Annotated in this window: 47 protein-coding genes, 1 tRNA gene and 1 other RNA gene (1 of these 49 running past the window's edge); 27 read left to right on the top strand and 22 right to left on the bottom strand. The window is 58.9% G+C overall.

Annotation, left to right across the window (positions count from 1 at the left end; genetic code table 11):
- Both nrfD and HNQ81_RS06825 read left to right on the top strand, forming a co-directional pair.
- The coding region (gene nrfD / locus HNQ81_RS06830; RefSeq protein WP_183349628.1) for an NrfD/PsrC family molybdoenzyme membrane anchor subunit at positions 1 to 580 on the top strand (580 nt) is incomplete at its 5' end.
- A gap of 102 nt (positions 581 to 682) precedes the next feature.
- Positions 683 to 1,144 carry a MerR family transcriptional regulator gene (locus tag HNQ81_RS06825; protein ID WP_205240152.1) on the top strand — a complete coding sequence of 154 codons (462 nt, stop codon included), beginning with the start codon at positions 683 to 685 and terminating at the stop codon, positions 1,142 to 1,144.
- A gap of 76 nt (positions 1,145 to 1,220) precedes the next feature.
- On the opposite strand, the gene HNQ81_RS06820 is transcribed toward HNQ81_RS06825, so the two are convergent.
- The 4 genes from HNQ81_RS06820 to HNQ81_RS06805 all read right to left on the bottom strand — a co-directional run bounded on the left by HNQ81_RS06820 (position 1,221) and on the right by HNQ81_RS06805 (position 7,403).
- On the bottom strand, positions 1,221 to 3,620 hold the full coding sequence (locus HNQ81_RS06820) for a sigma 54-interacting transcriptional regulator (RefSeq protein ID WP_183349626.1): 2,400 nt from the start codon (positions 3,618 to 3,620) through the stop codon (positions 1,221 to 1,223).
- A gap of 226 nt (positions 3,621 to 3,846) precedes the next feature.
- On the bottom strand, positions 3,847 to 5,097 hold the full coding sequence (locus HNQ81_RS06815) for a YihY/virulence factor BrkB family protein (RefSeq protein WP_183349624.1): 1,251 nt from the start codon (positions 5,095 to 5,097) through the stop codon (positions 3,847 to 3,849).
- 44 nt (positions 5,098 to 5,141) lie between these two features.
- Positions 5,142 to 5,507, bottom strand: a complete 366-nt coding sequence (locus HNQ81_RS06810; RefSeq protein ID WP_183349622.1) for a molybdenum cofactor biosynthesis protein MoaE — start codon at positions 5,505 to 5,507, stop codon at positions 5,142 to 5,144.
- A gap of 186 nt (positions 5,508 to 5,693) precedes the next feature.
- On the bottom strand, positions 5,694 to 7,403 hold the full coding sequence (locus HNQ81_RS06805; RefSeq protein ID WP_183349620.1) for a lytic transglycosylase domain-containing protein: 1,710 nt from the start codon (positions 7,401 to 7,403) through the stop codon (positions 5,694 to 5,696).
- Positions 7,404 to 7,529: 126 nt separating this feature from the next.
- Here HNQ81_RS06805 and HNQ81_RS06800 point away from each other — a divergent pair, with 126 nt between their 5' ends.
- The 6 genes from HNQ81_RS06800 (at position 7,530) to tyrS (ending at position 12,620) form a co-directional block, all read left to right on the top strand.
- A complete protein-coding gene (locus tag HNQ81_RS06800) occupies positions 7,530 to 8,015 on the top strand; it encodes an NUDIX hydrolase (RefSeq protein WP_183349618.1) in 486 nt (161 codons plus the stop codon).
- 151 nt (positions 8,016 to 8,166) lie between these two features.
- Positions 8,167 to 8,505 (top strand): hypothetical protein, encoded by a 339-nt coding sequence (locus HNQ81_RS06795; protein WP_183349616.1) that lies wholly within the window; start codon positions 8,167 to 8,169, stop codon positions 8,503 to 8,505.
- Between the two features lie 60 nt (positions 8,506 to 8,565).
- Positions 8,566 to 8,865, top strand: a complete 300-nt coding sequence (locus HNQ81_RS06790) for a cell division protein ZapA (RefSeq protein WP_240191599.1) — start codon at positions 8,566 to 8,568, stop codon at positions 8,863 to 8,865.
- Positions 8,866 to 9,012: 147 nt separating this feature from the next.
- Positions 9,013 to 9,186: non-coding RNA, 6S RNA (ssrS, locus tag HNQ81_RS06785), on the top strand.
- A gap of 617 nt (positions 9,187 to 9,803) precedes the next feature.
- A complete protein-coding gene (gene rny / locus HNQ81_RS06780; RefSeq protein ID WP_183349614.1) occupies positions 9,804 to 11,369 on the top strand; it encodes a ribonuclease Y in 1,566 nt (521 codons plus the stop codon).
- 39 nt (positions 11,370 to 11,408) lie between these two features.
- A complete protein-coding gene (gene tyrS / locus HNQ81_RS06775; RefSeq protein ID WP_183349612.1) occupies positions 11,409 to 12,620 on the top strand; it encodes a tyrosine--tRNA ligase in 1,212 nt (403 codons plus the stop codon).
- A gap of 114 nt (positions 12,621 to 12,734) precedes the next feature.
- On the opposite strand, the gene HNQ81_RS06770 is transcribed toward tyrS, so the two are convergent.
- The 4 genes from HNQ81_RS06770 to glgP all read right to left on the bottom strand — a co-directional run bounded on the left by HNQ81_RS06770 (position 12,735) and on the right by glgP (position 17,332).
- Positions 12,735 to 13,151, bottom strand: coding sequence for a Fur family transcriptional regulator (locus HNQ81_RS06770; protein ID WP_183349610.1), 417 nt, complete (start codon positions 13,149 to 13,151; stop codon positions 12,735 to 12,737).
- Positions 13,152 to 13,293: 142 nt separating this feature from the next.
- Positions 13,294 to 14,613, bottom strand: coding sequence for a radical SAM protein (locus HNQ81_RS06765; RefSeq protein WP_205240153.1), 1,320 nt, complete (start codon positions 14,611 to 14,613; stop codon positions 13,294 to 13,296).
- Positions 14,610 to 15,035, bottom strand: a complete 426-nt coding sequence (locus HNQ81_RS06760) for a hypothetical protein (RefSeq protein WP_183349608.1) — start codon at positions 15,033 to 15,035, stop codon at positions 14,610 to 14,612. Before HNQ81_RS06760 ends, HNQ81_RS06765 begins: the two co-directional genes overlap by 4 nt.
- 92 nt (positions 15,036 to 15,127) lie before the next feature.
- The gene (gene glgP, locus HNQ81_RS06755) at positions 15,128 to 17,332 is read right to left on the bottom strand and encodes an alpha-glucan family phosphorylase (protein WP_183349605.1); all 2,205 of its coding nucleotides are present in this window, start codon (positions 17,330 to 17,332) and stop codon (positions 15,128 to 15,130) included.
- 306 nt (positions 17,333 to 17,638) lie between these two features.
- Between glgP and HNQ81_RS06750 the strand changes: the two genes are divergently transcribed.
- The 6 genes from HNQ81_RS06750 (at position 17,639) to rlmB (ending at position 21,483) form a co-directional block, all read left to right on the top strand.
- Positions 17,639 to 18,139 (top strand): OmpA family protein, encoded by a 501-nt coding sequence (locus HNQ81_RS06750; protein ID WP_183349603.1) that lies wholly within the window; start codon positions 17,639 to 17,641, stop codon positions 18,137 to 18,139.
- 57 nt (positions 18,140 to 18,196) lie between these two features.
- Entirely contained in the window at positions 18,197 to 18,724 is a 528-nt protein-coding gene (locus tag HNQ81_RS06745) for an OmpH/Skp family outer membrane protein (RefSeq protein ID WP_183349601.1), read from the top strand.
- Between the two features lie 105 nt (positions 18,725 to 18,829).
- Positions 18,830 to 19,711, top strand: coding sequence for a YicC/YloC family endoribonuclease (locus HNQ81_RS06740; RefSeq protein WP_183349599.1), 882 nt, complete (start codon positions 18,830 to 18,832; stop codon positions 19,709 to 19,711).
- 55 nt (positions 19,712 to 19,766) lie between these two features.
- Entirely contained in the window at positions 19,767 to 20,063 is a 297-nt protein-coding gene (locus HNQ81_RS06735) for a DUF370 domain-containing protein (protein ID WP_183349597.1), read from the top strand.
- Positions 20,063 to 20,674, top strand: coding sequence for a guanylate kinase (gene gmk, locus HNQ81_RS06730; protein ID WP_205240154.1), 612 nt, complete (start codon positions 20,063 to 20,065; stop codon positions 20,672 to 20,674). The genes HNQ81_RS06735 and gmk overlap by 1 nt, the downstream gene beginning before the upstream one ends.
- Complete coding sequence (gene rlmB / locus HNQ81_RS06725) at positions 20,671 to 21,483, top strand: 23S rRNA (guanosine(2251)-2'-O)-methyltransferase RlmB (protein ID WP_183349593.1); 813 nt, start codon at positions 20,671 to 20,673, stop codon at positions 21,481 to 21,483. Before gmk ends, rlmB begins: the two co-directional genes overlap by 4 nt.
- Positions 21,484 to 21,535: 52 nt before the next feature.
- Here rlmB and rpsA read toward each other — a convergent pair whose 3' ends face one another.
- The 4 genes from rpsA to murI all read right to left on the bottom strand — a co-directional run bounded on the left by rpsA (position 21,536) and on the right by murI (position 26,327).
- Complete coding sequence (gene rpsA, locus HNQ81_RS06720) at positions 21,536 to 22,738, bottom strand: 30S ribosomal protein S1 (protein ID WP_183349591.1); 1,203 nt, start codon at positions 22,736 to 22,738, stop codon at positions 21,536 to 21,538.
- 285 nt (positions 22,739 to 23,023) lie between these two features.
- On the bottom strand, positions 23,024 to 24,826 hold the full coding sequence (locus tag HNQ81_RS06715; RefSeq protein ID WP_183349589.1) for a RiPP maturation radical SAM C-methyltransferase: 1,803 nt from the start codon (positions 24,824 to 24,826) through the stop codon (positions 23,024 to 23,026).
- The gene (locus tag HNQ81_RS06710; RefSeq protein WP_183349587.1) at positions 24,823 to 25,548 is read right to left on the bottom strand and encodes a LolA family protein; all 726 of its coding nucleotides are present in this window, start codon (positions 25,546 to 25,548) and stop codon (positions 24,823 to 24,825) included. The genes HNQ81_RS06715 and HNQ81_RS06710 overlap by 4 nt, the downstream gene beginning before the upstream one ends.
- Positions 25,545 to 26,327: a glutamate racemase gene (murI, locus tag HNQ81_RS06705; RefSeq protein ID WP_183349585.1), complete on the bottom strand. Its 783-nt coding sequence runs from the start codon at positions 26,325 to 26,327 to the stop codon at positions 25,545 to 25,547. Before murI ends, HNQ81_RS06710 begins: the two co-directional genes overlap by 4 nt.
- A 337-nt stretch (positions 26,328 to 26,664) precedes the next feature.
- Here murI and HNQ81_RS06700 point away from each other — a divergent pair, with 337 nt between their 5' ends.
- A complete protein-coding gene (locus HNQ81_RS06700; RefSeq protein WP_183349583.1) occupies positions 26,665 to 26,937 on the top strand; it encodes an FmdB family zinc ribbon protein in 273 nt (90 codons plus the stop codon).
- Positions 26,938 to 26,941: 4 nt separating this feature from the next.
- On the opposite strand, the gene queA is transcribed toward HNQ81_RS06700, so the two are convergent.
- Positions 26,942 to 28,051 (bottom strand): tRNA preQ1(34) S-adenosylmethionine ribosyltransferase-isomerase QueA, encoded by a 1,110-nt coding sequence (queA, locus tag HNQ81_RS06695; protein WP_183349581.1) that lies wholly within the window; start codon positions 28,049 to 28,051, stop codon positions 26,942 to 26,944.
- Between the two features lie 128 nt (positions 28,052 to 28,179).
- Between queA and mqnB the strand changes: the two genes are divergently transcribed.
- The 6 genes from mqnB to amrS all read left to right on the top strand — a co-directional run bounded on the left by mqnB (position 28,180) and on the right by amrS (position 32,912).
- Positions 28,180 to 28,845, top strand: coding sequence for a futalosine hydrolase (gene mqnB / locus HNQ81_RS06690; protein WP_183349579.1), 666 nt, complete (start codon positions 28,180 to 28,182; stop codon positions 28,843 to 28,845).
- A complete protein-coding gene (locus tag HNQ81_RS06685) occupies positions 28,842 to 29,705 on the top strand; it encodes a 1,4-dihydroxy-6-naphtoate synthase (RefSeq protein ID WP_183349577.1) in 864 nt (287 codons plus the stop codon). The genes mqnB and HNQ81_RS06685 overlap by 4 nt, the downstream gene beginning before the upstream one ends.
- Positions 29,702 to 30,805: a molybdenum cofactor guanylyltransferase gene (locus tag HNQ81_RS06680; protein ID WP_183349575.1), complete on the top strand. Its 1,104-nt coding sequence runs from the start codon at positions 29,702 to 29,704 to the stop codon at positions 30,803 to 30,805. Before HNQ81_RS06685 ends, HNQ81_RS06680 begins: the two co-directional genes overlap by 4 nt.
- A complete protein-coding gene (locus tag HNQ81_RS06675; RefSeq protein ID WP_183349573.1) occupies positions 30,805 to 31,545 on the top strand; it encodes an arginyltransferase in 741 nt (246 codons plus the stop codon). Before HNQ81_RS06680 ends, HNQ81_RS06675 begins: the two co-directional genes overlap by 1 nt.
- A 106-nt stretch (positions 31,546 to 31,651) precedes the next feature.
- A complete protein-coding gene (locus HNQ81_RS06670) occupies positions 31,652 to 31,834 on the top strand; it encodes a hypothetical protein (protein WP_183349571.1) in 183 nt (60 codons plus the stop codon).
- A 64-nt stretch (positions 31,835 to 31,898) separates the two neighbouring features.
- Entirely contained in the window at positions 31,899 to 32,912 is a 1,014-nt protein-coding gene (gene amrS / locus HNQ81_RS06665) for an AmmeMemoRadiSam system radical SAM enzyme (RefSeq protein WP_183349569.1), read from the top strand.
- A gap of 21 nt (positions 32,913 to 32,933) precedes the next feature.
- Here the strand turns inward: amrS and HNQ81_RS06660 are convergent, their stop codons facing one another.
- On the bottom strand, positions 32,934 to 33,821 hold the full coding sequence (locus HNQ81_RS06660) for a hypothetical protein (protein ID WP_183349567.1): 888 nt from the start codon (positions 33,819 to 33,821) through the stop codon (positions 32,934 to 32,936).
- A 173-nt stretch (positions 33,822 to 33,994) separates the two neighbouring features.
- Positions 33,995 to 34,333: a PilZ domain-containing protein gene (locus HNQ81_RS06655; protein ID WP_183349565.1), complete on the bottom strand. Its 339-nt coding sequence runs from the start codon at positions 34,331 to 34,333 to the stop codon at positions 33,995 to 33,997.
- A 533-nt stretch (positions 34,334 to 34,866) separates the two neighbouring features.
- Between HNQ81_RS06655 and HNQ81_RS06650 the strand changes: the two genes are divergently transcribed.
- Together HNQ81_RS06650 and HNQ81_RS06645 are read left to right on the top strand one after the other, a co-directional pair.
- Positions 34,867 to 36,213: a hypothetical protein gene (locus HNQ81_RS06650; RefSeq protein WP_183349564.1), complete on the top strand. Its 1,347-nt coding sequence runs from the start codon at positions 34,867 to 34,869 to the stop codon at positions 36,211 to 36,213.
- 148 nt (positions 36,214 to 36,361) lie between these two features.
- Positions 36,362 to 39,064 carry a response regulator gene (locus tag HNQ81_RS06645; protein ID WP_183349563.1) on the top strand — a complete coding sequence of 901 codons (2,703 nt, stop codon included), beginning with the start codon at positions 36,362 to 36,364 and terminating at the stop codon, positions 39,062 to 39,064.
- Between the two features lie 13 nt (positions 39,065 to 39,077).
- Here the strand turns inward: HNQ81_RS06645 and HNQ81_RS06640 are convergent, their stop codons facing one another.
- The 3 genes from HNQ81_RS06640 to HNQ81_RS06630 all read right to left on the bottom strand — a co-directional run bounded on the left by HNQ81_RS06640 (position 39,078) and on the right by HNQ81_RS06630 (position 41,538).
- Positions 39,078 to 40,409 carry a replication-associated recombination protein A gene (locus HNQ81_RS06640; protein ID WP_183349562.1) on the bottom strand — a complete coding sequence of 444 codons (1,332 nt, stop codon included), beginning with the start codon at positions 40,407 to 40,409 and terminating at the stop codon, positions 39,078 to 39,080.
- Positions 40,410 to 40,440: 31 nt separating this feature from the next.
- Positions 40,441 to 40,908, bottom strand: coding sequence for a DUF1499 domain-containing protein (locus HNQ81_RS06635; RefSeq protein ID WP_183349561.1), 468 nt, complete (start codon positions 40,906 to 40,908; stop codon positions 40,441 to 40,443).
- Between the two features lie 156 nt (positions 40,909 to 41,064).
- On the bottom strand, positions 41,065 to 41,538 hold the full coding sequence (locus HNQ81_RS06630; RefSeq protein ID WP_183349560.1) for a response regulator: 474 nt from the start codon (positions 41,536 to 41,538) through the stop codon (positions 41,065 to 41,067).
- Between the two features lie 92 nt (positions 41,539 to 41,630).
- On the opposite strand from HNQ81_RS06630, the gene HNQ81_RS17785 reads away from it, so the two are divergent.
- Positions 41,631 to 41,753 (top strand): hypothetical protein, encoded by a 123-nt coding sequence (locus tag HNQ81_RS17785; RefSeq protein ID WP_275888792.1) that lies wholly within the window; start codon positions 41,631 to 41,633, stop codon positions 41,751 to 41,753.
- 156 nt (positions 41,754 to 41,909) lie between these two features.
- Positions 41,910 to 42,767, top strand: coding sequence for a KPN_02809 family neutral zinc metallopeptidase (gene ypfJ / locus HNQ81_RS06625; protein WP_183349558.1), 858 nt, complete (start codon positions 41,910 to 41,912; stop codon positions 42,765 to 42,767).
- A gap of 35 nt (positions 42,768 to 42,802) precedes the next feature.
- On the opposite strand, the gene HNQ81_RS06620 is transcribed toward ypfJ, so the two are convergent.
- The 4 genes from HNQ81_RS06620 to HNQ81_RS06605 form a co-directional block, all read right to left on the bottom strand.
- Positions 42,803 to 42,879: transfer RNA gene (locus HNQ81_RS06620), tRNA-Arg, on the bottom strand.
- Positions 42,880 to 42,998: 119 nt separating this feature from the next.
- Positions 42,999 to 44,774: a chloride channel protein gene (locus HNQ81_RS06615; protein WP_183349556.1), complete on the bottom strand. Its 1,776-nt coding sequence runs from the start codon at positions 44,772 to 44,774 to the stop codon at positions 42,999 to 43,001.
- Positions 44,771 to 45,964, bottom strand: a complete 1,194-nt coding sequence (locus HNQ81_RS06610) for a deoxyguanosinetriphosphate triphosphohydrolase family protein (protein ID WP_183349554.1) — start codon at positions 45,962 to 45,964, stop codon at positions 44,771 to 44,773. Before HNQ81_RS06610 ends, HNQ81_RS06615 begins: the two co-directional genes overlap by 4 nt.
- A 162-nt stretch (positions 45,965 to 46,126) precedes the next feature.
- Complete coding sequence (locus tag HNQ81_RS06605) at positions 46,127 to 46,648, bottom strand: metal-dependent transcriptional regulator (protein ID WP_183349552.1); 522 nt, start codon at positions 46,646 to 46,648, stop codon at positions 46,127 to 46,129.
- Between the two features lie 162 nt (positions 46,649 to 46,810).
- Between HNQ81_RS06605 and recN the strand changes: the two genes are divergently transcribed.
- Both recN and HNQ81_RS06595 read left to right on the top strand, forming a co-directional pair.
- Positions 46,811 to 48,499, top strand: a complete 1,689-nt coding sequence (gene recN, locus HNQ81_RS06600) for a DNA repair protein RecN (RefSeq protein WP_183349550.1) — start codon at positions 46,811 to 46,813, stop codon at positions 48,497 to 48,499.
- A protein-coding gene (locus tag HNQ81_RS06595; RefSeq protein ID WP_183349548.1) for a thiamine biosynthesis protein crosses the window boundary here: on the top strand, positions 48,496 to 49,051 show its 5' portion. 485 nt of this gene lie beyond the right edge of the window; only the first 556 of its 1,041 coding nucleotides appear in the window; its start codon is at positions 48,496 to 48,498; the stop codon falls past the right edge of the window. Before recN ends, HNQ81_RS06595 begins: the two co-directional genes overlap by 4 nt.

Raw genomic sequence — 49,051 nt, 5'->3', positions numbered from 1 at the left:
GATCTACTTCATCACCTCGGCGGCGATGTCGGGTTGCATCGCGATCATCTTTTTCACCTGGCTGGCCTACCGGGCCAACAACTGGCGGATGAGCGAGAAGATGAAGAAGTCGATGGAGAGCGTGGCCAAGGTTGGGGCGTTGATGATGGCGGTGATCATCTTTTTCACGAGTTGGAAGATGATCAGCGGGGTCAGCGGCAATCCTCCGGGCAAGTACGAGGCGATCATGTCGCTGGTGAGCGGCCCTTATGCCCTGAACTTCTGGGGCGGCGAGGTGCTGCTGGGGATGGTGCTGCCGTTCGTGATCATCATGCTGGTGAAGGGCCGGAACATGAACGCGCTGTTCATGGCGTCGCTGGCGGGGATGGTGGGGATCTTCTTCATGCGCTACGACCTGGTGATCGTCGGGCAGCTGGTGCCGCACTATCACGGCATGGGTCTGGTCGATTATCCGGAGTTTCTGAGCTATACGCCGTCATTGCACGAGAACCTGGTGGTGGTGGGCGGAGTCGCCTTCTGCCTGATGCTCTTCCTGATGGGAGAAAAGCTGTTCCGCGGCCACGTCTCGGAGAACCACTGAGAGGGGCGGTTTCGGGATCCGACAGCAGATAGCGCTGCACTGCCCGGTCCGGCTTGTCGGGACGGATCGGGCAGTGCAGAGTGTGTCCAGGAGGAAGAGTGTATGACAAAGAAGAAATCCCGTGTCGAGCCGATCAGGAATGATCTGCCAGTATACCCCATCGGGGTGGCATCGCGGCTGCTCAATGTCCACCCCCGCACGTTACGCATTTACGAGGACGAGGGACTGCTCAAACCGGAACGGGTGGGTGATCGCCGTCTCTACTCCCAGAACGACATCACCTGGATCGGCTGCCTGCGGTCGCTGATCCACGATGAAGGGATATCGATCCCTGGGATCAAGAAGCTGCTCCAGTTCGCCAGTTGTTACGAGATCACCGGCTGTCCGCGGGAGACCTGGTGCAATTGCGATGCGGTTGTCGACAGGGCCTTGCCGCGTAGCCTGAGGGTGGCCGGCGACCCCGCGGCGGAGATGGCCGCCCGGCAGAAAGAACGGGTCGAGCGGGAAAAGGAACAGCAGGAGGCCAGTGCCGCAAAGCCTGAGGCCGAGCGCAAGGCCCGCTGACGGCGTCGCAGGATACGCCGTGTCGCGTTCAGCCCGGTTCCCACTTCCCAGCGGCGCCCCGGTCTGTATTTAGCCGCTATTTTTCCCCTTCCTGTGGCTCGGAGGGATTATGCAGGCCGTAATGCTCGATCTTTCGGCGCAGGGTGTCCTTAGAAATCTGCAGTTCCCGGCAGGTGAGCATTCTCTTCCACTGGTTGCGTTCGAGTGACTGGTAAATCGCCTGCCGTTCAATGTCCTCCATGGTCATACCGGCTTTCAATCCGAATGGTTCCGGAGTGTCCATAGAGGTTCTGGTGCCGATATGTTCCGGCAGATGCGATTCCTGAATGTATCCTCCGGGGCAGAGGATGAAGGCGTACTCAATGATGTTCTCCAGTTCCCGGATGTTTCCGTGATAGGAGTAGCGCATCAGTCGCGCGATCGTTTGGTCGGAGACCCCGACGATGTCCTTTCCTTTTTCAGCGCTGAATTTTTTGACGAAATGCTCGACCAGCAGCGGGATATCCTCGATCCGTTCCCGCAATGGCGGCAGAAAAATGTTGACGACGTTGAGGCGGTAATAGAGATCGTCGCGGAACTGGCCTTCCCGCACCAGTTGGGGCAGGTCTCTGTTGGTCGCGGCAATGATCCGGACATCGGCCTTCACCGGAGTATTGGAACCGAGCGGTTCGTAAGTTTTCTGCTGCAGCACCCGTAGCAGCTTGACTTGCAGAGACTGCGGGATGTCGCCGATCTCGTCGAGAAAGAGTGTGCCGCCTTCCGCTGCTGCAAATCGCCCAACCTTGTCTTTTTTGGCGTCGGTAAAGGCCCCTGCCTTGTAGCCGAAAAGTTCGGATTCGAGCAGGGTGTCGGGCAGGGCGCCGCAGTTGACGGTGATGAAGGGCCCGTCTTTGCGGTTCGAGGCGTGGTAGAGGGCGCTGGCGATCAGTTCCTTGCCGGTGCCGCTTTCGCCCAGGATCAGGACGTTGCTCTCGCTTCTCGCGATGTCCGGCATGATCTCGAAGAGCCGCTGCATCGCCGGGCTCTTGCTGATGATCTGCTCGAAGGTATACCGTCTGCTCAGCTGCTGGCGCAGACTGATCTCGACGCTGAGGTCGCGGAAGGTCTCGACCCCGCCGACGACGTTGCCTTCGTGGTCGACCAGCGGGGCGGCGCTGATGCTTACCGATCGCGAGAGACCGATGCGGGTCTTGATGGTGATGGAGCGGTTGGATACCGCTTTCCCGGTGTACAGACTTTCGGCGATAGCGCAGTTGCGGCCGCAGATCGAGGACTGGAAGACCTCGCTGCAGTTTCTGCCGACGGCGTTCTCCCGAGACCAGCCGGTGATCAGTTCCGCCGCCAGATTGAAGGAGGTGATGGTCCAGTTGCGGTCGACGGTGAAGACCCCGTCGGCGACCGAATCGAGGATCAGCTCGTTCTGCAGACGGAAGGTGTTGTCTCTGAAGGTTTCCACGCCACCGAGGACCTCGTTGCGATGGTCGAGGAAGGGAGCGGCGCTGATGCTGACCGGGATGGAAAAACCGTCCTTGCCGATGATGAAGGTTTCGTAGTCGACGATGGTCCGCTTCTCCCGCATGCTGACCCCGAGAGCGCAGCTGGTGACACTGGGACTCGAAAAGAACACGACGGAACAGATTTTGCCTAGAACTTCGCTTCCTTTCCAGCCGGTTATCCGTTCGGCCGCAGCGTTGAAGGAGGTGATCCTGCCTTCCGGATCGACGGTGAAGACGCCGTCGGCGACCGCATCGAGGATCATTTCGTGCTGCAGCGTGTCGGTGATATCTCTGAAGGTCTCGACCCAGCCGACAATTCTGTCACTCAGATCGACAAGGGGGGCGGCGCTGACCTTGACCGGGATGGAATGGCCCTCTTTGCTGAGGATGTAGGCCATGCGATCAGCGATGGCGGTTTTTTTCAGGATCGATTCGGCGATGGCGCAGGTTGAATGGCAGATACTGGAGTGAAAAATCGATTTGCAGGGCTTGCCGATGACATCTGTCTCGGACCAGCCGGTGATCTTTTCCGCGGCACTGTTGAACGAGGTAATTCTGCGGGTGTGATCGACGGTGAAGACACCTTCGGCGATGCTGTTCAGGGCCAGGCGGCTGGCAGCCAGCGGTTCGCTGAGGTCGGCGAAACTGATGATGGCGCCGACCATCATGCCGTTCTGCCCCGGCAGGGTAATGACCCTCAGGCTGATGGCACTCTTTTTACCGGTGGTCGGGGAGCCGAGATTGAGCTGGACTGAATTGCTGCCTTTCTTTCTGGTCAGCGGTTCGAGTTGGGAGCAGATGGCGCTGAAGCGTTTGTCATTGTAGAAAATCTCACGACAATGGCGGCCGAGGATATCCTTGCCGTCGATGCCGAGGATATCGCAGGCCTTTCTGTTGAACGAGGTAATGCACCAGTTGCTGTCAACGGTGACATACCCGCTCTCGAGATCGTCGAAACTGTTGAGGTCTGTTTCCGGCACGACGCAGTCTCCGCAGGGATGGACAGGTGGGTTTGTTGCCTGGGTACTCCTCCATCATAGGATGAATGGGCCAAAATAACAACGGCGTTGGCATGTCACGCCGACAGAAGGTTGTTTAACATTACGGAATTACAATATAAGTGTGATATAATTTTTTGCATTTGCTCGAAATGTGCCGTCGATGCGTTCATCAAGGTAACTGTTCGGCTTTGGCGTCGGTTGTGAATTATTGCCGTCGCCGGTTGATCAGCTCGATCAGTCGGGATGGTCGGAAGGCATCGGCCGGAGCGCAGGGCAGAAGCCGGCCGTCGGTGCTCGAGCGGTGGATCAGTCCGGCCTCGACCAGATCCCCGGTAATTTCCCCGATCGCCGGTTCCTGGTGACCGGGGAGATGTTCCGCCAGTTCCTTCACGGTCAGCAACTCCTGGTGTTCAAAGGCCCGCTGCACTTCGACCATGACGGCGAAGGCGGCTCCGAGTCGCTGCTCCGGGCCTGCCGCCGATGAGGTCAGCTGAAGCCGGTCGCTGTTTTGCAGGGTGAAGGCGAACTGGGCCCCTGCCAGAACGACGACCCAGACGAGCTGGATCCACAGTAGGAGGAGCGGCAAAGTGGCGAAGGACCCATAGATGGCGTTGTAGCGGGACACTCCGATCTGCATCGAGACGAAGAGGCTCTGGGCTCCGAACCAGCAGATCGCCGCGAGTATCGAACCGGCGAGCGCCGGCAGGGTCCTGACCCGGGTGTTGGGGAAGAAAACGTAAATGACATGGAGTGTCAGGGTAATGAAGAATATCGGGATCGCCTTGAGCAGCAGCCCCTGCAGCCACGGTGCCGGGACCAGGGCATCGACCCTGGCGAGAAGCTCGGGGCTTTCGATGAAGGCGCTGGCGGCGAAGCCGATATTGACGGCCAGTGGCATCAGCACGAGCAGAGTGATGTAATCGGAGACCTTGCGCAGGAAAGAACGCCCGGACTTGACGTGCCATATGACGTTCATCGCCGCCTCGATCTGGTGGAGCACCAGCATGATGCTGACAACGAGGGCGAGCGTACCGATAGTTCCGAGGGTGGTGAAGTTGGTGCGGTCGACATAGGCGAAGATCTTGTCCACCGCCGAACGCAGGTGTTCCGGAAAGGAAATATCGGCGGGTACAGTCCTGCTGTCGGATTCAGCCGTCATCTCCTGGCTGCCGAAAATGGCGATGGAGTCGTAGGCCAGCTGTTTCAGGTGGTTGTCGCCGCCGAGCCCCTTGATGACGGCGGCGCTGATTGCCAGGATCGGGACGAGGGAAAGGAGAATGGTCAGGGTCAGGGCGGCGGCCCGCAGGGAGAGATCGTTGCGATGAAATTCACGCAGGGTGATGACGATGACACTGAGGATGCGACGCAGCCCGGATGCCTGCCGCGACTGCCCCTCGTTCCTGTCGTCAAGCCAGGAGAGGAGCCTGGAATAGAGGCCGCCGAAGAAGGTTCTCATGCCCTGTCACCGTCTGCAGCATTTTACGAACCGACACCATAGGATCAGCAAATCGCGATCTCCTTTTTGCTGATCGCTTCGCCTTTGACCCGGTCGAGCAGTTCAGCCAGAACGGGTTTGATATTTTCACGGATGTCGCCGGCGACGATGATGAAGAGAAGATCGTCGCCCGGGGTGAAGCTGCCTGCCCGCGCTTCGATGATAATCTCGAAGATTCCCTCTCGTGCCAGATACTCCTGCCGTAACTCTTCGATCCTGGCGAAATCGGGTGTGACTTCGAGGGCGGCGACGGCAGCTCGATCCTTTCTCGACCAGTTCCGGACAACGCCGTTGTGGATCAGGATCATGCCGACATTGTCTTTGAAGCCGGGACGTTTTTTCAGTTCTGCGATTGTCTGTGAGATGTCCATGGTATTGTTCCGGTAAGATGTACGATCAGCAGGGTGGCCGGCCGTTGGAACTGAGCGCAAATCAGTGGCGTTGGGCGATGCGGTGAAAACCCTCTCCGGCACGGGCCGACGGCGAACACAGGCCGGCAAGGGGAAGTTGCATCTCTCCCCCTCTTCGGTTTCCTGGTCCTGATTCAGTTGGACGGTCTAACCTGCGGGATTGACCGATGTCAGATCGTCAGCCTTGGATTTCAGGTGGAATTGTTGACGTTTCTGGTGGAAATGATTGACTGAGACCTTGTCGAAGACCAGAACCAGGTCCCGGCCGGCGTTGATTCTGCCCCCCTGCCCGAGGTTGTTCAGGCGCTGCAGTTTGGTTGTCGGAGTCGCCGTCCACTTTGCCAGGAGGTTCAGGGACTCTCCCGGTTGAACCTGGATTTTGCCATAACGTTTGCCTTCATGGATAGTGGTTTTGTGCACGGCGAGCCTGGATCTGGATCCGGTCAACTTCGTTGTCGCAGCATGTATTTTAACTGGTGCGGCGACGGTTGCTGTCTGGAGGGTGCCTGGTTGGTCGGTTATCCGGAGCTTCTGACCGATGCGGATAACTGAAGAGTCGAGCCCGTTGATCCGGGCCAGCTCCTGGGTGGAAGTGCCGTATTTTCCGGCGATGGCGGTCAGGGTTTCCCCCCGCCGAACCTGGTGGACTGTGTCTCTTGTGGTCAGGGCTGATCCGTTGCTGCTCTTGCCTTTGGCGGCGATGATCGGCGTGACGGCAGAAGCCGGTGCCGGCAGGCGCAGGGCGTATCCTTTCGGGACCTGGCGTTTGCCGGTCAAAACCTCTGACCTCAGGGCCGGATTCAATCGCTCGAGATTACGCTGCGAAACCCCGAAATGTTTCCTGATCTGGCGGATGTCGGCGCTGGCCTTGAGGGTGACGGTCCGGGTCGGCAGCGGCTGGTCCAGGCGGACCCCGGGTTTTCGCTCGAGCTCTTTTGCACACTGGAGGGCGGCCAGAAATTCGGAGTAGAAATTCCTGGAGGCAAATTTGAAGTACCCTTTGTCGTACTCGGCAAAAATCCGCTCATAGGAGCCTTTTTCATTGAGCGCCCGTTTCATGCCGGCGGTGCCGTAATTGTAGGAAGTCAGCGCCAGCGGCCAAGTGCCGAGCTGGCTGTAGCTGTTCTTCAGGTACTTGGCGGCGGCATGGGCGGCGATGATGGGATCACTCCGCTCATCGACGGCCTGGTCGATGCGGAGGTAGCTTTTGCCGGTGCTTTTGGTGAATTGCCAGATGCCCGAGGCGCCAACCTTGCTGTATGCCTCGGTATTGAAAGAAGATTCGACGTGCGGCAGGTAGGCCAGGTCTTCGGGCAGGCCGTAGGAGCGAAGCACCTGCTTGATCGTTGGCAGATAGGCGCCTGAACGGATGACTCCGGCCAAAAACCGTTCCCGCTGGCCAGTCTGGGATCTGATCGACTCGGCGGCCGCGGCCATTCTCTGCTGGCGGTTGCTGCCGGAAAACATTGCCGTGATCCGACGCTCCTCGGCGGTGGCGGGAGCGGTCCGGGAAAGTTTTCTGAGGATGGCGCTGTAGTGTCTTTTTTTCCGCTCGATCAGCAGCTTGTTCGCCTTTCCCGCTCCGGGCACTGAGTCGTCAATCTTGGTCACGACCTCGTATATGATGGAGAGGTCGTTCTGGTCGTGGATGACGGCGGTATTGAGGGAATATCTGCTGTAGATACTCTTCCAGAACGTGACATTGTCCTGGATTGCCGGATAGAGCGGAAAATGCGTATTGCCGGAGGAGGCATGGGCATTGAGGGGGATGCACACAATCATGCCAAGCATGATGAAGAAAAGGCCCTGGAAAAGATGGGCGACGCTGGTGCCAACGGTTGGGTTTGATTTCTTCATGCTCAATTTACCAGGAAAAAATTAATCGATATGAAATATATATCATAACATCTGGCGGATCGGAATATTTTTCGTTTATATTCACGCGGAAAACCAATCGAGTAAAAATCAGGATGAGAGGGTGGGATGTATACACCGATATTGGCCACGCTGGGGTACATCATCTCGAGCGATCGGCGGCAGACGTTGCTTGTCCATAGAAATCGCAGGCAGAATGACCAGCATCTGGGGAAATATAACGGTTTGGGCGGAAAGATGGAGCCGGGCGAGGATATATACCAGTGTCTGGTCCGGGAAATATACGAAGAGGCGGGCGTCATCTGCGAAAAGGCGGTGTTGCGGGGCACGATCAACTGGACCGGATTTGGCCCCCATGGAGAGGACTGGTTCGGTTTCATTTTCCGTATCGACGCCTTTACCGGACAGGCGAAGGCTTCCAATATCGAAGGGGATCTGGCGTGGGTGGATATCGCCCTTCTCGACACCTTGCCGATGTGGGAGGGGGATAAGTTTTTTCTCCCCCTGGTCTTCGATGACGATCCTCGGGCCTTCCATGGGTATATGCCGTACCGCAACGAGACGCCGCTTTCCTGGCATTATACCCGGATATAGAGAGTCGTCTCAGGTGGTGCATGACCCCGTTCCCGGGATCGAAAGGAAATGGCGATGCTTTCTGGAAAGTCTTGCGGAGATCAGAGTGCATGGTATAGTTCAGCGTCATCAATGTGCAGTTGTAAAGGTCAATAGCTAAGGAGCAGAATATATGAAGCAGGAAAGCGAGTTGGAGCGTCTCGAGCATTTTGTCAGCAACCTGATTGCCCGCTATGATGATTTGCAGAAGGTAAACGAGGGGCTGACCCAGGATATCTATGAACGTGATGGAATTATAGAAGAACTTAGGGAAAATGTGGCTCTGCTCGAATCGGAGCGAACCGAAATCGGCAACAGGGTCAGCGGCATGATTCTCCAGATAGAGGAGTGGGAAAAGAGCGACGCCGGTTCTGGCGGATCGTCCGGAACTGTCGGCAATTCCGAAGGGAGAACTCAGGGGAATCTGTTTTCCGTCGGTCCCGAGACTCAAGGGGAAGTGGAGAATGACTGAGTTCCAGGCCGTCTGATCACAGGCTTTAGATGGCGATGAGCGGATGAGGCAAAACGGATCATGACCGAATTGGAGCGATTAGTTCGGTTCAGGCTTCTCGGGCAGGAATACGCCTTTTATACGGGGGCATCGGAGGTTGAACTGGATGCCGTCTTCTCCATGGTCAGGGCATTGGTCGAGGAGAATGTCAGCGGCCCTCAGGGCTCTCTGCCGATCAGTAAGGTTGCGATCCTGGCCTGTCTCAATATCGCGTCGCGGCATGTGAGGTTGCAGCAGGAGTATGAGAATTACCAGACCGAAACCGAGGAGAGGCTGAAACGGTTGAATGAGATCGTTCAGACGCGGTTGCCGAAGGACTGACGACTGATCCTCTTGGGATAAAATGTTTTCGTTTGGATTAAAGTCTGATATACTTGTTTTGTAAGAGAAGGCATTCCAGTTATTATAATTCTGAGCAGTATTGAAATTTTCATCTGGTTTCGTGTCTTGAAGACACGGTAGTTAGGTATTTCCCTGCGCTGTTGGTGATCTGTGGTGTGTGTTGAGCCAACTGTCATTAAAAGGGTACTTCCACTGGTAGATGATGGAAAATCGTTCGCGAATTTCCTGAAGCTGGCACGAAGCTGCCCACCTAATTTATTAGGTTTAACTGTCTCGCAGACACGGCAGTGTGGGGAAATCATTTCCATCAGGATAGAACGTCCTGTTTGAATATATTCTGGATCCATGCGGTGGTCTATCGGGCTTCTCCGCCGGTGACGCGTTTGCTCCAGAAAACAATGATTGGCGGCGGGAACGCCGGAAAGCGGGCTCAACTGAAATCAGGAAGCAGAGTTGCTTTTTATACAATATCTTCTCGTGTGCCGGATCGAGAACATGGCGCATGAAAGTGACATCCCGTGTGTGGGATGTTGAGTTAGGGAACTGTCACATGTTCACATGATTTCCTTGAGATTACATTTGGGCATGGGTTTGTTGCATGATCCCTCCCATGCAGGTTTGATGATAATCTGAAGTGGGACATCCTGTGATGCGGTCAAAAGGATTCGTCACCCTTTTGAGGCCTTGCCGGATCGGGTTGTCGATGGTTCTGCATCGATACCGATTGATCGTTATGGCTGAAGAAGAGCTGCGATTTTGATATTTTTCATTCCGGGCTGCAAACGAGCTGAACGGATTGCAGGTATCTTGACGTCCGCCTGATCGTCCCCCCTCTCTTCCTTGATTTTTTTCTTATCTGGTTGTCCCCGTTTTCTCCCTCCCCGTCACGCCGGTCCCCAATAAAGGATCGTATTTCCATGGGTATACTCTATCACCCCATTGTCTTTGTCTGTCTTGGTATCGCTGCCGGTCTCGTTGCAGGAATCTTTTTGCGAAAGCGCTTTGTCGAAGGGCACCAGAGCAATATCAGGGCCCAGAGTAAACAGATCATCGAAAATGCCATTGTCGAGGCGGAACAGCTGAAAAAAGAGGCCCTGCTCCAGAGCAAGGAAGAGGCCTACCAGGTCAAACAGGCGCTGGAGCAGGAACTCAAGGCCGAGCGGGATGAGCTGAAGGACGAGATGCGGCAGCTCAACAAGAAACGCGAGGCATTGAAGCACGAGTGGGAAGGCTATGACGCCAAGCATGCCGAACTGTTAGCCGGTGAAAAGAAGCTGCGGCAGCAGGAGGCTCAAATAGAGTCCAAACTCAAGGATATCGATCAGCTGGTCGATAAGCAGCGGTACGAGATGGCGAGAATTGCCGGAATCAGCCAGGAGGAGGCGAAAAAGATGCTGATGGACTCGCTGGAAAGCGAGGCCCGGATGGATGCCGCCAAGCGATTGGCCAAGATCGAGAACGAAATGAAGATGGAGGCCGACCGGAAGGGGAAAAACATCCTCGCCCTGGCCATCTCCAGGTATGCAGGCGATTATGTTGCCGACAAGACGGTGTCGATGGTGCCTCTGCCCAACGACGAGATGAAGGGGCGGATCATCGGTCGGGAAGGCCGCAATATCAGGGCGATCGAGGCGGCCACCGGAATCGATATCATCATCGATGACACCCCCGAGGCGGTTATTCTTTCCGGTTTCAATCCGGTGCGGCGGGAAATCGCCCGCCTGGCGCTGCTGCAGTTGATCAGTGACGGGCGCATCCACCCCGGCCGGATCGAAGAGGTCGTCGCCAAGGTCACCAAGGAACTCGAAATCACCATCCGTGAGGCGGGTGAGCAGGCGACCTTCGATGTCGGCGCCCACGGGGTCCATGTTGAACTCATCAATATCCTCGGGCGTCTGAAGTATCGGACGAGCTATGGCCAGAATGTGCTCCAGCATTCCCTCGAAGTCGCCTTCCTCTGTGGGATTATGGCGGCGGAACTCGGCCTCGATGTGAAGATGGCGAAACGGGCCGGTCTGCTGCACGATATCGGCAAGGCCGTCGATCATGAAGTCGAAGGATCGCATGCGATTATCGGCCGTGACCTTGCCAAAAAATACGGGGAGCCGGAAGAGGTGGTCTATGCCATCGGCGCTCACCACGAAGACCTGCCGCCGCAGAGTGTCCTCGACATCCTCGTCCAATCGGCCGACGCCCTGTCCGGCGCCCGTCCCGGCGCCCGGAAGGAGATGCTTCAGAGCTATGTCAAGCGTCTGGAGGACCTCGAAAACATTGCCAATGGCTTCAACGGCGTAGAAAAATCCTATGCCATCCAGGCCGGACGGGATCTGCGGATTATCGTTGATTCGAAAAAGATCAAGGACAGTGACGCCATGCTCCTGTGCCAGGATATCGCCAAGGCGATCGAGACGCAGCTGACCTACCCGGGACAAATCCGGGTGACGGTGATCCGGGAGACGCGGGCCGTCGAGTACGCCCGCTAATTGATATTCTCAACTACAGGAAAGGATGCGGTTTGCCTTATGCCTTCTATAGATGAACAGATTGCCTTGATTGAGCGGGGGGTCGTCGACTGCATCTCTCGCGAGGAACTCGTCAAAAAACTCGAAAAATCGGCGCAGACCGGGATCCCTTTGAAAATCAAGGCCGGTTTTGATCCAACGGCCCCGGACCTGCATCTCGGTCATACGGTTTTACTGCAGAAGCTGAAGCATTTTCAGGATCTTGGTCATGATATCTATTTTCTGATCGGTGATTTTACCGGGATGATCGGTGACCCGACCGGTAAATCGGAGACCAGAAAGGCCCTGACTGTCGAGCAGGTCGCCGCAAACGCCGAAAGCTATAAGGAGCAGGTGTTCAAGATCCTCGATCCCGAAAGAACCCAGGTCGTGTTCAACAGCACCTGGCTCGGCAAGCTCGACTCCTATGACATGATCCGGCTGGCCTCGGAGTTGACCGTGGCGCGGATGTTCGAGCGCGAGGATTTCCGGACCCGATTTGAGACCGGCATGCCGATCTCGATCCATGAATTTCTGTATCCGCTGATCCAGGGCTATGATTCGGTGGCGTTGCAGGCCGATGTCGAACTGGGAGGAACCGACCAGCTGTTCAACGTCCTGATGGGCAGGGACCTGCAGCGGTCACGAGGGCAGGAGCCGCAGGTGGTCCTGACTCTGCCGTTGCTTGAAGGTCTCGACGGTGTCAATAAGATGAGTAAATCCCTTGGCAACTATATCGGTATCACCGAGTCTGCCGACAGCATCTACGGCAAGGTCCTGTCGATTTCCGACGTACTGATGTTCCGGTATTACGATCTGCTCAGCGATCTGAGCCGGGCGGAGATCGTCGCCCTGAAAGCGAAGGTTGCCAGCGGCGAAGCTCATCCTAAGGAGATAAAGAAACAGCTCGCCCGTGAGCTGACGGCTCGATTCCATTCTCCGGCGGCGGCCCTGACGGCGGAAGAGAATTTTGAAAAAGTCTTCCAGAAAGGAGGGCTACCCGATGTCATCCCCGAGGTTCGGCTGGCGGCGAATGGTGACATCTGGGTGCCGCAGCTTCTCGTCGATGCCGGTCTGGTAACCTCGACTTCGGATGGCCGACGGATGATTCAACAGGGCGCCGTCAGCCTTGATGGCGAAAGGGTCGGCGAGCAAGGGCTCAAAGTCCAGGCTGCAGGCAAGATCCTGGTGAAAGTGGGGAAACGACGGTTCTGCCGGGTTTTCTTTTCCTGAACCAAGTTGATCGGCACAAAATATAAAGGGTGAGAGGCTTGACGCCTCCCACCCTTTTTTTGTGGAGATTCAATGAAATGGATGCCGGCCCGGGATCTTCCGGGAACCTTCTCCTCAGTTGAGGGACGGATCCTTCAAGTGGCGCTGGCAATCACTGCAAACTCCCGTAAATTCAATATGGTGCCCGATCACTTCATAGCTGCTGGCAACGGCAGCGGCATCGTTGATATGGGGTTGGACCGGGATATTGATATCATCGACCTTGCCGCATTGTGAACAGCGGATATGATAGTGCGGGTAAACGGTGGCATCGAAACGTTTCTGGGTTCCGCCAACCTCCAACTTGAGGATGACGCCGCTGTCGGCCATCAATTCCAGATTTCTGTAGACGGTCCCCAAGCCGATCCGGGGCAGCCGCTTGCGCACCATATCGTACACCTCATTTGCCGTCGGATGGGATGTGACTTTGGCGAGTTCCTCGAGGATTATCTGTCTCTGGGTCGTCAACCGCATGCTGGGAAGTTGGTCCATGGTCGTTTCGAGTGGTAGATGGCTGAAGGAAAATGATAAATCTTATTACTTGGCATATTATCCCATATCAGCAATAATTCAACAATAAACTGCAGCCCGCTGGTGGACTTCAATCTCTATCCAGCTGAATACGCCACGGTTTTCAGCGGCGGTTGCCGCCAGTGAGGCCTGACTCTGCCGTGGCCAGGAAAGGGTTGAAATATCCGAATCTGAGGCCGGGAAATTCCTTTTTCAGTGCCTTGAGCCAGGAGTGTAAGCCCATAGCCGTTTCGGAGGGTGGAAGGCCGATGGTCCTGAGGTACCATTCCGGGTCCATATTGAGATTGCGCAACTGGATCATGTCAGGGCGGCAGGAGGCGATAAGGGTGCACAGGGCTTCAAATTCCGGCACGGAATCACTCAGGCCGGGAAGGATGAAGTAATTCAGCGAGACAAAGCGACCAGCGTTCTTCATCAGGCGGATTGAACTCTGTACATCGGTAAAGGCATAGCCGTTTGGCCGGTAATATCTGGTGTAGTAGTGTTCCTGAGCCGAATTCAGGCTGACCCGAAGGCTGTCGAGTCCGGCGTCGACCAGTTTTTCCAGGGCCTGCGGCAGGCTGGAATTCGAGTTGAGATTGATCGTTCCCTTGCTCGTTTCCTGCCTGATCAGCCGGATTGCCTCAGCAATGGTGTCGGCCTGGAGCAGGGGCTCCCCCTCGCATCCCTGGCCGAAACTGACGATGGGTTTCGGGGCCTGGTTGAGGTGATCGATCGCCATCATGCTGATCTCTTTCGGCGAGGGGACGAAGGTGATCCTGTCCTGGGTCGATGGGCAGCACCCCGATGATTGCAATGATATGCAGCCGACACAGCGGGCGTTGCAGGATGGCGAGGTCGGGATCGGGGCCTCCCAGCGGCCGAGGAAATAGTTGCGGGCGGCGGGGCAGCCGTAGACCAGGCAGCATTTGCCCAGATGCTGGATCAGCCGGTTATCCGGATACTGTTTCAGTTTTCGCCGAGTCCTGGTGGCGACGGTGGACTGGGTGAACTGATCGCTGTCCTGCCGTTTGTCGGGATCGCTGCGAAAGGCGGCAACCCAGAAGCGTCCCTTGTACCATCCGACGGCGGTGTAGGCGAAGAGAGGGAGTGTCGTCGCATTGTCGGCGGTCTGGAAGGCGGCGGTAAGAATCGAGGTGTGGGCCGGGGCCAAGAAGGCTGCCACCGCCTGGATCGGTTTGCCGGGTTCGAATGGATCGTCCTCCAGCAGCAGCGGTTCCGACGTCACGGGGTCGGATGCGACCGGTAGGCGGCCCGGGAGCACGAACAGTTCGCTTCCTTTCGGCAGGGGGATGAGATCGGTACGTTCGGGGATGACAAAATGGCCGTTGCTCATGCCGGCCATGTTCAGCGGTGGATAATCTATAATGGAGCCTTGGCTGTCGGCAAAGACCAGAGAGGGGATGGAATCAGGGTGGATCACGAGGAGCGGAGCACCCTGAAAACGGAATCGACGGCAAGGTAAATATCGAGGTCATCGCCGAATACATCCTGGATGTCCGGGTGATTGATAAGATCTTCGACAATGTACTGGGTGATATACAGACTGACGATATTCGGGTCCTGGGCAATGGTCCTGATCGGCGCGACCTTCATCTGCAGTTCGAATTCATCGATATAGCCCAGTTGTTTGAGCTGCTCCTCGAGATTTTCACGAATGCGCTGGATCGACGAGGTTTCAATGATCTCCCGGTCGAGGAGCCGTTGCACCAGCTTGGCGGCCAGGGGTTCGGCGTTATCCTTGGCCTGATGGAACATTTTCCGCCGTTCCTGTTCTCTCTTGCGGTCTATTGCACGTATGGTCTTGTCGGTTGCTCGGGTGGAACTGATATGGGCTTTGGCCATGAACGTCTCCAGAATTGTATGTTTTCCGGCCGGGACCGGGATGGATCAGGCGTTGATGCCGATGGGTAAACCGTTTTATATAAACTGAAAAGCTAAATATCACTACTGTAAAGTTGGGCGAAGTGCTTCATTTCCAGGGCCTGATCGACAGGCAGCTTCAGATCATATCGCTGCAGGTATTCCGCCGCCATCCTGTGCGTATTGAAAATGGGAATGTTGAGCAGCAGGTTGTTGATGCCCTTGTCGAGAAAAACCTTTGATCTATTGTTGTCATAAAAGGCACTGAGAATCAATGGCAGCAGCGAATAAAATGAGGTCGAGTCTTCGAAGTAGAGGAGTTCTTCCCGGGATTCGGAGAGGCTGGCGTTGTCAATCGGGCCTTCGTGGCCGAATTTCCAGCCGGTGGCGCCGTCGTGGTATCCTTCCACCCACCACCCATCCATGATCGACACATTGGGGACGCCGTTCATCGCCGCCTTCATGCCGCTGGTCCCCGATGCCTCGAGTGGTCTTTTGGGGCTGTTGAGCCAGCAATGCACCCCGGCTACCAGTTTTCTGGCGATGTGCATGTCGTAATTGGGGATGAACACGAGATTCACCAGCCCGCCGCTCTTGCGGTACAGTTCTTCCTGGTGGTTGAGCAGATTCTTGATGACGGTCTTGCCCGGTTCGTCGGCCGGATGGGCCTTGCCGGCGAACAGAAAATTGATCGGCCAGTTGTTGTCGACCGAGATCCGGCAGAGCTGTTCGATATCGTTGAAGATCAGATCAGCACGCTTGTAGGTCGAGAACCGACGGGCAAAGCCGACGGTGAAGACTTCCGGTTTCAGGCTGCTGTCGGCGTCAACACGAGTCGAGAGGTAATTCGGGGGGTCGATCCAGGTCATGCTCATCTGGGTGCGATGGAGGATCAACATTCGGTTGACAGCGTCGATAAGGGTCTTTGAGTCGGCCTCCCAGGCCGAACTCAGTCTCTCCCTGAAATCGGTGTCGTCGATGATCTCCGCTGCCCGGGCAAACACCCCGGGGTTGTGGCGCCAGCCGGAGAGCAGCGGTGTGGCATCAAAAACCTTTGCCCGTTCGTCGCTTATCCAGGTCAGGTGATGGACACCGTTGGTGATTGCCGAAATCTTGCCGGCGAATTGCGGGAATTGCCGGCAGGTGACGTCGCGGTGCAACCGACTGACGCTATTGGCCGAACGATTGACATGCATGGCCAATTGGGTGAAATTGTACGAATGCGGACTGTCCTCGTCATGGGCGAGCAGATCGAGAATACGCTGGCAGGATTTTTCACTGATACCGGCATACAGCGATTTGTTGAAGCGATCGTGGCCGGCCTTCACGGGAGTATGGATCGTGTAGACGAGTCGTTGCGATACGATCCTGGCCGCCTCGAAGACCTGCTCGTCGCTCGCCAGTTCTATTTGCGGGTGCTGCAGGATATTGGTCAATTCGTCGACGATGAGTTGTATGGCAACGACAACACCATGCTGTTCGTTGAGGTGGAAGGTCTTCGAAGTAACCCCGAGCGCCCGCAGGGCCGGCATGATCCCGATTCCGAGCATGCGGCGCTGCATCGCCTTGATCATCGAAGATTCGGCGTTGTAAAGCTGCGATGCGGCGTTGCGGATCAGGCTCGGGGTTTCGGAACGATAAAAATCAAGAAGGATTTCCGGGACAAAAAAATCGAGATCGCAGCTGACCTCCATTTTCATCCACACCTGGGCGGTCGCAACGGTCTCCTGACCATATTCGTTGAGAAAGGGGACTTCAATCTGCAGCGGCATCTCAGGGTTGTCGGGATTCTGCAGCAGGTAGAGTCCCGGGGTCGACTCCGGGTGCCAGTCGACGGTCTGCGAGATCTGGCCCAGTTGAGAATCGACGTATTGGGCGAAATAGCCTTGGCGATACAGCAGACTGACGGCAATCACCGGCAGGTGACAGTCGGCGTAACTCTTCAGCGTATCGCCGGCGAGGATGCCGAGGCCGCCACTGTAGGTGGGGATCTTTTGCGGACCATGGACGAATGTGTTGTAAAAATCGAGCAATCGGCTATCGGTGATCTGATGGCTGTCTGTGATATTCGCCAGTCTAGCGCGGATGGGGCTGTAGACATCCGGGTCGGCTCCGATTTCCATGGAGATATAAACGACGGAATTGCCGGCCGGATCGGTGAGTTGGCCCCAGACATGGTCGAATGTTCTCTGGCTGATTCCGAAAAATGTACCGATCGGGCTGGTGGCGAGCATTTCTTTTTTCAGCTGATCGGTAGCGATGGGTCGTGTCGAGTTCATGGTGTCCTATTGTGCTCATGAAAATTACGAGAGTGGGTCAAAACCCGGTGACAAATTGGAACATAGCGTTTGACATCCAGATGCGCCCGGTAATAGTATGACAGAGGAATGAGAAGTACAGCTGTTTTTTTCGATCGGGTCGTTCGGACACTGTAGATTGTGCTTGAATTTTGAAGAGCATCCTTTGTATATAGCGCATTAGTGAAAAAAATGGGCCTTGCCAGTGGTGTGCACTGGAGGGGTTTTTTTATTCGGACTGTCCGCCATTTTTTATCCACTATCATATCGAACTTAGGAGGTTTCGTCATGATGAAGAGATTACAGGTCGTAGTGCCCGCATTGCTGTGCGTGTCTGTACTGGCACTGACAGGTTGCGGTAAGAAAGCTGACACGGATGCAGCGATGAAGACGGATGCCGCTGCTCCGGAAGAGTCGCTCGACTCCAAGGGCACCGGCATCTCCGAGGGTCGCACCTCTGAGGGTATGCTGCCAGTCTACTTTGATTTTGATGAGTCTGCCATCCGGGCCGACCAGACATCCCGCATTCAGCTGAATGCCGATTTCATCAACAAGGGCACCGTCAACGTCCGTATCGAAGGTAACTGCGATCCGCGCGGCACCAACGAGTACAACATGGCCCTTGGTGAGAGACGTGCCATGAGCGCCAAAAAGGCTCTCCTCGATCTCGGCGTTGCGGAAGCAAAGCTGACCACCGTCAGCTACGGTGAAGAGCGTCTCCTGCTGCACGGCGAGGATGAGATGTCCTGGGCTCAGAACCGGCGTGACGATTTTGTCATCGTTGAATAACTGACAACGCTTAACAGCGGTCCAGGCTGAGAGGTCAATCTGATTGTGGAGAAGGCAATGGTGTTGAAAAAGTTGTTGATCGTCAGCATGTTCTTCATGCTCACTGGATATTTCGCTGACGGTGTTCAGGCCGCCGAGATGAAGATCGGTGTCATGAACGTACAGAAAATTATCGTCCAGTGCGAAGCGGGGAAAACCGGAAAGGTCCGTTTCGATCAGAAAATGAAGGAACTGCAGGGGAGGTTCAAAGGCGAGGAAGACACCCTGGTAGCCCTCCAGAAGGAAATAGAGAAGAAAAGCTCAGCCTGGAGCGAAGAGACGAAGTCGGCAAAAATTCGTGATTTCCAGAAGATGAAGCGCGAACTGCAGGCCAAAACCGAGGATGCGCGTTTCGAGCTGAAACAGCTTCAGGACAAGGAGTTGGAGCCGATTCTGAAGGCCCTCGAGGGTGTAGTTGTGAAATATGGCGAGAAAAACGGGTATACCGCCATTCTCGATAGCAAAAACGGTGTAATTTATCACAACCCGGCGATCGATATCAGTGATATCATCATCAAGGAGTTGAACAAAAGCATGGGCAAGTAGCAGCGGTTCATGCCATCAGGCTTTTCAAGTGTGTCGTACTGAAACGATGCAAGGGGAGGTTCTCTTGCATCGTTTTGTTGTTTCTGGAATTGTCGTGAGGGGAGTATGTCGATCAAAAGCATGACCGGGTTCGGCCGGGGAGAAGTGAAGTCCGAAGGCAGAACCTGGATTGCCGAGCTTCGCTGTGTCAATAATCGCTATTTCGATCTCAAGACTCGGCTACCCAAGAACTGCACGATGTTTGAGGAACCGCTCCGCAAGTTGCTGTCGTTAAAATTGCAGCGGGGGCGAGTCGATCTTGTCGTCAATATCAGTGGCGAGGGTGCGGATCTCAAGCAGGTGAAGGTGAATCTGGATCTCGCCCGTTCCTACCACCATGCTCTGGCCGAGATTTGTGCGGCCTTGGAACTCTCTGATCAGATCACTGTCAGCCAGATTGCATCGATGCCGGATGTCTTGGCCCGTGAACAGGAAAATGAAGATCCGGAGGCTGTCTGGCTTCAACTCGAGACCGTGGTGCGGGAGGCACTCGATCGTTGCGACGAGATGCGATTGCAGGAGGGGCAGGTCCTCAGAGATGACCTCGAGTCCAGGCTCAACCAGTTCGCCGCCACGGTCGGGATCATTGAAACGGCCATTCCCAGCCTCCTGCAGCAACGTCAGCGGACCCTGGAGGAGAGGCTGGAAAAATTGCTCGGCCAGGTTCAGCTCGATCCTGCCCGGTTGGCCCAGGAAGTGGCGATTCTGGCCGACAAGACCGATGTGACCGAAGAGATTGTCCGGTTGCGCTGCCATATCGGGCAGTTTCTCGCCTTTCTCAAGGAAAAAGCGGCGGTGGGACGTAAACTCGATTTTCTGGTACAGGAATTTCTTCGGGAAGTCAATACGCTGGCATCGAAGATCAACGATCCCGGCGTTGCCCACCTGACGGTCGAACTGAAGAGCGAACTGGAAAAGATGCGGGAGCAGATCCAGAACATCGAATAGCGTGTAAGGCGGATCCTTGATTGCAGAGCAACGTTGAAGGGATGAGGAGGACAGGATGCAGTTGTTGAATATCGGTTTTGGCAACACCGTCATGATCGAGCGGATAGTGGCGGTGATCAACACCGGATCGTCGCCGGCCAGGAAGCTGAAGGAGCAGGCGAAATCCGAGGGAAAACTGGTCGATGTAACCGAAGGCAGGAGGACCAGGTCGATCCTGGTGATGGATTCAAACCATATCATCCTCTCTTCGGTACAGCCCGACACCATCAGTCAGCGCATCCAGACGATGCAGCCGAGTTATCATCTGGCCGGGCTTGCCGCTGCTGACAAACCGGGTGAGACGGAACTGTGATGGGCGGCAGACTGTTTGTCATCTCCGCCCCGTCGGGGACCGGCAAGACGACGCTGTTGCGCCGGGTCATGGCCGGCATTACCGGTCTCGCCTTTTCCGTGTCGCACACGACCAGATTGCCGAGGGGCGGGGAACGGAACGGGATCGATTATCACTTCGTTGATCAGCATGAGTTTCTGGCCATGCGCGACAGCGGCGTGTTTCTCGAGTGGGCGAATGTCTACGGCAATTATTACGGTACAAGCCGGCGGGAGATTGACGGTCGCCTGCAACAGGGGCTCGATGTCATTCTTGATATCGATGTCCAGGGGGCTGCGGCCGTCCGCCAGGTCAGCGGCCTCGATGCCTCCCATATCTTCATCATCCCGCCCAGTCTGCAGGAGTTGGAGCGGCGTCTGCGCGGTCGGGGGACAGAGAGCGAGGAAAAGGTGCGAACCCGGCTTCACACCGCCCGGCTCGAGATGCAACAGGCGGGGGAATACCAGTATCTCATCGTCAACGACAACCTTGGCGAGGCGTCGGAAATGCTGCGGGCCATCATCCTCGCCGAACGGGCCAGGGCCCACCGCCGTCCTGACGGCAGACATATAGGGCTGCACCTGGATTTATGAGAAACCAGAAGAAGATACAGCTGCAGGGAGCGGAAAAGCGGATCAGGCTGAGCGACGATCTGATCTGGGGGGTGCATCCTGTTGTGGAGGCCCTGCAACGAGAACCCGAACGCGTGGTGGAGATCATCCTGCACCGGGAAAAACGCAGTGGCAAGATAGAAGAAATTATCGGGATGGCGCGGGAAAAGGGGATCAAGACGATCTTTGTCCAGTCCTTGCGTCTGGTTGGCGATGGTGCCGGAGATATCCGGCATCAGGGTGTAGTGGCCCGCACCATTCAGACAGCGCTGCTGCCGTTCGATGAACTGCTGCAGCGCTTTGCCGCCCGGGTGCGCCAGGGCGAGAGGCCGCGCCTTGTCGCCTGCGATTCGCTGCAGGACCCGCATAATCTCGGGGCGATTATCCGCTCGGCCCTGGCCTCGGGGGCGATCGGGGTTATCCTGACCCGCGAGCGCTCCGCCCCGCTTGGCGGTACCGCCGTCAAGGCTTCGGCCGGGGCGGTCTCGCACATCGACATCTGCCAGGTCACCAACCTGGTCGCCGCCCTGAAGAAGGTCAAAGAGGCGGGAGCGTGGGTGTTCGGCGCCGTCAAGGATTCGACGGCCCAGTCCCTCTATGCCACCGATTTTCGCCTGCCGGCATGCGTCGTCGTCGGCAGTGAGGGGGAAGGCATCCGGCCCCTGGTCCGTCGCGAGTGTGATATTGTGATCTCGATCCCGATGGCCGGCACCCTCGACTCCCTGAACAGCTCGGTCGCGGCTGCGGTCATTCTGTTCGAGGCGATGCGGCAGAACGAAGGCCCTGTCTGATCCGTCCCCAGGAACAAGAAGGCCCTCCGTCCGCCGGCTCACGGCCGCTTGCTCAACGTCTTTTTTTCTCCGCCAGCTTGGCCTTCAGCAGATCGCCGAGGCTGCCGGTTCTCGTCTCCGCCGACTCCCTGCCGCTCTTTTCCACGAATCTGCGGTACTCCCCCTGCTCATTTGCCTCGAGGCTCTCGGGCGAGACATAGTCCGCCGGGGCCAGGCTCATCTTGCGGCCGGCCGGATCGAGCGATTCGACCTTGACCTCGATTTCCTGGCCTTCTTCCAGCACCTCGCGGGGGTGATGGATCCTGCGGCCGCCACCGAGTCTGGAGATATGGATGAGGCCGTCGATCCCGGGGGCCAGGGTGACGAAGGCGCCGAAGGGGGCAAGACGGGCGACCCGGCCGTGCTGTGTCGACCCTTCCGGGAACTGCAACGGGATGGTTTCCCAGGGATCGGCCATCGCCTGGCGCAGGCTGACGGAGATCCGGTCCCTGCCCCAGTCAAGGGATTTGATGACGACCTTGACGAGCTGGCCGATGCTGACGTGCTCGGCAATGTTGTCGACACGGCTCCAGCCGATCTCCGAGATCGGGATCAGGGCATCGACGCCGCCGATGTCGACAAAGGCCCCGAAGTCGCGAAGGGAGGTGACGGTTCCTTCAACGGTCTGCCCTTCCTCCAGGGTATTGATCAATTCCTCCCGTCGTTCAGCCCGTTCCTCTTCCTGGATGGCCCGGGCCGAGACGACGATATTCCTGCCGCCTTCCTCAAAACGGGTAATCCGGAATGGCAGACGGGCGCCGATGAACTCTCCGGCCGGATCGCTGCTGCGGCGCAGGCTGATCTGGGAGTAGGGACAGAATGCCCGGACATTGCTGCCGAGGGTGATTTCGAAACCGCCCTTGATCTCCTCCTTCACCAGGCCCTCGACCGGGATGGCGCTGCGCCATGCCTCCTCGAGGTGATCGGCGTCGGAACCGGAGCCGATACGGCGGGTGAAGAGACTTTCACCTGACCGGCTCTTGAGGAAATAAACCTCGATCGTGTCGCCCACGGCCTTGGTCGGTTGCCCCGAACTGTCGGTGATCTCGGAGGTGTTCATGACCCCTTCGCTCTTGCCGCCGACATCGAGAAAGACCGATTCGCCGCTGATACCGACGATGGTCGCCGTGATCTTCTGGCCGGGGGCGATGCGCCGTAACTGTTTTTTTTCTTCCTGGTTGAAGAGGTCTGCAAAGCTGTCGTCTGTCGTGCTCATGTTATACCTGTTGAGTGCTGCTGATTGGTGGTATTCCCCTTCCTGCATGGACGGGCAGCGGGTGAACGCTGTCGCCGCCAGGGAAGGGAAGCTCCGTAACGGCATTGAGCCGGTATCGGGGCGAGTCAGGTTGATATCTCCCCGCTACCTGCCTTTGATCCTGTCCTGCCGCTCCAGGAATATATCTCGTGCCATGCCTGCTTTGTTTTCATTGTACCTGATGTGGGGGCTGATGTCCGCAGGAGACTGACATCTCTCTCCGCTCGGCTTCCGGATGCAGGTGGTTCAAGGGGAATGGCGGATCGCCAGGGCCAGGACCTGTTCGCCAGCCTGGAACAGCAGGCGTTTGCGGTGCAGATCGCCGAGAAACGCGTCGAGGGCCGAGACCGACAGCGGATGGAACCTCTGCTGAATATCGGCTCTGGTTCTGATCTGGCGACAGTAGAGATAGATTTCGCGGGAGCGTCCATGCAGGCGATGATGGAGGGGCGGGCCGTCGACCCGTTCCTGACGGATGATCAGGAACTCGCCGCCATCCCGATAGCTCAGGGCCGGTTGACCGGGGTGGGGCCGGTTGCGGTGAAATTCACGCCAAACCGCGATCCGGTCGGCGACGGGGCGCCAGAGTCGCCGCTGGTGGCGGCGGCCGCCGCGGTAATCCATGGTGAGCATGCCGACATCCTGAGCTATTTCAGCAGGCAGGAGAGCACGATACCTGTGTTCCGGCGCCAGGCCGAAAATGCCGAAGGTGCGCGGGTCGCGACAGACCGGTGAGCCATGCCCGAGGAAGAAGACGGCCTTGGCCAGCGGTCTGAAGGGAAGGAGAAAGTCGAGGTTGGCGATGGTCTCGGCGACTTCCTCGGCCGTACTGCCGGGAAATTCGAGGATGAGATTGCCGTCGAGGACGATCCCGGCGGCGGCGCTGTCCCTGATGACCGCGATGTTGTCGATGACCGTCAGTCCCTTGGCCATTTTTTGCAGCAAAGAGTTGGACAGTGCTTCGATCCCGACCTGGATGGCGTGCAGCCCGCCGCTGCGGTAAATGGCCAGCTGGTCCCGGCCGGTCGTGCCCCGGATTTCGGCGAAGAAGCGGCGATCCCGTGCGGCCTGTCCCTGGTGGCGGAAGAACTGGTCGGATTCCCGGGGTGGCAGGGCGTTGTCGGTGAAGAAGAAATCGAGGCACCTGTGCGCCTGGGACTGAGTCTCGACCTCGGCGATCATCCTCGGGGCACTCTTGTGCCGGTAGCCCTGCCATTGGAGGTTGAGGTTGCAGAAGGCGCAGCGGTTCCACCAGCAGCCCCTGGAAAATTCCAGCGGCAGTACCGGGATGAAGGGAAGCTCGGGAAATACCGTTTTGATCTCGGTGAAGTAGGGGCGAAAATCAGGGATCGGCAACAGATCGAGATTTTCCAGCTGATGACAGGGGATAGTGGGAAGAGTGGTTCGGCCGATGACGTGCTCCGGCAGGCCGTCATGTTTGCCGGCGATGAAAGCGCAGAGACCGAGGAGAGGCCGTTCTCCTTCGCCGTCGACGATGTAATCGATCTGGGGAAAGTGACGCAGCAGCGCCTGGCCGACCGTCCCGCTGCAGGACGAGCCGCCGAAGACGATCGGGGCGCTGAAACCTTGTTCCCTGATCAGGCGGGCGAGATGGAGCGACGACAGCAGCTGGCCGAAGCAGACGGAAAAACCGAGCAGCCGGCAGGCGGAAAAATCCTGGCGGGCCAACCAGCTGCGGCAGGCCGCGTCGATCGTGGAGACGAGCTCGTCATAGTCGGGAAGGTTTCCGGCGACTCCACTCTGACGGAGACTTTCCCTGAACAGCCGGCGCGTCTTGCTCCGCTGTCCGGGAAAGATCAGCGGGGCGAACAGGGCTTCGCCGGCCCAGCTGGTTTCCGAAATTCGCCGGTACACATCGATGCCGATAGCGGCGGCGATCTGCAGGAAGGGGTGGGCGGTCGTGATCTCCGCCTCCATCTCCTGTTCGACATAGGCCTTCAGGGCGGCGAGCTGGAGGGATGGCCGGTTGAACAGGGCCCAGGGCATCGAGATCAGTGTCGCCCGGAAATATGAGGCGGAGGCGGTCATTCGTTCTGGTGGATGATCTCGGTGTCTTCCGGTGGGCTGAAGGTGAACAGGGCGGACAGGGCCTGCTCATCCTTACCGTCGAGCGAGTTCTCTTCGATATGATTGAGGGTCAGGACGGTCAGGGTGTCGAACTGATCGCGGATCTCGAGGCGCCGGATCAGTGAATCGGCGCCGATCCACAGGTGGATGTCCTGTACCTGTGATTCGGAGGACCTGGGAACCAGCTGGATGACCCGCAGATCCCGGTATTCGGTATCGACGATATTCTTGTTGGGACCGAGGATGGCGAAGTTATCGGTCAGTTTGCCGGTGCCGGTAAAAAATGAATAGGTCATATCCTCCTCGATGACCTTTGCCGGCGAGACGATCATCTGGTGCAGATTCTCGAAATACATCGAAAAAGTCGTGCCGTCGCTGACGAGTACCTGCCTTTCCGGGCTGTCGTAGTCCCAGCGCATCCGCTTCGCCCCCGAGGTCTTGAGAAAGACCGCCCTGCCGCTGCCCTCGCGCGGCCGGCCGGCCATCTGGCCTTCGGTCGATTGGACGAACGAGAAGGAGAGACTGCGCATCGCGTCGTAGCGCTCCTGCAGTCGGGCTGCGACCGTGCCGGGCGGGTCGGGGAAGTTGGTCTCCACCTGGGCCAGTGCCGGTCGGGCGGAAGGAAGGACCAGGAGCAGGAAGGCGAGGAGGACGATGTGACAGCTGGCGTGAAACGGCTTCATACAAGCTCGAGCTCCAATGGACGGTTGAAGATTTTGGCGGCGACCTGCTGCGCCGACTCGGTCAGATCGGTGACGAAATATCTGCGGGTTGCCGGTTGATCGCCGTTTTTCCTGACGATGCCGGGATGGTCGGCGAGAAAGCGCTGCAGGTAGTGAGCCGTCTCGATGGAAGAATCGACGAGGTTGACCCGGTTGCCGATACGCGGCTGGATCAGGTTCGTCAGCAGCGGGTAATGGGTGCAGCCGAGGACGAGGGTGTCGATCTGTTTGTCCTTCAACGGATGGAGGTAGCGGCGGAGGATCATCTTGGTCTCGCGCTTGTTGATCCAGCCTTCTTCGACCAGCGGCACGAGAAGCGGGCAGGCCAGGGAGAACACCTTGAACTGCGGGTCCAGAGCGGTGATCGACCGCTCGTAGATGTTGCTCCTGACAGTCGCTCTGGTGCCGATAATGCCGACGCGGCCGGTGCGGCTGCGGGCAAGGACCGCCTGGACTGCCGGCGTAACGACCTCGATGATCGGCACGTTGAACTCCTGGCGGAGACGTTCGGTGGCAACACTCGATGCGGTGTTGCAGGCGATGACGATGAGGTTCGATCCCTTTTGAAGCAGGAATTCGGTATTGCGCAGGGAATAGTCGATAATTGTCTCCGCGCTCTTGGTCCCGTATGGGGTCCTGGCGATATCGCCGAGATAGAGGATGGAATGATCGGGCAGGAGCTGCTCGACAGCCCTGGCCACGGTCATGCCGCCGATGCCTGAATCGAAGATGCCAATCATGAATGTCAGTGGAAGAAGGATGGAACCGCTGCAAGCGGTAGCGGGAGATGCTGCGGAAATAATAACAATGAAGGCTAGCTATACCAGAAAAGAACCGAAACGACAAGCAGGCCGTTTTCGATCAGGCTGCCTGCGGGAATCCGGGCAGGTCGGCCCGAGGGGCATCGGTGCGAGGGATGATTTTTCCCGTCCCATTTCCACTGGCTGTTGACAGCGGCGGGAGGGAGAATTATTTTAGCTCCAGTTTCGGAAGGGGGCCGACTCCAGGCAGAGGGGGCGGCTGTACAATCTGAATCGGACCGTAGGTCCGTGCAACCATAGTCAAGGAAGTACGATAATGCCTGTCTACGAATACGAATGCAGCGATTGCCACAAAGTTTTTGAGGTTCAGCAGAAGATCTCGGACGCACCGTTGAGTGTCTGCCCGGAGTGCGACGGATCGGTCAAAAAGTTGATGTCAATGAGTTCCTTCCAACTCAAAGGCGGCGGCTGGTACGCCGATGGCTACTCGAGTTCCTCCGGCGGCGCCGGCAAATCGGCACCGGCGGCCTCCGCTTCCTGTCCGTCAGGCGGCGGTTGTGCCAATTGCCCGGCGGCGAGCGCCAGTTAAGGTTTTACTCCTCCCATCCCGCTGATGCCGTGGTTTTTGCGGTAACGACTGCCATGGCATCGCCGTAAGAATAGAACCTGTAGCCTTCCCTGACCGCCGTTTCATAGCAGAAGAGCAGGGTTTCGCGTCCGCAGAGCGCCGAAACCAGGAACATCAGCGATGAGTTCGGCAGGTGGAAATTGGTGATCAGGCAGTCCACGATCTTGAAGGTGAAACCTGGGTAGATATAGAGATCGCACCATCCTTCGACTGCAGCCGGGGTGGCTTGACGCTGTCTTGCCGCAAATTCGAGGGCCCGCACGGTGGTGGTGCCGACGGCCCAGACCCGGCCGCCGCTTTCCTTCGTCTTAGAGATCAATGCCATTGTCTCGGCTGGGACCTCGATATATTCGGCATGGATCTTGTGATCCCTGATCTCCTCCGTCCGCACCGGGGCGAAGGTGCCGTATCCGACGTGGAGGGTGATCGTCGCCAGATTCACGCCCTTGCCTTTCAGGGTCTGCAGCAGCGCCTCGGTGAAGTGGAGGCCGGCGGTCGGCGCGGCGACGGCTCCGGGACGGTGGGCATAGACCGTCTGGTAACGCTCGCGGTCCGCCGCTGTTGTCCCCTCCCGACGCAGGATGTACGGCGGCAGAGGGACCTGGCCGCAGGCGGACAGAGCCTGAGCGATGTCTTCGCCTTCCCCGAAGAGCATCTCGAGACGCGCCTTGCCGTCGGTCAGGAGTTCGATGACCGTGCAGACCAGACCGCCGTCAAGGAACAGGCGGCTGCCGGGCTGCGGTCGCTTCGAACTCCGGAGCAGGGCCGTCGCCCGGGCTGGTCCAGCCGATTCTCCGGCGCGGGAGGGAAACTCGAGGAGAAAGACCTCGATCCTGCCGCCGCTGTCCTTTCGTCCCTGCAGTCGCGCCGGGAAGACCCTGGTGTCGTTGACGACCAGCAGGTCACCGTCGTTCATCAGATCGACGATGTCGGTAAATCGCCGGTGGCTGATCGTCCTGCTGTCGTTGTCAAGAACCAGCAGGCGGGAGTTGTCGCGACGGTCGGCCGGATGTTGGGCGATACGCTCCGTCGGCAGATGATAGTCGTAGGCGGAAAGGATGAAATCCTGTTGCATGTGGGTGGTGTTTTCAGTAGTAAGAAATGTGATGGAAGGCGCCTCTGTTTCCGCCGATCCAGGAAATCTGGGGCGGGGACCGGGCATACTATCTGGGATCTGTCAGAGAGGGGGCTGCTTTAGATACCATGTTCCTGGCCGTTGCCGCAACTGAAATGGAAATGGCGCCCCTGGGCCGGATGCTGGCCGCCTCGAAGGTTCCCTGCGTGACCCTCGTTGCCGGGGTGGGGCCGGTCGAGTCGGCCCTGCGGATTGCGCGCTTCCTGTGCACCGATGGGCGGCATATCCGCGGAATCGTCAATTTCGGCGTTGCCGGGGCCTATATCAACCTCCAGGGCTATCAGTCGGCCGCGCCTCTTGACGTCTGTCTGGCCGAGCGGGAAATCGCCGGCGATTTCGGCATCTGCTACGGTGACAATATGGATTACCTGCCGGAGGAGCTGACCGGTCGGATCGCCTATGACATCGACCGTTCCCTGCTGCTCCAGGCCGGCCTCATCCTCCAGCGCAATGACCTTCATCCCCATGTCGGGACCTTTGTCACCGTCAATGCCGTGTCCGGCACCAGGGCCCGCGGCGAGAATCTGCGGCAACAGTGGCAGGGATTGTGCGAAAATATGGAAGGCGCCTCGATAGCCCGGGTCGCCGAGGCCTTTGGCCTGCCGTTTCTCGAGGTGCGCTCCATATCGAACATGGTCGAGAATCGGAACTCGCAGAACTGGCAGCTGGACGAGGCCTGTGAGGTTGCCGCCGGAGCCGCCTTCCTTCTTCTCCGTGAACTGGAACTGTCATGAAACCACTGTCCCTGGGCTACTCACCCTGCCCCAACGACACCTTCATCTTCTATGCCTTAAGCCATGGAGTTATCGATCCTGGCGACCTCAAATTCGATAGGCCGCACCTGGAGGATGTCGAGACCCTCAATTCCTGGGCCCTGGACCATCGCCTCGATATCACCAAGATCTCCTGCCATGCCCTGGGCCATGTCAGTGACGAATACTGCGTCCTCGCCGCCGGCGGCGCTCTCGGCCGCGGCTGCGGACCGCTGGTCGTCGCCGCCTCCGCAATTCCGGTGGCCGACCTTGCCGGCCGACGGGTCGCCATCCCCGGCCGGTTGACCACCGCCGCCCTGCTGTTCAAGCTGTTCCAGCCGGCCTGCACCGACCTGGTCGAGATGCGATTCGATCGGATCATGGCGGCGGTCCGCCGGGGCGAGGTCGATGCCGGGGTCATCATCCACGAAAGCCGTTTCACCTATGGCGAAGAAGGGTTGACCTGTCTCCAGGATCTCGGCCAGTGGTGGGAGACGATCTCCGGCCAGCCGATTCCCCTCGGCTGCATCGTCGCCAGGCGAAGCCTGGGCGATGCGGTGATAAAGCGCGTCGAGCGGACGGTGGCGGCCAGCGTCGATTATGGCTTCCGCTTCCCTGAAAAATGCCTGCCCTATATCCGGGCCCACAGCCAGGAGACGGCGCCGGAGATCGTGGAGAACCACATCCGCCTGTATGTCAACGATTTTTCCCGTCATCTTGGTGACGAAGGAATGGCGGCGATCAGCGTCTTCCTTCAGCGTGGACGGACCGCCGGGGTTCTGCCGCCAGGCGCGGAAGGACAGCTCCCCCTCTTTGCCTGCCACCTCGGGGAAGAAAGATGAGCGACGGCGCTCACAGGATATCGGCGTGCCGGCGGCTGCCGGTCTTTCGGCTGATATCGACGAATGCAGCGATCGCTCAGGACTTCGGCCGTTCGCTGGCCGGCGAGATTGCCGGCCGCGGCCTGCGGCTGCTGGTCGTCCGTTTTCCGGCAGCCGGTGTTCCTGCGACCGCCGTCGCTCCGTTTCCCGGGGATACCGCGATCCCGGCCGCAGATCGGCCCGACGGCGGCGAAAGCTTCAGTGTCTCCCACCTCGAGGTGGTCGATGCCGGTCATGCCCTGTCGCTGCTGACCGATCTCGCCCTGCACCATGATCTTGTCCTGGTCGACGGCGACTGCGGTCTGCCCCTCAATACGGTGCGGCTGGCGACCACGGCCGCCCTGGAGACGGACGAAGGGGATACCGCCGATCTCCGCACGGTCGATCCCCGTCAGGGGACTGCGGCCTGTGCCGATCTGCTGCTTTCCTGGCTGGACGAGATCTGGCGGGCAGTGCCGGTCTGGGCCTGTGTCCTGATCGGCGGCCGGAGTTCACGGATGGGGCGGCCGAAGCACCTGCTCGAGAAAGCCGGTGGCCGGACCTGGCTGGAGGATACGGTCGATGTCCTGCGTCCCCATGTCGAAAGGGTCGTCCTGGCCGGTCGAGGGGAAATTCCTTCTTCCCTCCAGGATCTGACCCGGATTGCCGATGCACCGGGCCTCGTCGGCCCCCTGTCGGGAATCCTGGCCGCCATGCGCTGGCAGCCGGACGTCACCTGGCTTCTCGTCGCCTGCGATATGCCGTCCCTGACCTCTTCCGCGTTGCACTGGCTGCTGGAGGAGCGCCGGCCCGGACGATGGGCCGTCATCCCGCGACGGAAGGCCGACATCTACGTCGAGCCGCTGTTCGCCTGTTATGACCGACGCTGCCGGACGCTGTTCGAGGAGCTGCGACTCTCTGGTTCGCTTCGGATCGGCATGATTGCCCACAAAATCGATGTCTACCATCCGGTCATCCCCGAGCCATTCCTTCACGCCTGGGACAACATCAACACCCCGTCGGAATTTGAACAGTACTGCGATGACTGCGGCATCAACCGGGAGCAAGCGGGAGAGGGCTGATGTCTTCCTACGACGAGCAGTGCTCCGAGGATTTTGGTCGGATAAGGGCCCGGATCGAACGGTATTTCGTCGATTTGCGGACTGCCTGTCCCTATGGTCTCCCCTTCGTTGCCACGTTTCACCAGGCGATGTTGTGCCCGATCGAACAGCGGGTGATGGAGCTGTTCCTTGCCGCCGGCTACCGGCGAAACGGCAACTGCCTGTATACCATGCACTGCGCCGACTGCGCGGCCTGCATCGCGATCCGTCTCGATGTCCGCGAGTTCCGCCCGAACCGGAACCAGCGGCGGGTGCAGAAAAAGAACGTCGATATCGAATGCAGTGTCGAGGACCTGGTCCAGGACCGGGAGAATCTCCAGCTCTGTCAGAAGTTTCTCGAAAGACGGTATCCGCAGAAAAACAATACCGCCGAAGGATACTACCAGAGTTTTTTCCTCAACGGCATTGTCGACAGCCGCCGGATCGAATTTCGCCTGGCAGGCCGTCTTGTCGGTGCTTCGATTGTCGATTTCGGCAGGAACTGGGTCAATGCAGTCTATTTCTATTTCGATCCGGACGAGAGCGACCGCAGTCTTGGCACCTACAACATCATAACCCTTGTCGATATGTGCCGGGCGTGGGGCATCGATTACATCTATCTTGGTTATTATATTCGTGATGTGGCGGCGATGAGCTACAAAACCGCGTTCAAGCCCTATTCTCTGCTGGAGGACGGGCAATGGCGGTCGTATCGGTCGTAGCCCGCCGGCCGGATGTTTGACGAATGATTTTGATCTGTGATATGCTGACCTGAGGCAGGGGCGCCACGACCTTTTTAAATTGGTATTCCATGATGGGGGTGGACCAATGAAAAAATGGCATATGGAAGGCATTGTCAAGGCGGATACCTCTTACGGCCGACGATTGATTGTCCCTGACGAAGGTCAGATGTATGCCCGGACACGGAATTACCAATCGTCGGTTTCGCGGGAATGTGCGCTGGTCGCCGCGATCCGCAACATTGTCGGCTGGATCCTTCGTTTGATCTGATCGCAGTTCCGCGTTCCGGCCGGAATCAGATACGGCCAGGACTGTCTTCGAAACCGGTGAAACCATGAATGCAACCTGTGAGGCCCTGTTTTTCGAGCAACAGGGTGATGCTGTCCGTTGCGGCCTGTGTGCCCACCATTGCCTGATCGGCGAGGGAAAACGGGGGATCTGCGGGGTGCGGGAAAACCGGGAAGGAAGGCTGGTCTCGCTCGTCTACGGCAACCTGGTGGCCGAGCATGTCGACCCTATCGAAAAAAAACCGCTCTTTCATGTCCTGCCGGGCAGCCTGTCCTACTCGATCGCGACGATGGGCTGCAATTTCCGCTGCCTTCACTGCCAGAATTCTTCGATCTCCCAGGTCGACAGCAGATCCGGCGATCTCCCAGGCGTAACCAGGACTCCCGAGAGTGTCGTCAGGGCGGCGCAGCGCTCTCAATGCCAATCGATCAGCTATACCTATGTCGAGCCGACGATATTTTTCGAGTTTGCCTATCGATGCAGCGTTCTCGCCGCACAGCAGGGTCTGAAGAACATTTTCGTGTCCAACGGCTACATGAGCAGAGGGGCGGTGGAGATGCTGGCGCCGGTCCTGTGCGCCGTCAACGTCGACATCAAGGCCTTCAGCGATCAGTTTTACAAGAAGGTCTGCGGGGCGAGGCTGCAGCCGGTGCTTGACACCGTCGAACTGCTGCATGCGCTTGGGGTGTGGGTCGAGGTCACGACCCTGATCATCCCCGGCATGAACGATTCCCCTGCGGAACTGGCATCGATCGCCTCTTTTCTGGCGGCCATCGACCGCAACATCCCCTGGCATGTCACTGCCTTTTACCCGTCGCACCGGATGCTCGATGTTCCCCCCACCCCGCGTTCATCTCTGAAGGCCGCCGCCCGCATCGGTCGGGACAAGGGGCTGCTGCACGTCTATGAAGGCAACATCGGTGTCGGCGGCGAGGACACGGTCTGCGGTTCCTGCGGTTCCAGGCTGATCGAGCGGAGGGGACTGCAGGTGCTTTCGAACCGCCTCACCGGGGGCGCCTGTCCGGATTGCGGCGCCCACCTTGCCGGGGTCTGGGACTGATTGCCGTCCTCGTCTTTCCGTTCACCCTCTTTGTTCCGCCACCTTCGTTTTCAGGTCCTTCCTCTGCCTGACAAACAGGTGGCTGCTGATCCTTGTCAGCAGGATGGCGAACAGGGCTGCGGCCATGCCGAGCAGCACGTCGAAATAGGGTGGGGCGGCCAGGGCGATGCGGATGATCAGGGTCGACAATGCGAATCCCGAGTTGCGAAAGATCGCGGCGAAATTGGGGTGGAAACACTGGGAGATGAGGACGACGAGGATATCGGTCAGGATCAGGATCGTATAGAATTCATGGAGGAAATCTGTTTCCCGGGTACCGAAATACGTCTGGATGCCACTGTGAATCCCCATGGTGCAGAAGACCAGGAGCAGGATCAGGGCAATGCCCTTCTTGGCGGCGACGAAGCTGTACAGATCGCCGGGGCGCATGGTGTCGTCGGCGGTCTTGGCCTGAATCCGGTAGTAGTAACCAAGCAGAGCGAAGATCAGGAGGGCGCCGAAGCCATTGGAGAGGATATGGAGGATCGCCACCTCGTTGCCGGCGAACGAGATGGGTTCCGGAAACTGCGACAATTCCTTGAAGGCATTGCGCATCAGGATCAGCGACAGGATCTCGAACTGCTTGCCGACGGAGCGGCTGAACGAACAGGGGAGGGTGAAGATCAGGCTGATGACCTCGAGGATCAACACGACGGTGAAGGCGGCCTGGACGGCGTAAAAATGATTGCCGGGGACATACCGGGCGACGGATCCGGGGAGATAGCCCTGGCGCTTGAGTTCGATAGCGATCAGACTGCCGATGAAGAACATGACCAGCAGGACCGATATCTTCCTGTGTATCTTTTCATGTTCCCAGAGATGATGCAATGGATCGAAGAGGTAGGTGATGCGGTCGTAGAGAAAATTCATGGCAGGCGGACCGGGGAAGGCCACTTCCGGACGAGTGAATAGCCGGGGAAAAATAACTTTACAAGATCAGTCTCTGCCATGATGCAAGAGGCTCGGCGATGCAAAATCCCCGGTCTCCGCTCCGGCAATTTGCGGATACCGCCCGGCGTTATCGGTGGGAAGGCGGGACTGGCTCAGAGGGCTACCTCGCTCCGGACATCAGCGGGAGAAGGCTCATGGCTGATGACGAACTCGGTCCACCCCCAGGAGGCGTTCATGATCTCGACGCCGACGCTCTTTCCGGTGCCGCCGTTTTTTGTCCAGCACGGTCTCGCCAGCATCTTGAAGTTTTTCCCCTGGCCGGAAACGACGATCGACAGGCGCTGACTGGTGTCGCATTTGAGCGGAAGATCGGTCAGCCTCAGTCCAAAACGTGACAGGTCAGTCACCATTCCTGAGTAAAAACGTTTGCCGTCGGATACATCCGCCCAGAGGGTGTTTATACTCATCCGTTGGTACCGTCGTTTTTCCATGACTTCCTCTTGTTGCTCCGGACGACCAGGCGCCGGGAAGAATTATGTCGGGTACCACCCTGATCGGAACCCCTGAGACAGCCCGGCAATCCTTTCTGCCCCGCCGGGCGGACAACGAGTGCCTCACTCCTGTATGCTGTCATGCAGTACAGTCGTCAATACCCAGAACGACTGGGTTTGTTTGAAAATAGTAATGTTCCGTATCTAAATACTACGTAATTTCCTGCTGTTTGACAAGGAATAAGATCAGCCGCCAGAAGAGGGGAAAACGCACAATATCCTGACAGGCAGTGGGATGAGATACGGGGTGGGGTTGAATCCGTCAACAACAGCACATATTCCGGGATTAGCTGGGATTATTTTGGATTGATGACCAGGTTGTAAAAGTGAGATCGGATTGCACCGCGGTGGGAAATAATCTTTTACTTACTGAGATCAATCGGTATGATGACGAAGGAGTTCAGATCGTACCGAAATGCCTGCAATGGATGGATGACTTTGGTTTCTCCTGACAATCTCAAGACGAGAATACGATGGGCGGGAAATATGTTCTCTGGGTGACGCTGCTTGTCCTGGTTCTGCCACTGCCGCTGCCGGCCGGTCAACTTAACTGGATGGGGCACTGGAAGGGCGAAGACAAGCGTGAACTGCTGGTTCATGAGGTCAAGAAACAGTTCGAGTTCCTCCACCCGGAGATGACCGTCAATCTCCAGTTCGATGTCGATCTTGAAGGAGAGGGCGATTATTACAAGATGAAGGTCGCTCACAAAATTGTCGAGATGATCAAAACCGGCAGGATCGAATGGGATATCGTCTTCTGCGACATCCCCGTATATAACCATGTTGCCGATCTGCTGAACGATCCGCTGTGGGGACGGAAACATCTGGTCGATTTTGCCACCGTCCCCGGATTTCTCGAGAGCCAGAAAGACTTCATCGTCAAAACACCTTACTACCGGGAGCGAATGGGCGGGATTTTTGCCGGCCCCCACATCGAAGGGATCGTCTTCTGTCTCTGGTACACCAGGCAGGTGGCGGACAAGACGGGTATCGCGGTCAAGGAGAGGGGGATGACGAGCGAGGATTTTCTTTCCTACGCCAGGCTCCTTGCCGCGTACAACAAGGAACACGGGACTTTCATCCCGTTCCTTCATCTGAGTTCCTTCAACAGGATCGAGGCCCTGTTCGAATATCTTTTCAAGAGTCAGTTTTCCGATCCTGAATTCGTCATACAGGAGAAGTATGATGAAAGGAAGGCCGAAGCCTTTCTCGCCACCCTGGAGATCTTCGAGCAACTGTCGCGCTACCAGCCTGTGATCAACACCGATTGGCGGACCCTCGATTGGCGGGACTGTGAACGCGATTTCCTGGCCGGCGGCAGTCTCTTTCTGCCCGGCGGTACCTACATGTACAGCCATTTTCGTGGCGTTTCGCCGCAATACTACCAGAACGGCATCCCGGTCGAACAACCCTACGTGAAGCAGCCGAACGGGTTGGTCGGCCATTTTGTCAACGCCTTCGCGGTCATGAAAAGAAGCCCCAACCGCCAGGCGGCGATCGATCTGTCGATGATGTGGACAGAGCCGGAAATCGCCGAAAAATGGGTGGAATATACGAGAAATCCGACCGGCATCCGCGGCAACCTCCAGGAACCGGTGCTGGGCAGGGGCGCGGGGGATGTCTATGGGGATTTTCTCTACGACATGGAACTGCAGTACAATGCGCTGCCGATGCGCAATATTCGTGCCCCAACCTATGTTTTCGGCAAGGGTATGCCGGTCGGCGAAGAGGAATTCCGCAACGATCTGGTCCTGATACTGGAGGGAAAGCTCAAGGCCGGGGATTATTACCAGGCGCTTGTCCGTCAGGTCCGGCAGTGACACAGACGATCTGCCTTCAAGCTGCCTTCAAGATGAGGGGCCGGATACCTTCGACATGCCATGATCACCAGGTCCCGAAGGACCGAAACCATCCCGCCTTCTTCCGAGATGTTCCGGTCGGGAAAAGTTTTCACACAGTAGATTGATTATGCGGTTGATCAAGCGCATCAGACTGAACATTCCCGTCAAAATCCTCCTCGCCATCCTGACCATCGAGGTCGTCCTGCTGATGATGATGGGGATATTTTACAGTTCACGGTTCAATCGGGAAATCGACAGCCGTATTGCCGACAAACTGGCCCTCCCCGGGGTGCTGATGAACCAGCGGGCCCTGCCCTTTGACAAGGTCGAGGACCTTCGTGCGCTCAGTGATCTGGTGCAGGAAAAGGTCGTCGACGCGTTTGTTTTCGGCCGGGGTGGAAAAGTTTTTTTTCATTTTGAACCGTCCCGGGAAGGCAGGGTGTTCACCGATTTTCTAGTGGAAGAGGAAAAAAGCGTTTTCGATCCGGATATGGATCAGGCTCGACAATATGCCTTTGTCGACGGGAGCGGGGCGCACTACATTTCGCACGTGACCCCCTTGAGAGCCAACGGCAACTTTCTGGGAGGCCTCTATGTCAGGATCTCGGCCGATACGATCAAAGACTCGAAGATGGGGCTCGTCCTGTTCTTCTGTCTCGGGGCCACTCTGGCGATCTTCCTGACGACACTGATCTCGGCGTTTCTGATTCACCGGATGGTCGTTCCGCGCATCATCGAGGCCTTGTCGGTCCTGAAAAGGTATGCCGCCGGTGATTTTACCGTCCGGATTGTCAATCCCGGCGTGCCCGACCAACTCGGTCAGTTGATGCGGCAGGTCAATACCCTGCTTGAAGTGATAGAAGACTCTACCTGCAAGTTGCAGACGCTCAATCTGGCGGCGAAGGAATTCTCCCGGGCCGATGACAGGGAGGAGGTTTTCCGTGTCGCCGCCGACAGGATCGAGCAAAATCTGCCGGTCCGCCGGCAACGGGATCAACATGAAGCCAATTTCCTGCTTACACTGCCGGTCACTCGTCTGCCCGTTGCTGGCAACGGGTCTTCCCTCAACTTTGTCGCCCAGACGGACGGTCGGCAGCTGTCGCCGGGGGAAGCCGGTTTCGTCAAGGCCCTGTCCGGCCTGATGGAAAGCGCCATCGAGCGTATCGAAGCCTTCCAGCGAATCAGCGAGGCGGAAGAAAAGTACCGGGATCTCTTCGTCTCGGCCCTGGAGGGGATCTACCGTGCCCGATTGGACGGCCTCCTGATTGAAATCAACCCGGCGCTTGCGTCGATGATGGGATACGATTCCGTCGAGGACATGTTCGCTCTCAGCGGCAATTTGACCGGGAGATATATCAGCGCCGAGGATCATCAGGAACTGCTGCGGCAGTTGATGCAGGAAAAAAAGGTCCGGGAATACGAGGTGCCGCTGCTGCGTCGGGACGGCTCGGTGTTTCAGGCCTCGATGAGCGCCCGCCTGGTCATGGACAAAGACGGGGCGATGCAGCTCATCGAGGGTCGGGTCGTCGATATATCGGAGAGAAGGCGGCGGCAGCGGGAGGAAAAGGAGCGACTGGCGGCCGATGCGGTGACGAAGGCCAGGCTTTTGCTCGTCGAGGATCTCGAGCACAAGAACCAACAGCTCCATGAGGCCCTGGATGACCTCAAAAGGACGCAACAGCAGCTCGTCCAGTCGGAAAAGATGGCGGCAGTCGGTATGACCGCCGCCGGCGTCGCCCATGACCTCAACAATATCCTGGCCGGCGTTATCAGCTATCCTGAATTGCAGCTGGCGACCATACCGGCCGACAGCCCGTTCCGCGTTCCGCTCGAGGCCATTCTCGCCTCCGGCAGGCGTGCCGCCGCCGTCGTTGCCGATCTGCTCACCCTGGCCAAAGGCAGTGCCCGAATGAAGCAGAATGTCGCGCTTTGCTCCCTGGTGAAGGAATATATGGAGTCGGCGGAGTTCCAGACGATGATACGGCGGTATCCGCAAGTACGGGTGCAGGTCGTCGATGAATCGCATGACGCCCTGATCAACTGCTCTCCGGTCCACATCCAGAAGGTTGTCATGAACCTGGTGATGAACGCGGTCGAGGCCCTTGCCGCCGATGGCGGATCGGTCGTCATCAGGACCTCGCGCCAGGAGGCGGAACAGGCCGGCGGCCTGATCGACGGCAGCCTGGCGGTGCTGGAGGTGGGCGATGATGGTCCCGGTATCCCCGTTGAAAACCAGCCCCATATCTATGAGCCCTTCTATACCCGCAAGGTCATGGGTAAGAAGGGAACCGGGCTCGGCCTGACCGTCGTCTGGAACGTCGTCAAGGAGCATGGGGGACGGATTGAGCTCGATAGCGAGGCGAAAGGCACGACATTCCGCGTCTTCCTGCCCGTTGAAGAACGACCGGGGAGCGACGACGTTTTCGTTGACGAAACGATGGATCTGCAGGGGCGGGGGACGATCCTGGTGGTCGACGATGAGCCGTTGCAGCGCGATATCGCCACCAAGATGCTGACAACCTTCGGTTACGAGGTCATGACGGCGGAGAGCGGCCAGGCGGCGATCGATCTTCTTCGCCGACGATCGGTCGATCTTGTCGTTCTCGACATGTTGATGCCGCCCGGGATCAACGGCCTGCAGACCTACCAGGCGATCATTGCCATTTACCCCGGCCAGAAGGCCCTGATTGTCAGCGGTTTCTCGGAAAGCGGCGACGTCAAGGCGGCGATGCAGCTCGGGGTCGGCGGTTTTGTCAAGAAACCGTACACGATGAACCAGATCGCCCGGGCGATCAAGAACGAGATGGAGCGGCGGCCGGCATCGCCGTGACTGCCGGACGCCGCTATCTGTCCTTCTTTTCCTGTTCTTCCTGCTGCTGCCTCAGGCCCGCCCACCAGTCGAGACGTTTTTTGATCTCCTTCTCGAAACCGAAGGTTGAAGGCCGGTAATAGGTCTTCTCCTCCATCTGCTCCGGAAAACAGCGCTGATAGCTGTAGCGGTTGGCGAAATCGTGTGAATAACGGTAGCCCCGGCCGTACCCCAGATCCTGCATCAGTGCGGTGGGGGCGTTGCGGATGTGCAGCGGCACCCTGAGACCACCGGTGGCGACGGCGTCGGCCTTGGCCAGGTTGTAGGCGACTTCGGTGGCATTGCTCTTCGGGGCGGTTGCCAGATAGACGACGAGCTGGGTCAGGGCGGTGCTGGCCTCGGGCATGCCGAGAAAGTGGACCGTGTCCTTGACCGCGATGGCCTGGACCAGGGCCTGCGGGTCGGCCAGCCCCACATCCTCGGTGGCCAGCCGCACCATTCTCCGGGCGATATACATCGGGTCCTCACCGGCCTCGAGCATCCTCGCCAGCCAGTACAGGGCCGCCTGCGGATCGCTGCCCCGGATCGACTTGTGCAGGGCCGAGATCAGGTTGTAGTGCTCTTCCCCCCCCTTGTCGTAAAACAGAGAGCGGTGCGACAGGGCCTTCTCGACGGTCTCGGCGTCGATACGGTCGCCGCGGTCGGCGTTGCGACAGACCATCTCCAGGTTGTTGAGGGCCCGGCGGCCGTCGCCGCCGGCTTTGGCGGCCAGCAGGGCGAGGGCCGCGTCGTCGAGATGCAGATCGCGGCCGACGAGGGAGAAGGCCCGTGCGAGAATGCTCTTGATCTCGTTGTCGCTGAGCGGTTCGAGGACGAAGACATGGCAGCGGGAGAGCAGGGCGGGGATGACTTCGAAGGACGGGTTCTCGGTGGTGGCGCCGATGAGGATGATCGCCCCCGATTCGACGTAGGGGAGGAAGGCGTCCTGCTGCGATTTGTTGAAGCGGTGGATCTCGTCGATAAAGACGATGGTCCGCCGGCCCTCGGCGAGAAGGAGTCGGCGGGCCTTTTCCATCAGCTCTTTGACTTCGGTGATTTTGACCAGCACGGCGCTGAACGGGACGAAGGCGTGCCGGGTCTTGCGCTCGATGATCCGGGCCAGCGTCGTCTTGCCGGTGCCGGGAGGCCCCCAGAAGATGCACGAACTGTAGCTGTCCTGGTCGATCATCCGCCTGAGCATCGACTCCGGCTGCAGCAGTTTGTCCTGGCCGAAGAGGTCGGCCAGTTCTCGGGGCCTGGCCCTTTCGGCCAGGGGGATGTCGCGGGTGGTGTCCTCTTCGCCGGTCATCGGCAGCTGTCTGGGCATGGTTCTGTCCGTATCTGCGGGAGGAAAAGCGTCACTGTCGGGGTGTGCGCCGGTACAGCGCGGCCAGGGTCTTGTAACGGCGGCGATTGACCCCCAGATCGGAGTAACCGAGGCGCGACGCGGAGCGGAAATGGACGGTGCGGCTGCTCTCGTCGAGGTGGAATTCGACATCGTCGCGAAAGCCGAACGTGGCGCTGCTGAACACGCAGTGAATATAGGACGGCGTATCGGTGACGATTCTGACCTTGCCCGGGTAGCCGCCGATTGCCTGCCGCAGGGCCCTGTGTGTCTGCTGGCGGTCGCCGGCAAACGGAAGCGGCGGCACGTAGCGTTTTTCGTCCTCCGTCCGGCTCGAGACCGCATTGGGGGTGAAGGGCAGAGGTGACAGACGTCCCTGGCGCAGGCCGAGGTTCGCCGGTGTCCGGCCGTTTTTGAGGATGGCGAGGACCAGAACGAGGGCGAGGGCCAGGAGCAGAAAAAGGATCATCTTGTATGTCATCAGAGGGAACTCCTGTTGGCTGTTGATGATTGGCTGGCGAGGGTTCTGTTGCCGCCCGGCGCTACTCCTCCCGACGGGACGGCGATCCGGCAGCAAGCGCCGTCTCTCCGCTCGATCCCCGTGGCGGCCGGCGGCCGATTGCTGTCGTCGCCGACCTCAGTCGTTCAGGATGGCGGCAATCATTTCCCGGCGTTTTTCGGGGGCGAGATAGGGGGTCATCCGCACCTCGAGGACCTTCGCCTGGCGCCCCAGCCGGCGTTTCATCGCCGATTCGACCTGGGCGATGAGGTCGTCGATTTCGCAGGGTTTTTTCAGGTAATTGAAGGCCCCTTGCTTGATCGCCTCGACAGCGGTGGTGACGGTGGCCTGGCCGGTCAGCATGATGACCTCGATCAGGGGGTGACGCTTCTTGATGGCGTTGAGGGTCTCGATTCCGCCCATGCCGGGCATCGCCACATCGAGAATGACGATATCGACCGCACCTTCCTCCAGATGCTGCAGGGCGGTCGCTCCCTCCGTCGCCGTGATGACCGGGAATCCGCGTTTATTGAGGCGCTGGGCCATTATTTCGATGAATTCTCTTTCGTCGTCGACGACAAGCAGTGAAATATTTGGGATGGACCGAGTCATGGGGGTATCAGTGGCGGAGAATTCGTTCATCGTGATTGTCGTCCTCCCGTCTACAGTATTGATTTCATGTCGGCCGTGCAAGGAGGAAATGGGTGGCCGATGAAAAATCGGCTGCCAGCGCCGCAGAAATGTCGTCGACCACTCCACCGGCTGAAGTCATGACGTTCGAAAGTACTGGACAGGGAATGTTGATTGTTTCTATCATCGTAGGATAAGATGACATCACCGGCAGGTAAGCGGCAGTGGCGCTGTATCCGAATATATCCGGGCAAAGATGTCGGCGATGGTTGCAGGCCATGCCCAGCGCGAAGGGGCGCCGGTTTGAAGTCGGTAGTGGGCATCAATCACAACAAATTTCAGCGGAGGGAATTATGCGCTGGCAGACAGGTCGCAGAAGCGGCAATATCGAGGACCGGCGGGGGAGCAGGATCCCCGGGGGATTCAAGGGCGGCGGCATCGGCATTCTGCTGCTGGCCCTGGTCGGCATGTATTTCGGAATCGATCCGGCCCTGATCCTCAACATCGGCGAAACCGTGCAGCAATCGTCCCCCGATTCGTCGGCCTCCTACCAGCCGAGTGCCGAAGAGCAGGAACTGGCCGAGTTCGTTTCAGTCGTGCTGGCCGATACCGAGGACACCTGGAACGCGGTCTTTGCCTCGGCCGGCATGACCTACAACGAACCGAAACTGGTGCTGTTCTCCGGGGCGGTGCAGTCGGCCTGCGGATTCGCCCAGGCGGCGATGGGGCCGTTTTACTGTCCGGCCGACAGCAAGGTCTATATCGATCTGGCCTTTTATCACGACCTCAAGGCCGATCTCGGATCTCCGGGGGATTTCGCCCAGGCGTATGTCATCGCCCATGAGGTCGGGCATCATGTCCAGAACCTGCTCGGGATCAGCGATAAGGTCGCGGCGCAACGCGGGCGGGTCGCCGAGGTTGAATACAACAAGCTGTCGGTCAGGCTCGAACTGCAGGCCGACTGCCTGGCCGGGGTGTGGGCCAACCATGCCAAACGGGTGCGGCAGGTCGTTGAACCGGGTGATATCGAAGAGGCCCTGAACGCCGCCTCGAATGTCGGCGACGACCGGATGCAGCGCCGATCCCAGGGGCACATCACCCCTGATTCCTTCACCCACGGCAGTTCGGCGCAGCGGGTGAGCTGGTTCCGACGCGGCTTTCAATCCGGCGATATCGACAGTTGCGATACGTTCCAGGCGAAAACGCTGTAGCGAAGCAGGAAAAACGGCGAGGTATTCAAGGAGAGTGGCGCACCCGGAGGGATTCGAACCCCCGACACCCAGGTTCGAAGCCTGGTGCTCTATCCAGCTGAGCTACGGGTGCGCGCATGGAAGCCTTCCGATACCATTTCCGCAGGTGAAGGTCAAGCCCTTGCGCTGGCACCGGGCCTGAAAAGATGGCGGCAACGGTCTCTTGCCGCGCGCTTGTGCGCGGCTACGCCGCTAACGGCTGCCAAGTCCCTGTGATCCGACCTTGGCGCTGATCCCCCGTCGCAGGACCTCCCTCTTGTAGAGATCGAGGACGTCGCGGCGCTTGAGCATCCCCACTACCCAGCGCTCGTCGAGGCTCTCCACCACCGGGATCTCCTCGATTCCCTTGATGTCGAAGAGCTGCATGGCGGCGAAGAGGGAATCGTCCGGGGTCAGCATGATGATGTTGCGGTTGCAGATCCCCCCCACCTTGTAGGCGATTCGCTCCTTCTCCTCACGATGGAGGATATTCTTCACGTCCTGCAGCGAGACAATCCCTGTCATCTTGCCGGTAGCATCGATAACCGGAAAATAAAAGCCCTTGCCGATGCTGAAGATCTGCAACAGTTCCTTGATATTGGCTTCCTCGCTGATGAAATCGACCTCGTCGCTGATGGCGGCCCCGACCTTCAGCGATTTCAGGATGACCGTCTCGCGCCCTTCATGGATATTGATTCCCGCCCGGCTGAAATCGACCGTGTCGATCGAATCCTCGCAGAATTTGCGGGCCACCACCGTGCCGATGATCGAGGTGATCATGATCGGGATGATGATCTGGTAGTTGCCGGTCATTTCAAACAGCAGGAAGATAGCGGTCATTGGGGCGTGTGTCGCCGCGGCGAGGAAGGCGCCGATGCCGACGGTGGCGTAAGCCCCCGATCCGGCGGTCAGATCGGGCATGAGCCGGTGGGTGATGGAACCGAAGGCTCCGCCGAGGACGGCGCCGATGAACAGTGAGGGCGCGAACACCCCGCCGGCTCCGCCGGAACCGAGGGTGATCGAGGTCGCGAGGATCTTGAGCAGGACCAGGGTCAACATCACCCAGGCGATGCCCTGGCCGTGGAGGATGTCTTCCATGTAGTCGTAGCCATCGCCCATGACCTGCGGAAAAAAGATGCCGATGCAGCCGATCAGCAGGGCCCCGGTCAGCGGCTTGAGCTGGGGATGAAGGCCGATCTCCCGGTAGCGGTCCCGGACCGCGTAGAAGACCCGAATGAACAGGACTGCGGCCAGGCCGATGAAGATCGCCAGCAGGCAGTAGAGGGGGATCTCGACGAGGTAGTTGACCACCGAATACTGGGGGATGGTGAAGACGCTCATCTCGCCATACCAGCCGCGGGTGACGACGGTGGCCATCGCCGAGGCGATGACCAGGGCGGCGAAGGAGGAGATCTCGTAGGTGCCGAGGAGGACGATCTCGGCGGCGAAGAAGATCCCGGCGATCGGGGCATTGAACATCCCGGCGATGCCGCCGGCGGCCCCGGCGGCGATGAAGACCTTCATCCTGCTGCCGGAGACCCGGAAAAACTGGCCGGCCTGGGAGCCGATCGCCCCGCCGATCTGGGCGATCGGTCCCTCCACCCCGGCCGAATTGCCGGTGCCGATGGTCAGGGCGGTGGCGATGATCTTGATGGCGATGCTCCGTGCCCGGATAATGCCGTTCTCGAGGTTGACCTTGCGGAGGAAGGCAGGCAGGCCGTAGCCGTTGACCTCACCCGGGAAGAGCAGCGACAGCGGAATCAGCAGCACCATGCCGACCAGCGGCAGCAGCGGCAGCAGCAGCAGGCGCCAGCCGCCCTGGCCGATGCCGAGCAGGCTGGCGCCGCCTTCGAAGATCAGAGCATCGACCGCGTCGACCAGGCTGCGGAAGACGATGGTCATCAGGCCGGCGCCCAGCCCGATGCAGGTGGCGATGAGCATCATCCGGGTGTTTTCCCCCGGGAGAAACTTGCGGATGTTCTTCCTCATCGTTTTTCAGGGATGGCGCAGCCGATGGCCGCTGCCTGGCTGAGAAAGAAATCGTCGGTCATGCCGGCGATGTAGTCGCGGACCATGGCCGCCGGCGGCTGGCTGTCGAGGTAGCTGCGGTCCATGTCGGTCATCAGGTCGACCTGGTCGGGCAGTCGGCGCCCCGATTGCAGGCCGTCGAGGTAGGCCGTGAACAGGGCGGCATAGCATGCACCGATGATCGGCATGTCCTTTCGCGTCTGGGGTGCGAGGTAGATCCGTTCGTAATTGAAGGCCTTGAGTCTCTGGAGGGCGAGGGCGATCTCCTCGCTGAAGCCGACCGCGGGGATGATGTCGTCGGCTCTGTCCCCGGCGGCGGGCACCGTGCTGGCGGTGATGATGTCGGTGGTGAGGGTGTAGACGATGGTGCCGTTGGTATCGCCGAGACTGTTCCGGCATGACGCCGGGATATCGTCCCGCCGGATCAGACCGAGGATGATGGCGTCTTCGATATCCCGGCCGATGTAGGCGATGGTGTCGGCCAGTCGGACCACGCATCCTTCGAGCGTGGCCGGCACCAGTTCGAGTCCGGGGTCCATCTCCTTGGCCTGCAGGCGGCGGTCGAAGTCGGCAAAGGTGGCGAGCGGCGCCGGGCTCAGGCTGTCGCTGTCGATCTCGCCGTCGTGGCTGAGGATGCCTTCCAGGGTCTGGAGGCTGAGGTTCCACCCCCGGCCCTTGCGTTCCAGGCGGTCAAGGAAGCGGACCGATTGGATATTGTGCTGGAAGGGGGGGAGACCGTGCTCCCGGCAGAGGCGGGAAAGATAGACCTCGCCGCCATGGCCGAAGGGGGGATGGCCGATATCGTGGCCGAGGGCGATGGCCTCGATCAGGTCTTCGTTGAGGCCGAGAAAACGGCCGATGGTCCGGGCGATCCTCGCCACCAGCTGCACATGAAGGACCCGATGGGTGATATGGTCGTTGTCGATCAGGCAGAAGACCTGGGTCTTGTCGATATAGCGGGTGTAGGCCCGCGAGTGGAGAATGCGGTCGGCGTCGAGGGCGAACTGCTGGCGGTAGCCCGGTCGCTCCTCGTCCTTGCGCCTGATCGCCTGCCGGCTCGGGGTCGCAGATGGCGACAGCCGGCGCTCCTCGTCGGTATCGAGGGCGTGCAGACGGGAAAAAAGGGCTGTGGGATCACTGTGGTCTGGCATGTGGCTGGACAGGTCGAAGGAAAGATGACGTGGGCTTCTGCGAAAACGCGTTAGTATACCTGGCTTGGTGGAAAATGCACGTGGCGCCAACCAATTCCGATGCGCTGAGAGCGATGGCCGGGTGGCAACGCAACGGTGAGACCGGATTCCGACCCCTGTGGCTCAGATCTTGACGTCTTCGTGGCCTTCTTTGGCCTGCTCGAGGCAGCCGGAGAGGCACTCCTCGCAACTGGTACGCGTCCGGCCCTCGGCGCAGAAGTTGGCGAAGCCTTTGATCAGATCCTCGCCGCCGCGGGGGCAGCATTGCATGAACTGGGTGAAGCTGATCATCCGGGCGATAACTTCGGGAGGGGCGGCGTGCTCAATCCGGCAGGCAGCCTCTTCGGCGATTTTGCGGTCGATGGCCAGGACTTCGATGAAGAACTGCTTCAGGGTGTCGTGGCGGAAGATGACATCCCTGGCAACTTTCCGCCCCTTGGTCGTCATTGTGATCGCCTGATAAGGGGCGTAATTGATCAACCCCTTGCGGGCCAGAGCCCGGAGGGCCTCGGTCACGGAGGCCCGGCTGACTTCGAGTCGGCTTGCGATTTCCTTGCTTCTGGCGACATGCTTTTCATTGACTATATGGTGAATGGCCTCGATATAGTCTTCCAGGCTGGCGCTCAGATCTTTTTTCTTTTTCATCCGTGTCGATTTCGAGGCGCGGGGGGTGGGCTACAGGCGAAAATCGTCGGGAAAAGCGGTTGCCAAGTCTCCAAAGCCCTGTTATACGACCGTAACCTACTGTCCTTTTGCCATATCGTCAAGCCGCGATGAACATCAAGCATATGTACCGACAGAAAACCGATGTTGAGTGAGTTGCGCATTGAAAATCTAGCGTTGATCGAATCCCTGCATCTCGATTTCGATCAGGGGGATGGAACCGGATTGATCGTCATGACCGGGGAGACCGGGGCCGGCAAGTCGATCATGATGCGGGCCCTGGGACTGCTGGCGGGCGGCCGGGCCTCCGCCGACTGGATCCGCTCCGGCATGGAGACCTGCACCGTCGAGGCAGTGTTTGTCCTGAGGCCTGAGAACAGCCGGTTGCGCCGACAACTGGCGGAGTACGGTTCCGGCGATGACGATACGGTCATCATCCGGCGCATGATCACGACCGCCGGCCGGAGCAAGCTCCATATCAACGGCTCCCCGGTAACGACCCGGCAGGCCGCGGAACTGACGGAAGACCTGCTCAGTATCGCCAGTCAGCACGACCACCAGAAGCTGCTGCAACCGCAGTTGCACCTCGATTTTCTCGACACCCTGGGCGATCTGTGGCCGCTGCGGGGAGAATTCGCCGCGACCTACGACCGGTGGCAGCGATGCCACGCCGAATTGGATCAGTTGCGGCGCCAGGAACAGGACAAGGAACGGCGCAAGGATTTTCTGAAGTACCAGGTCGATGAGATCCGGGGCGCGGCTCCGGTCGAGGGCGAGGATGAACAGCTTCTCGTCGAGAAAAAACGGCTGAAGAGTGCCGACGCCCTGATCCGGTTGAGCCAGGAGAGCTATGCGTTGCTGACGACGACCGTCGGTGACGGTCTGACCCAGATCCGCCGCAACATGGAGCAGGTGGTGGCCCTCGATCCGCAGGCGGCAAAACTGGCCGAGGACCTGAGTGGCTACAGTTTTCTCGCCGAAGACTATGCCGTCGAAATCCGTCATTACCGGGACTCGCTCGAAAGCAACCCGCTCCGGCTGGAGCGGGTCGGCGAGCGCCTCGATGAGTTGCAGGGGTTGAAACGCAAGTACGGCGAGACCCTGTCCGAGGTCCTGCGGTTCGCTGAGGCGGCCGAGAAAGAACTGGAACAGCTGGAGGGAATGGAGGCGCGGGGCCGGGAACTGGAGCAACGGACGAAGGCTCTGGAGACCGAGGCCTGCACGTTGGCCGCCCGGCTCAGCGCCCGGCGGCGGCAGGCGGCGGTTGAGATGGAGCGGGCGATGGCGACCGAGTTGGCCTCGCTGGCCTTTCGCCAGGCCGGTTTCGCGGTGATCTGGCAGGAGGTTGAGCCGGTTTCGGCCAACCTGCGGCCCGGCGGGTGGGATCGGATCGAGTTCTTCTTCTCCGCCAATCCCGGCGAACCGGCCCGCCCCCTGGCACGGGTGGCCTCCGGCGGCGAACTGTCTCGGCTGATGCTGGCGCTGAAGTGTCTGTTCGCCCGCCGCGACATGGTCGACACCGTCATTTTCGACGAGGTCGACGCCGGGATCGGCGGCGAGGCGGCCGAGGCGGTGGCACGAAAGATCCGCGAACTGGCCACCCATCACCAGGTCTTCTGCATCACCCATCTGCCGCAGATCGCCGCCCGCGGCCACCTACATTTCCAGGTGGCCAAAGAGGTGGTGGAGGGGCGGACCCTGTCGAAGGTCCTGCCGCTCTCCCGGCCGCAGCGGGTCCGGGAATTGTCGCGGATGCTGGCCGGTGAATCGGTCTCCGGCCATACCGAGGCCTGGGCCGAGGAACTGCTGACAAAGGGCGAGGCGGCGGCATGACGAAAGCCCTGGCCCTGTTTTCCGGCGGCCTCGATTCGATCCTGGCGGCCAGGGTGGTTGCCGCCCAGGGGATCGAGGTCCTGGCGGTCAAGTTCGTCACCCCCTTCTTTCACTATGACCTTCTTGCCGATGTGGCGGGTTACCGCCGGGAGGTCCGGGAAAAATACGGCCTTGAGGTCGTGGTGGAGGATATCAGCGAGGGCTATCTGGAACTGCTGCACCACCCCCGGCACGGTTTCGGCAGGCACTTCAACCCCTGCATCGACTGCAAGATCATGATGCTGCAGCGGGCGAAAGAGATGATGGCGGAGGTCGGGGCCTCGTTCCTGGTGACCGGCGAGGTGCTCGGGCAGCGGCCGATGTCGCAGCGGCGCGACACCCTCAACGTCATCGGCCGGGATTCCGGCAGCCGCTCCATCCTGCTGCGCCCGCTGTCGGCCAAACTGCTGCCGGAGACCGACCCGGAGCAGCAGGGCCTGGTCGATCGCTCGCGCCTGCTCGACTTCAGCGGCCGCGGCCGGTCGCGCCAGATCGCCCTGGCCGGGGAGTTCG

This window comes from Desulfoprunum benzoelyticum (assembly GCF_014201505.1).
Lineage (GTDB): Bacteria > Desulfobacterota > Desulfobulbia > Desulfobulbales > Desulfocapsaceae > Desulfoprunum > Desulfoprunum benzoelyticum.
The sequence above is the reverse complement of the archived record's forward strand: the minus strand, read 5'-3'. Positions and strand labels throughout refer to the sequence as shown.

Coding starts and splice junctions, on each gene's coding strand:
- HNQ81_RS06735 (WP_183349597.1), top strand. CDS start 19,767: ATGCAGTTGTTGAATATCGGTTTTGGCAACACCGTCATGATCGAGCGG.
- amrS (WP_183349569.1), top strand. CDS start 31,899: ATGAATGCAACCTGTGAGGCCCTGTTTTTCGAGCAACAGGGTGATGCT.
- HNQ81_RS06805 (WP_183349620.1), bottom strand. CDS start 7,403: ATGAAGAAATCAAACCCAACCGTTGGCACCAGCGTCGCCCATCTTTTC.
- HNQ81_RS06655 (WP_183349565.1), bottom strand. CDS start 34,333: ATGGAAAAACGACGGTACCAACGGATGAGTATAAACACCCTCTGGGCG.
- rlmB (WP_183349593.1), top strand. CDS start 20,671: ATGAGAAACCAGAAGAAGATACAGCTGCAGGGAGCGGAAAAGCGGATC.
- HNQ81_RS06630 (WP_183349560.1), bottom strand. CDS start 41,538: ATGACTCGGTCCATCCCAAATATTTCACTGCTTGTCGTCGACGACGAA.
- mqnB (WP_183349579.1), top strand. CDS start 28,180: ATGTTCCTGGCCGTTGCCGCAACTGAAATGGAAATGGCGCCCCTGGGC.
- HNQ81_RS06605 (WP_183349552.1), bottom strand. CDS start 46,648: ATGAAAAAGAAAAAAGATCTGAGCGCCAGCCTGGAAGACTATATCGAG.
- HNQ81_RS06645 (WP_183349563.1), top strand. CDS start 36,362: ATGCGGTTGATCAAGCGCATCAGACTGAACATTCCCGTCAAAATCCTC.
- HNQ81_RS06685 (WP_183349577.1), top strand. CDS start 28,842: ATGAAACCACTGTCCCTGGGCTACTCACCCTGCCCCAACGACACCTTC.
- HNQ81_RS06815 (WP_183349624.1), bottom strand. CDS start 5,097: ATGAGAACCTTCTTCGGCGGCCTCTATTCCAGGCTCCTCTCCTGGCTT.
- HNQ81_RS06615 (WP_183349556.1), bottom strand. CDS start 44,774: ATGAGGAAGAACATCCGCAAGTTTCTCCCGGGGGAAAACACCCGGATG.
- HNQ81_RS06800 (WP_183349618.1), top strand. CDS start 7,530: ATGTATACACCGATATTGGCCACGCTGGGGTACATCATCTCGAGCGAT.
- HNQ81_RS06640 (WP_183349562.1), bottom strand. CDS start 40,409: ATGCCCAGACAGCTGCCGATGACCGGCGAAGAGGACACCACCCGCGAC.
- recN (WP_183349550.1), top strand. CDS start 46,811: ATGTTGAGTGAGTTGCGCATTGAAAATCTAGCGTTGATCGAATCCCTG.
- HNQ81_RS06790 (WP_240191599.1), top strand. CDS start 8,566: ATGACCGAATTGGAGCGATTAGTTCGGTTCAGGCTTCTCGGGCAGGAA.
- gmk (WP_205240154.1), top strand. CDS start 20,063: ATGGGCGGCAGACTGTTTGTCATCTCCGCCCCGTCGGGGACCGGCAAG.
- murI (WP_183349585.1), bottom strand. CDS start 26,327: ATGATTGGCATCTTCGATTCAGGCATCGGCGGCATGACCGTGGCCAGG.
- queA (WP_183349581.1), bottom strand. CDS start 28,051: ATGCAACAGGATTTCATCCTTTCCGCCTACGACTATCATCTGCCGACG.
- HNQ81_RS06710 (WP_183349587.1), bottom strand. CDS start 25,548: ATGAAGCCGTTTCACGCCAGCTGTCACATCGTCCTCCTCGCCTTCCTG.
- HNQ81_RS06825 (WP_205240152.1), top strand. CDS start 683: ATGACAAAGAAGAAATCCCGTGTCGAGCCGATCAGGAATGATCTGCCA.
- HNQ81_RS06635 (WP_183349561.1), bottom strand. CDS start 40,908: ATGACATACAAGATGATCCTTTTTCTGCTCCTGGCCCTCGCCCTCGTT.
- tyrS (WP_183349612.1), top strand. CDS start 11,409: ATGCCTTCTATAGATGAACAGATTGCCTTGATTGAGCGGGGGGTCGTC.
- HNQ81_RS06715 (WP_183349589.1), bottom strand. CDS start 24,826: ATGACCGCCTCCGCCTCATATTTCCGGGCGACACTGATCTCGATGCCC.
- HNQ81_RS06740 (WP_183349599.1), top strand. CDS start 18,830: ATGTCGATCAAAAGCATGACCGGGTTCGGCCGGGGAGAAGTGAAGTCC.
- rny (WP_183349614.1), top strand. CDS start 9,804: ATGGGTATACTCTATCACCCCATTGTCTTTGTCTGTCTTGGTATCGCT.
- HNQ81_RS06745 (WP_183349601.1), top strand. CDS start 18,197: ATGGTGTTGAAAAAGTTGTTGATCGTCAGCATGTTCTTCATGCTCACT.
- HNQ81_RS06700 (WP_183349583.1), top strand. CDS start 26,665: ATGCCTGTCTACGAATACGAATGCAGCGATTGCCACAAAGTTTTTGAG.
- rpsA (WP_183349591.1), bottom strand. CDS start 22,738: ATGAGCACGACAGACGACAGCTTTGCAGACCTCTTCAACCAGGAAGAA.
- HNQ81_RS06810 (WP_183349622.1), bottom strand. CDS start 5,507: ATGGACATCTCACAGACAATCGCAGAACTGAAAAAACGTCCCGGCTTC.
- HNQ81_RS06650 (WP_183349564.1), top strand. CDS start 34,867: ATGGGCGGGAAATATGTTCTCTGGGTGACGCTGCTTGTCCTGGTTCTG.
- HNQ81_RS06670 (WP_183349571.1), top strand. CDS start 31,652: ATGAAAAAATGGCATATGGAAGGCATTGTCAAGGCGGATACCTCTTAC.
- HNQ81_RS06675 (WP_183349573.1), top strand. CDS start 30,805: ATGTCTTCCTACGACGAGCAGTGCTCCGAGGATTTTGGTCGGATAAGG.
- HNQ81_RS06795 (WP_183349616.1), top strand. CDS start 8,167: ATGAAGCAGGAAAGCGAGTTGGAGCGTCTCGAGCATTTTGTCAGCAAC.
- HNQ81_RS06770 (WP_183349610.1), bottom strand. CDS start 13,151: ATGGACCAACTTCCCAGCATGCGGTTGACGACCCAGAGACAGATAATC.
- ypfJ (WP_183349558.1), top strand. CDS start 41,910: ATGCGCTGGCAGACAGGTCGCAGAAGCGGCAATATCGAGGACCGGCGG.
- HNQ81_RS06760 (WP_183349608.1), bottom strand. CDS start 15,035: ATGGCCAAAGCCCATATCAGTTCCACCCGAGCAACCGACAAGACCATA.
- HNQ81_RS06750 (WP_183349603.1), top strand. CDS start 17,639: ATGATGAAGAGATTACAGGTCGTAGTGCCCGCATTGCTGTGCGTGTCT.
- HNQ81_RS06680 (WP_183349575.1), top strand. CDS start 29,702: ATGAGCGACGGCGCTCACAGGATATCGGCGTGCCGGCGGCTGCCGGTC.
- HNQ81_RS06610 (WP_183349554.1), bottom strand. CDS start 45,964: ATGCCAGACCACAGTGATCCCACAGCCCTTTTTTCCCGTCTGCACGCC.
- HNQ81_RS06660 (WP_183349567.1), bottom strand. CDS start 33,821: ATGAATTTTCTCTACGACCGCATCACCTACCTCTTCGATCCATTGCAT.
- glgP (WP_183349605.1), bottom strand. CDS start 17,332: ATGAACTCGACACGACCCATCGCTACCGATCAGCTGAAAAAAGAAATG.